The organism is Bacillus sp. BP-3 (genome assembly GCF_028401955.1).
Taxonomy (GTDB): Bacteria; Bacillota; Bacilli; order Bacillales; family Bacillaceae_G; genus Bacillus_A.
Window position 1 is genome coordinate 115,343 of the sequence record NZ_JAQOTJ010000006.1, and the last position, 57,671, is coordinate 173,013.

Annotated in this window: 57 protein-coding genes, 5 pseudogenes and 3 riboswitches (1 of these 65 cut by a window edge); of the genes and pseudogenes, 41 read left to right on the forward strand and 21 right to left on the reverse strand. The window is 34.0% G+C overall.

Going from position 1 to position 57,671, the window contains the following annotated elements; translation table 11 throughout:
• The 3 genes in view from PLX19_RS11950 to PLX19_RS11960 are tightly spaced (each overlapping or abutting the next) and all read left to right on the forward strand, a layout consistent with a single transcriptional unit that may run on beyond the window.
• On the forward strand, positions 1–96 hold the 3' end of the coding sequence (locus PLX19_RS11950; protein ID WP_272188831.1) for a class I SAM-dependent DNA methyltransferase. The gene continues 1,425 nt to the left of window position 1, outside the view; 96 of the gene's 1,521 nt are visible here — the last part of the coding sequence; its start codon lies off the left edge, out of view; it ends in the stop codon at positions 94–96.
• On the forward strand, positions 86–1,357 hold the full coding sequence (locus tag PLX19_RS11955) for a restriction endonuclease subunit S (protein WP_272188832.1): 1,272 nt from the start codon (positions 86–88) through the stop codon (positions 1,355–1,357). The genes PLX19_RS11950 and PLX19_RS11955 overlap by 11 nt, the downstream gene beginning before the upstream one ends.
• Positions 1,358–4,453, forward strand: a complete 3,096-nt coding sequence (locus tag PLX19_RS11960) for a type I restriction endonuclease subunit R (RefSeq protein WP_272188833.1) — start codon at positions 1,358–1,360, stop codon at positions 4,451–4,453.
• Between the two features lie 292 nt (positions 4,454–4,745).
• Here PLX19_RS11960 and PLX19_RS11965 read toward each other — a convergent pair whose 3' ends face one another.
• Entirely contained in the window at positions 4,746–4,976 is a 231-nt protein-coding gene (locus PLX19_RS11965; protein ID WP_074555634.1) for a helix-turn-helix domain-containing protein, read from the reverse strand.
• Positions 4,977–5,109: 133 nt separating this feature from the next.
• Here PLX19_RS11965 and PLX19_RS11970 point away from each other — a divergent pair, with 133 nt between their 5' ends.
• Together PLX19_RS11970 and topB are read left to right on the forward strand one after the other, a co-directional pair.
• On the forward strand, positions 5,110–5,364 hold the full coding sequence (locus tag PLX19_RS11970; RefSeq protein ID WP_272188835.1) for a transposase: 255 nt from the start codon (positions 5,110–5,112) through the stop codon (positions 5,362–5,364).
• Between the two features lie 75 nt (positions 5,365–5,439).
• Complete coding sequence (gene topB, locus PLX19_RS11975; RefSeq protein ID WP_272188836.1) at positions 5,440–7,629, forward strand: DNA topoisomerase III; 2,190 nt, start codon at positions 5,440–5,442, stop codon at positions 7,627–7,629.
• Between the two features lie 332 nt (positions 7,630–7,961).
• Here topB and PLX19_RS11980 read toward each other — a convergent pair whose 3' ends face one another.
• The 4 genes and pseudogenes from PLX19_RS11980 to PLX19_RS11995 all read right to left on the reverse strand — a co-directional run.
• Entirely contained in the window at positions 7,962–9,293 is a 1,332-nt protein-coding gene (locus tag PLX19_RS11980) for a hypothetical protein (protein ID WP_272188837.1), read from the reverse strand.
• Positions 9,294–9,390: 97 nt separating this feature from the next.
• A complete protein-coding gene (locus tag PLX19_RS11985) occupies positions 9,391–11,130 on the reverse strand; it encodes an ATP-dependent helicase (RefSeq protein WP_272188838.1) in 1,740 nt (579 codons plus the stop codon).
• Positions 11,115–13,175 (reverse strand): ATP-dependent nuclease, encoded by a 2,061-nt coding sequence (locus tag PLX19_RS11990; protein ID WP_272188839.1) that lies wholly within the window; start codon positions 13,173–13,175, stop codon positions 11,115–11,117. Before PLX19_RS11990 ends, PLX19_RS11985 begins: the two co-directional genes overlap by 16 nt.
• Positions 13,176–13,391: 216 nt before the next feature.
• Positions 13,392–13,706: pseudogene (locus tag PLX19_RS11995) on the reverse strand (toprim domain-containing protein); the annotation flags it as partial.
• 243 nt (positions 13,707–13,949) lie between these two features.
• Positions 13,950–14,059, forward strand: a riboswitch (TPP riboswitch).
• Positions 14,060–14,131: 72 nt separating this feature from the next.
• On the opposite strand from PLX19_RS11995, the gene thiM reads away from it, so the two are divergent.
• The 4 genes and pseudogenes from thiM to PLX19_RS12010 all read left to right on the forward strand — a co-directional run bounded on the left by thiM (position 14,132) and on the right by PLX19_RS12010 (position 16,075).
• Positions 14,132–14,941 carry a hydroxyethylthiazole kinase gene (gene thiM, locus PLX19_RS12000; RefSeq protein WP_272188840.1) on the forward strand — a complete coding sequence of 270 codons (810 nt, stop codon included), beginning with the start codon at positions 14,132–14,134 and terminating at the stop codon, positions 14,939–14,941.
• Positions 14,942–14,956: 15 nt separating this feature from the next.
• On the forward strand, positions 14,957–15,610 hold the full coding sequence (thiE, locus tag PLX19_RS12005; RefSeq protein WP_272188841.1) for a thiamine phosphate synthase: 654 nt from the start codon (positions 14,957–14,959) through the stop codon (positions 15,608–15,610).
• Positions 15,611–15,764: 154 nt separating this feature from the next.
• Positions 15,765–15,895, forward strand: a pseudogene (locus tag PLX19_RS26200) (threonine ammonia-lyase); the annotation flags it as partial.
• Positions 15,875–16,075: a hypothetical protein gene (locus PLX19_RS12010; RefSeq protein ID WP_442869045.1), complete on the forward strand. Its 201-nt coding sequence runs from the start codon at positions 15,875–15,877 to the stop codon at positions 16,073–16,075. The pseudogene PLX19_RS26200 and the gene PLX19_RS12010, both read left to right, overlap by 21 nt.
• Positions 16,076–16,143: 68 nt before the next feature.
• Here PLX19_RS12010 and PLX19_RS12015 read toward each other — a convergent pair whose 3' ends face one another.
• The gene (locus PLX19_RS12015) at positions 16,144–17,457 is read right to left on the reverse strand and encodes an anaerobic C4-dicarboxylate transporter family protein (protein ID WP_272188843.1); all 1,314 of its coding nucleotides are present in this window, start codon (positions 17,455–17,457) and stop codon (positions 16,144–16,146) included.
• A 471-nt stretch (positions 17,458–17,928) separates the two neighbouring features.
• A riboswitch (cyclic di-GMP riboswitch) is annotated at positions 17,929–18,015 on the forward strand.
• 278 nt (positions 18,016–18,293) lie between these two features.
• On the opposite strand from PLX19_RS12015, the gene PLX19_RS12020 reads away from it, so the two are divergent.
• From PLX19_RS12020 to PLX19_RS12060, 9 genes are all read left to right on the forward strand, one after another.
• The gene (locus tag PLX19_RS12020; protein WP_272188844.1) at positions 18,294–18,800 is read left to right on the forward strand and encodes a DNA topology modulation protein; all 507 of its coding nucleotides are present in this window, start codon (positions 18,294–18,296) and stop codon (positions 18,798–18,800) included.
• 276 nt (positions 18,801–19,076) lie between these two features.
• Positions 19,077–19,179: riboswitch (TPP riboswitch) on the forward strand.
• A gap of 106 nt (positions 19,180–19,285) precedes the next feature.
• The gene (locus tag PLX19_RS12025) at positions 19,286–19,606 is read left to right on the forward strand and encodes an MTH1187 family thiamine-binding protein (RefSeq protein WP_272188845.1); all 321 of its coding nucleotides are present in this window, start codon (positions 19,286–19,288) and stop codon (positions 19,604–19,606) included.
• On the forward strand, positions 19,554–20,354 hold the full coding sequence (locus PLX19_RS12030; protein ID WP_272188846.1) for an ABC transporter permease: 801 nt from the start codon (positions 19,554–19,556) through the stop codon (positions 20,352–20,354). The genes PLX19_RS12025 and PLX19_RS12030 overlap by 53 nt, the downstream gene beginning before the upstream one ends.
• The gene (locus PLX19_RS12035; RefSeq protein WP_272188847.1) at positions 20,351–21,343 is read left to right on the forward strand and encodes an ABC transporter substrate-binding protein; all 993 of its coding nucleotides are present in this window, start codon (positions 20,351–20,353) and stop codon (positions 21,341–21,343) included. The genes PLX19_RS12030 and PLX19_RS12035 overlap by 4 nt, the downstream gene beginning before the upstream one ends.
• A complete protein-coding gene (locus tag PLX19_RS12040; protein ID WP_272188848.1) occupies positions 21,340–22,089 on the forward strand; it encodes an ABC transporter ATP-binding protein in 750 nt (249 codons plus the stop codon). The genes PLX19_RS12035 and PLX19_RS12040 overlap by 4 nt, the downstream gene beginning before the upstream one ends.
• A 409-nt stretch (positions 22,090–22,498) precedes the next feature.
• Entirely contained in the window at positions 22,499–24,037 is a 1,539-nt protein-coding gene (locus tag PLX19_RS12045; RefSeq protein WP_272188850.1) for an ABC-F family ATP-binding cassette domain-containing protein, read from the forward strand.
• Between the two features lie 43 nt (positions 24,038–24,080).
• Positions 24,081–24,452 carry a J-domain-containing protein gene (locus PLX19_RS12050; protein ID WP_272188851.1) on the forward strand — a complete coding sequence of 124 codons (372 nt, stop codon included), beginning with the start codon at positions 24,081–24,083 and terminating at the stop codon, positions 24,450–24,452.
• A 200-nt stretch (positions 24,453–24,652) separates the two neighbouring features.
• Positions 24,653–24,901, forward strand: coding sequence for a hypothetical protein (locus tag PLX19_RS12055; RefSeq protein WP_272188852.1), 249 nt, complete (start codon positions 24,653–24,655; stop codon positions 24,899–24,901).
• A 135-nt stretch (positions 24,902–25,036) separates the two neighbouring features.
• Positions 25,037–25,180, forward strand: coding sequence for a histidine kinase (locus PLX19_RS12060; RefSeq protein WP_272188853.1), 144 nt, complete (start codon positions 25,037–25,039; stop codon positions 25,178–25,180).
• A gap of 214 nt (positions 25,181–25,394) precedes the next feature.
• Here PLX19_RS12060 and PLX19_RS12065 read toward each other — a convergent pair whose 3' ends face one another.
• Together PLX19_RS12065 and PLX19_RS12070 are read right to left on the reverse strand one after the other, a co-directional pair.
• Positions 25,395–25,604 (reverse strand): hypothetical protein, encoded by a 210-nt coding sequence (locus tag PLX19_RS12065; protein WP_272188854.1) that lies wholly within the window; start codon positions 25,602–25,604, stop codon positions 25,395–25,397.
• 13 nt (positions 25,605–25,617) lie between these two features.
• Entirely contained in the window at positions 25,618–26,202 is a 585-nt protein-coding gene (locus PLX19_RS12070) for a sigma-70 family RNA polymerase sigma factor (RefSeq protein ID WP_272188855.1), read from the reverse strand.
• 781 nt (positions 26,203–26,983) lie between these two features.
• Between PLX19_RS12070 and PLX19_RS12075 the strand changes: the two genes are divergently transcribed.
• On the forward strand, positions 26,984–27,172 hold the full coding sequence (locus PLX19_RS12075) for a hypothetical protein (protein WP_272188856.1): 189 nt from the start codon (positions 26,984–26,986) through the stop codon (positions 27,170–27,172).
• Positions 27,173–27,277: 105 nt separating this feature from the next.
• Here the strand turns inward: PLX19_RS12075 and PLX19_RS12080 are convergent, their stop codons facing one another.
• A complete protein-coding gene (locus PLX19_RS12080; protein WP_170857772.1) occupies positions 27,278–27,427 on the reverse strand; it encodes a hypothetical protein in 150 nt (49 codons plus the stop codon).
• 204 nt (positions 27,428–27,631) lie between these two features.
• On the opposite strand from PLX19_RS12080, the gene PLX19_RS12085 reads away from it, so the two are divergent.
• Both PLX19_RS12085 and PLX19_RS12090 read left to right on the forward strand, forming a co-directional pair.
• Positions 27,632–27,760 carry a hypothetical protein gene (locus PLX19_RS12085; RefSeq protein ID WP_272188857.1) on the forward strand — a complete coding sequence of 43 codons (129 nt, stop codon included), beginning with the start codon at positions 27,632–27,634 and terminating at the stop codon, positions 27,758–27,760.
• A gap of 425 nt (positions 27,761–28,185) precedes the next feature.
• Positions 28,186–28,311 carry a hypothetical protein gene (locus tag PLX19_RS12090; RefSeq protein ID WP_272188858.1) on the forward strand — a complete coding sequence of 42 codons (126 nt, stop codon included), beginning with the start codon at positions 28,186–28,188 and terminating at the stop codon, positions 28,309–28,311.
• A 33-nt stretch (positions 28,312–28,344) separates the two neighbouring features.
• Here PLX19_RS12090 and PLX19_RS12095 read toward each other — a convergent pair whose 3' ends face one another.
• Complete coding sequence (locus PLX19_RS12095; protein ID WP_272188860.1) at positions 28,345–28,698, reverse strand: helix-turn-helix domain-containing protein; 354 nt, start codon at positions 28,696–28,698, stop codon at positions 28,345–28,347.
• Between the two features lie 445 nt (positions 28,699–29,143).
• Here PLX19_RS12095 and PLX19_RS12100 point away from each other — a divergent pair, with 445 nt between their 5' ends.
• The 5 genes and pseudogenes from PLX19_RS12100 (at position 29,144) to PLX19_RS12120 (ending at position 32,062) form a co-directional block, all read left to right on the forward strand.
• A complete protein-coding gene (locus PLX19_RS12100) occupies positions 29,144–29,875 on the forward strand; it encodes an antA/AntB antirepressor family protein (RefSeq protein WP_272188861.1) in 732 nt (243 codons plus the stop codon).
• A 391-nt stretch (positions 29,876–30,266) separates the two neighbouring features.
• The gene (locus tag PLX19_RS12105; protein WP_272188862.1) at positions 30,267–30,479 is read left to right on the forward strand and encodes a YqaI family protein; all 213 of its coding nucleotides are present in this window, start codon (positions 30,267–30,269) and stop codon (positions 30,477–30,479) included.
• A gap of 1 nt (position 30,480) precedes the next feature.
• Positions 30,481–30,657 (forward strand): hypothetical protein, encoded by a 177-nt coding sequence (locus PLX19_RS12110; RefSeq protein ID WP_272188863.1) that lies wholly within the window; start codon positions 30,481–30,483, stop codon positions 30,655–30,657.
• A 171-nt stretch (positions 30,658–30,828) separates the two neighbouring features.
• A pseudogene (locus tag PLX19_RS12115) lies at positions 30,829–31,242 on the forward strand (replication protein); the annotation flags it as partial.
• Positions 31,243–31,354: 112 nt separating this feature from the next.
• Positions 31,355–32,062, forward strand: coding sequence for an IS6 family transposase (locus PLX19_RS12120; protein WP_272188864.1), 708 nt, complete (start codon positions 31,355–31,357; stop codon positions 32,060–32,062).
• Positions 32,063–32,265: 203 nt separating this feature from the next.
• Here the strand turns inward: PLX19_RS12120 and PLX19_RS12125 are convergent, their stop codons facing one another.
• Both PLX19_RS12125 and PLX19_RS12130 read right to left on the reverse strand, forming a co-directional pair.
• Positions 32,266–33,174 (reverse strand): VanZ family protein, encoded by a 909-nt coding sequence (locus PLX19_RS12125; RefSeq protein WP_272188866.1) that lies wholly within the window; start codon positions 33,172–33,174, stop codon positions 32,266–32,268.
• A gap of 400 nt (positions 33,175–33,574) precedes the next feature.
• Entirely contained in the window at positions 33,575–34,948 is a 1,374-nt protein-coding gene (locus PLX19_RS12130; protein ID WP_272188868.1) for an alpha/beta hydrolase family protein, read from the reverse strand.
• Positions 34,949–35,447: 499 nt separating this feature from the next.
• Here PLX19_RS12130 and PLX19_RS12135 point away from each other — a divergent pair, with 499 nt between their 5' ends.
• Together PLX19_RS12135 and PLX19_RS12140 are read left to right on the forward strand one after the other, a co-directional pair.
• Complete coding sequence (locus PLX19_RS12135) at positions 35,448–36,152, forward strand: Rpn family recombination-promoting nuclease/putative transposase (RefSeq protein WP_272189014.1); 705 nt, start codon at positions 35,448–35,450, stop codon at positions 36,150–36,152.
• Positions 36,153–36,347: a hypothetical protein gene (locus PLX19_RS12140; RefSeq protein WP_272188869.1), complete on the forward strand. Its 195-nt coding sequence runs from the start codon at positions 36,153–36,155 to the stop codon at positions 36,345–36,347. It begins immediately after the preceding gene.
• 156 nt (positions 36,348–36,503) lie between these two features.
• Here PLX19_RS12140 and PLX19_RS12145 read toward each other — a convergent pair whose 3' ends face one another.
• The 5 genes and pseudogenes from PLX19_RS12145 to PLX19_RS12160 all read right to left on the reverse strand — a co-directional run bounded on the left by PLX19_RS12145 (position 36,504) and on the right by PLX19_RS12160 (position 39,875).
• A complete protein-coding gene (locus PLX19_RS12145) occupies positions 36,504–36,716 on the reverse strand; it encodes a hypothetical protein (protein WP_272188871.1) in 213 nt (70 codons plus the stop codon).
• Between the two features lie 204 nt (positions 36,717–36,920).
• Positions 36,921–37,478, reverse strand: coding sequence for a hypothetical protein (locus PLX19_RS12150; protein WP_442869046.1), 558 nt, complete (start codon positions 37,476–37,478; stop codon positions 36,921–36,923).
• Between the two features lie 366 nt (positions 37,479–37,844).
• Positions 37,845–38,009 (reverse strand): annotated as a pseudogene (locus PLX19_RS26205) (DinB family protein); the annotation flags it as partial.
• Between the two features lie 193 nt (positions 38,010–38,202).
• Complete coding sequence (locus tag PLX19_RS12155) at positions 38,203–39,048, reverse strand: hypothetical protein (protein WP_272188873.1); 846 nt, start codon at positions 39,046–39,048, stop codon at positions 38,203–38,205.
• A gap of 65 nt (positions 39,049–39,113) precedes the next feature.
• Positions 39,114–39,875: an SDR family NAD(P)-dependent oxidoreductase gene (locus PLX19_RS12160; protein WP_272188874.1), complete on the reverse strand. Its 762-nt coding sequence runs from the start codon at positions 39,873–39,875 to the stop codon at positions 39,114–39,116.
• Positions 39,876–39,987: 112 nt separating this feature from the next.
• Between PLX19_RS12160 and PLX19_RS12165 the strand changes: the two genes are divergently transcribed.
• From PLX19_RS12165 to PLX19_RS12175, 3 genes are all read left to right on the forward strand, one after another.
• Complete coding sequence (locus tag PLX19_RS12165) at positions 39,988–40,350, forward strand: MerR family transcriptional regulator (protein WP_272188875.1); 363 nt, start codon at positions 39,988–39,990, stop codon at positions 40,348–40,350.
• A 572-nt stretch (positions 40,351–40,922) separates the two neighbouring features.
• Positions 40,923–42,065: an MFS transporter gene (locus tag PLX19_RS12170; RefSeq protein ID WP_272188876.1), complete on the forward strand. Its 1,143-nt coding sequence runs from the start codon at positions 40,923–40,925 to the stop codon at positions 42,063–42,065.
• Positions 42,066–42,077: 12 nt separating this feature from the next.
• Positions 42,078–43,049: an HD domain-containing protein gene (locus PLX19_RS12175; protein ID WP_272188877.1), complete on the forward strand. Its 972-nt coding sequence runs from the start codon at positions 42,078–42,080 to the stop codon at positions 43,047–43,049.
• 160 nt (positions 43,050–43,209) lie between these two features.
• On the opposite strand, the gene PLX19_RS12180 is transcribed toward PLX19_RS12175, so the two are convergent.
• Positions 43,210–45,135, reverse strand: coding sequence for a heavy metal translocating P-type ATPase (locus PLX19_RS12180; RefSeq protein ID WP_272188878.1), 1,926 nt, complete (start codon positions 45,133–45,135; stop codon positions 43,210–43,212).
• A gap of 422 nt (positions 45,136–45,557) precedes the next feature.
• Between PLX19_RS12180 and PLX19_RS12185 the strand changes: the two genes are divergently transcribed.
• The 5 genes from PLX19_RS12185 to PLX19_RS12205 all read left to right on the forward strand — a co-directional run bounded on the left by PLX19_RS12185 (position 45,558) and on the right by PLX19_RS12205 (position 49,603).
• Entirely contained in the window at positions 45,558–46,016 is a 459-nt protein-coding gene (locus PLX19_RS12185) for a DUF2231 domain-containing protein (RefSeq protein WP_272188879.1), read from the forward strand.
• A gap of 588 nt (positions 46,017–46,604) precedes the next feature.
• Entirely contained in the window at positions 46,605–47,033 is a 429-nt protein-coding gene (locus PLX19_RS12190; RefSeq protein ID WP_272188880.1) for a MarR family winged helix-turn-helix transcriptional regulator, read from the forward strand.
• A gap of 34 nt (positions 47,034–47,067) precedes the next feature.
• Positions 47,068–47,706, forward strand: a complete 639-nt coding sequence (locus tag PLX19_RS12195) for a nitroreductase family protein (protein ID WP_272188882.1) — start codon at positions 47,068–47,070, stop codon at positions 47,704–47,706.
• Between the two features lie 89 nt (positions 47,707–47,795).
• Positions 47,796–48,095 carry a putative quinol monooxygenase gene (locus PLX19_RS12200; protein WP_272188883.1) on the forward strand — a complete coding sequence of 100 codons (300 nt, stop codon included), beginning with the start codon at positions 47,796–47,798 and terminating at the stop codon, positions 48,093–48,095.
• 344 nt (positions 48,096–48,439) lie between these two features.
• Positions 48,440–49,603, forward strand: coding sequence for an iron-containing alcohol dehydrogenase (locus PLX19_RS12205; RefSeq protein WP_272188885.1), 1,164 nt, complete (start codon positions 48,440–48,442; stop codon positions 49,601–49,603).
• A 359-nt stretch (positions 49,604–49,962) separates the two neighbouring features.
• On the opposite strand, the gene PLX19_RS12210 is transcribed toward PLX19_RS12205, so the two are convergent.
• Complete coding sequence (locus PLX19_RS12210; protein ID WP_272188886.1) at positions 49,963–50,583, reverse strand: recombinase family protein; 621 nt, start codon at positions 50,581–50,583, stop codon at positions 49,963–49,965.
• A gap of 380 nt (positions 50,584–50,963) precedes the next feature.
• On the opposite strand from PLX19_RS12210, the gene PLX19_RS12215 reads away from it, so the two are divergent.
• Complete coding sequence (locus tag PLX19_RS12215; RefSeq protein WP_272188887.1) at positions 50,964–53,189, forward strand: glycoside hydrolase domain-containing protein; 2,226 nt, start codon at positions 50,964–50,966, stop codon at positions 53,187–53,189.
• A gap of 266 nt (positions 53,190–53,455) precedes the next feature.
• On the opposite strand, the gene PLX19_RS12220 is transcribed toward PLX19_RS12215, so the two are convergent.
• Complete coding sequence (locus tag PLX19_RS12220; RefSeq protein WP_272188890.1) at positions 53,456–54,343, reverse strand: hypothetical protein; 888 nt, start codon at positions 54,341–54,343, stop codon at positions 53,456–53,458.
• A gap of 552 nt (positions 54,344–54,895) precedes the next feature.
• Here PLX19_RS12220 and PLX19_RS12225 point away from each other — a divergent pair.
• The 4 genes and pseudogenes from PLX19_RS12225 to PLX19_RS12240 all read left to right on the forward strand — a co-directional run bounded on the left by PLX19_RS12225 (position 54,896) and on the right by PLX19_RS12240 (position 56,967).
• Positions 54,896–55,138, forward strand: coding sequence for a hemolysin XhlA family protein (locus PLX19_RS12225; RefSeq protein WP_272188892.1), 243 nt, complete (start codon positions 54,896–54,898; stop codon positions 55,136–55,138).
• Positions 55,139–55,146: 8 nt separating this feature from the next.
• Positions 55,147–55,347: a hypothetical protein gene (locus PLX19_RS12230; protein ID WP_272188894.1), complete on the forward strand. Its 201-nt coding sequence runs from the start codon at positions 55,147–55,149 to the stop codon at positions 55,345–55,347.
• Positions 55,347–56,168, forward strand: coding sequence for a GH25 family lysozyme (locus PLX19_RS12235; RefSeq protein WP_272188896.1), 822 nt, complete (start codon positions 55,347–55,349; stop codon positions 56,166–56,168). Before PLX19_RS12230 ends, PLX19_RS12235 begins: the two co-directional genes overlap by 1 nt.
• 91 nt (positions 56,169–56,259) lie before the next feature.
• Positions 56,260–56,967: pseudogene (locus PLX19_RS12240) on the forward strand (IS6 family transposase).
• 154 nt (positions 56,968–57,121) lie between these two features.
• Here PLX19_RS12240 and PLX19_RS12245 read toward each other — a convergent pair.
• Entirely contained in the window at positions 57,122–57,478 is a 357-nt protein-coding gene (locus PLX19_RS12245; RefSeq protein WP_272188898.1) for a hypothetical protein, read from the reverse strand.
• Positions 57,479–57,671 lie beyond the last annotated feature (193 nt).

Here is a 57,671-nt window from a genome sequence, read left to right on the forward strand (position 1 = left end):
CGTCTAACAGGGGAACTATCAGAGCAATTTGTGACATCAAAAGAGTTAGAAGAACAAATTCGCCGAGTATTAGGGGGAATTGGGTATGGGATTTAAATCGGTCAGCTTAGATGATTTAGTAGATTTTTGTGTGGATAACAGAGGTAAAACATGCCCAATAACTGATACAGAAAATGAATATTTACCTTTAATAGCTACCAATTGTATAACGGATAGATTATATCCTGTATTTTCTAAAATTCGTTCTGTGGATAAAGAAACATACTTAAATTGGTTTCGTTCGCACCCACAACCAGGAGATATTATTTTTGTAAATAAAGGTACACCAGGGAAAGTAGCAATGGTGCCTGATAAAGTGAATTTTTGTATTGCACAGGACATGGTAGCCCTAAGAATTAAGCCTAAATTTTATAATTATTATATTTATGCAGTATTGAATGATCCGAATGTGAAAATGCAAATTGATAACATGCAAGTAGGTACACTGATTCCGCATTTAAAAAAAACAGATTTTAAAAATCTGAAATTAAATATTTTTGAGGATTATGAAAATCAAAAAAAAATTGGTGATTTTTATATGAATCTCTGTAAAAAAATTGAAGTGAATTATTCGATTATCAATAAGCTAGAACAACTTTCTCAAACCCTTTTCAAACACTGGTTTATCAATTTTGAATTTCCAAATGAACAAGGACAACCGTATAAATCAAGTGGTGGCGAAATGGTGGAAAGTGAATTAGGAGAGATACCTAAAGGGTGGCCAGTTTATAAATTAGATGAATTTGTAGAAAGTATTTCTACTAGTATTAAGAAAAAAGAACAACCACTTGCTAGATTCTTAAATACTTCTGATATTTTAAACGGAGAAATAATGCATAAAGAATTAGATGAAGTTGCAAATATGCCTGGACAAGCGAAGAAATTAATTCAAAAAGGCGATATTTTATATAGCGAAATCCGCCCTAAAAATAAACGACATGCTTACATTAGTTTTGATTCAGATGAATATGTAGTTTCTACAAAATTGATGGTTTTACGCGTCAATGAAACTGTATACTCGGGTAAAGTTTTATATCAGTGGTTAGCTAGCGATACGGTAATCAATGAATTTCAACAATTAGCAGAAGATCGTTCTGGAACATTCCCACAAATTACTTTTTCTACAATTGGTCATTATAAGTTTGCAATTCCACCAATTGATATAAAAGATAAATTATTTAATCCTTTGGAATTAATGCTAGATAAAAGATTGAATTTGATAAATGAAAATAAAAAGCTCGTAGAACTCCGCGATACACTTCTGCCAAAACTATTGTCAGGAGAAATCGAAATACCCGATGAATTGGTGGTGGATTAGTTGTTTAAGTATAACGAATCAGAGTTAGAAATAGCAGCACTTGAATGGTTAGAAGAAATGGATTATGAAATTGTCGAAGGTCCAGATATTGCACCAGATGGTGATTACGCTGAGCGTGAAAGCTTCCATGATGTTGTGTTAGTTGACCGATTACGTGATTCGTTACAAAAGATTAATCCGACGTTAGAGCGAAAAGTCATTGAAGAAGCGATTCAAAAGATTATTGCAAATGCTTCTCCAAACATCGTTCTCAATAACAAGCAATTCCATAAATTTATAACAGACGGTATTGAAATACAAACACAAGGTAAAGATGGTTACAATCCAACTGTATCAGTGTATGTATTCGACTTTGAAGATCCTAAAAACAATGATTTTATGGCTGTGAACCAGTTTACAGTCATTGAAGGACAAGCCAATAAACGTCCTGACATTATCGTGTTCGTCAATGGGCTGCCACTCGTTGTCATTGAACTTAAAAATGCAACGAATGAAGATGTTGATATTACCGATGCTTACAATCAACTGCAAACGTATAAACAAGCTATTCCCACATTATTCCGTTACAATGCATTCTTAATTGCGAGTGATGGTATTAATGCGCGTGTTGGTTCATTAACCGCGAATGAAGAACGTTTTATGAAATGGCGTACGGTAGATGGTGAAACACTAGCTAGTCCTGCTGAGCCACAACTTGAAGTGATGATTAAAGGAGTGCTTGAGCCTAGTCGTTTGCTTGATGTTGTACAAAACTTTATTTTATTTCAAACTGATGGTGTCGATACATTCAAAATTTTAGCAGCGTATCACCAATATCATGCTGTAAATAAAGCCGTTGAAAAAGCAAAAATTGCAACAGCACAAGATGGTGACCATAAAATTGGTGTCGTGTGGCATACGCAAGGGTCAGGTAAAAGTTTATCGATGGTATTCTATGCTGGGAAGCTTATTAAAGTGATGAACAACCCAACACTTGTTGTATTAACTGATCGAAACGACTTAGATGATCAACTCTATAAAACATTCTCAATGTCCAAGGATATTTTACGTCAAACACCGAGCCAAGCTGAATCACGTGATAGTTTACGAGAGTTATTAGGTGTGGAATCGGGAGGAATTGTTTTTACCACACTTCAAAAATTTGTACCAGATGAAAAGACCGGAGAAATGCCATGCCTAACAGATCGTACAAACGTTATTGTAATGGCTGATGAAGCACACCGTTCACAATATGGTTTTAGTGCAACTGTTACAAAAGATAATACGAAGTATGGCTTTGCCAAGTATGTACGCGATGCTTTACCAAATGCCTCATTTATCGGGTTCACTGGTACACCTGTTGAAGCTAGTGATAAAAATACACCTGCCGTATTTGGTGATTATATTGACGTGTATGATATGTCACAAGCTGTCGAAGACGGCGCAACGGTAAAAATTTTCTATGAATCACGTGTTATACCACTGGAATTACCAGAAGGATTATCAATTGATGATGATTATGAAGATATTACCGAAGACCAAGAAACATCTGTTAAAGAAAAATTAAAGTCAAAGTGGTCACGTCTAGAAGCAATTGCAGGTGCAGGGTCACGTGTTGAAAAAATGGCACAAGATATCGTACATCATTATGAAGAGCGTCAACAAGCGATGTTTGGTAAATCGATGATTGTCGTGATGTCACGTAGAATTGCTATCGATTTATATAAAGAGATTGTGAAACTGCGTCCAGACTGGCATTCAGATGATGACGATAAAGGAGTTATTAAGATCGTGATGACTGGCTCATCAAGTGACCCAGCCGAATGGCAACCATTTATCGGCAATAAAAAACGTCGTGAATTTTTAGCACGTCGTATGAAAGACAATGATGATCCATTAAAAATTGTCATTGTCCGTGATATGTGGCTTACAGGCTTTGATGTACCAGCAATGAATACGATGTATATTGATAAGCCGATGAAAGGTCATAACTTGATGCAAGCCATTGCACGTGTTAACCGTGTATTTAAAGATAAGCCGGGTGGTCTTGTTGTTGATTATATTGGTATTGCAGATAATTTAAAAGAAGCCTTAAAACAATACACAGATAGCGATCGTAAAACAGCAGGGGTTGATACAGCTTTAGCGGTTGATGTGATGCTAGAGAAGCATCAACTTGTATTGGAAATGCTACACGGACACGACTATTCAGGTTATAAATCTGAAAAATCATCATTTCGCATTAAAGCGATTGTTAATACAATGGATTATGTTATTGGTTTAGGTGAAGATGAAAAGAAACGCTTTTTAAATACAGTGACAGAGCTTGCGAAGGCATATGCACTATGTGCGACAACGCCAGAAGCAGAAGAATTGAATGATGAGATTGGTTTCTTTAAAGCAGTTAAAGCGAGCATTGTGAAAACGATCGGTGATGGAAGTAAAAAGAAAACTGGATCACAGATGGATGCCCAAATCAACCAACTTATTTCGAAATCGGTCATTTCTGAAAATGTTGTCGATATTTATAAGGAACTCGGCTTAGAAAATCCTGATATTTCAATTTTGTCTGATCAATTTTTAGAAGATGTTAGAGCATTACCTCAAAAGAATTTAGCAGTAGAATTATTAAATCGTTTGTTAAATGGCAAAGTGAAAAATGTTCAACGTAGTAATCTTATCCAAGCGCGTAAATTTTCAGAGATGTTACAGAACTCACTAAATAAATATAATAAGCGTACTATTGAAACATCTAAAGTTATCGAAGAATTAATTGAGTTAGCAAAAGAAATGGATGCAGCATACAAGCGTGGCGAACAAACTGGTATGGTTAAGGAAGAAATCGCTTTCTATGATGCCCTTGCTTCACATAAAACTGCTGAACAAGTTTTAGGCGATGATACGTTAAAAATTATTGCGCATGAATTAACAAGGTCAATCAAAGAAAACATGAGTATTGACTGGAATTTACGTGAATCCGCTCGTGCGAAAATGCGTATAACTGTTAAACGACTGCTTAAAAAGTATGGTTATCCACCTGATCTTCAAGAGGATGCGATTGAAATTGTAATTGAACAGGCAGAGCGGATGTCAGAACAATTAGTATTAGAATTATAAGTTAGTAACTAGATACGAAATTGCCTTCGTATCTAGTTTTGAATAATTAGCAAATTAAAGTTTTATTGTATATGCTACATATAGTTATTCTGGTGTTTTATGTTATTTGTTTTTTTACATTAATATCCAACATTGTTCCTCCTAGTAAGTAGCAAGAATACCCCTTAACAATAATCCTGCTCGTTACTTTAAGTACAATTCTTCATAATCTCATCTTAACTTAAAATAGCTATGCTCTTTTCTACAGGAAGAACCGAAAACGACGTTTATGATAACGTCTTAGAGAATTTTATTACTGAGAATTTATCAGTTCTTCCATTTCTTTAATTAATTCATGTGGAGCAATATTTAATACCTTACATATAACAAATATGGTAGATATGCTTGGTTGTCTTTGAGCACGTTCAAGTAACCCAATATAAGTTCTATCTAGATTACATTGAAGAGCTAATTGTTCTTGCGAAAAATTAGCTTTTTTTCTATGTTTTCTTAACACTTCACCGAAAGCTTTTGGGATTTCCATGACATCACCTCTTAGTTAATTAACTAAGAAAAATGGCATTTCAATCGACCGACTATAGTCATCAAAAGAAGGTGGTGATACAATAATAAACTATCTAGGTAATAAAATTTTTACTAGAAAGGGTTTTTAAGTAATGACAAATAAAAAATATGAAGAACGCTTTAAAAAAGAAATTGCAAGGTTACACATTGAAGGAAAATCTGTTACGGATTTAAGCATTGAATATAATATATCTCCTACTTCTATTTATAAATGGATTAAGCTATATTCAAAACAGCAAGTGATAGTTACTCCAAAGCAGTTTAATGAGGTTTATAGAGAGAATAAGAAATTAAGACAGGAAGTAGAGATTCTTAAACAAGCTATGTCAATTATGACTGCCAAATAGAAGGGGTTCCTTACTGTTCTTCTTGAAAACTGTGGTATATTAAACGGTATATAGTTAGTAAAGGAGTTTGAATAAATGGCAAAGAGTGTAGTAATTGCTGAGAAACCATCAGTTGCACGTGATATCGCAAAAGTATTAAAGTGTACAAAAAAAGGTAATGGATTTTTAGAAGGTGACAAATACATCGTGACTTGGGCGCTCGGGCACTTAGTGACGCTTGCAGACCCAGAAGCTTACGATAATAAGTATAAAACATGGAATCTTGAAGATCTTCCGATGCTTCCAGAACGTATGAAATTAGTTGTTATAAAACAAACTGGAAAACAGTTTAATGTTGTAAAAAATCAACTTACTCGAAGTGATGTTAATGAGGCGATTGTGGCTACCGATGCCGGAAGAGAGGGCGAATTAGTCGCACGTTGGATAATTGAAAAAGCAAAAGTGAATAAACCAATTAAACGTTTATGGATCTCTTCTGTAACAGACAAAGCAATTAAAGATGGTTTTAACAATTTGAAACCAGGTAAAGCTTATGAAAATTTATATGCCTCGGCTGTTGCCCGTTCAGAAGCAGACTGGTATATCGGTTTAAATGCCACTCGTGCACTAACAACAAAGTTCAATGCTCAATTAAATTGTGGCCGTGTACAAACACCTACTGTCGCTATGATCGCTAGCCGTGAAGATGAAATAAAAAACTTCAAAGCTCAAACTTACTACGGTATCGAAGCTCAAACAACCGATAAATTAAAACTAACTTGGCAAGATGCAAACGGTAATAGCCGTAGTTTTAATAAAGAAAAAATTGATGGTATTGTAAAAAATCTAGATAAACAAAATGCCACTGTTGTGGAAATTGATAAAAAACAGAAGAAGTCATTCTCTCCTGGTCTTTACGATTTAACTGAATTACAACGTGATGCAAATAAAAAATTTGGTTACTCTGCTAAAGAAACATTAAACATTATGCAGAAGTTATATGAACAACATAAAGTGCTAACGTACCCTCGTACAGATTCGCGTTACATTTCATCAGATATAGTCGGAACACTTCCAGAACGTCTAAAAGCGTGTGGCGTCGGAGAATACCGTCCTTTAGCACATAAAGTATTACAAAAGCCTATCAAGCCAAATAAATCATTTGTTGACGATAGTAAAGTAAGCGATCATCACGCAATTATTCCAACAGAAGGATACGTTAACTTCTCAGCCTTCACAGATAAAGAGCGTAAAATTTATGATTTAGTTGTAAAACGTTTCTTAGCTGTTTTATTGCCAGCATTCGAATACGAGCAACTAACGTTACGAACAAAAGTTGGTAATGAAACGTTCATTGCACGCGGAAAAACGGTTTTACACGCTGGTTGGAAAGAAGTATACGAAAATCACTTTGAAGACGATGATGTAACTGATGACGTAAAAGAACAACTTCTACCTCACATTGAGAAAGGCGATACATTAACTGTAAAGTTAATTATGCAAACATCAGGTCAAACAAAGCCACCTGCACGTTTTAACGAAGCGACTTTACTTTCAGCGATGGAGAATCCTACAAAATATATGGATACGCAAAATAAACAACTTGCTGATACGTTAAAATCGACTGGTGGATTAGGCACTGTAGCGACACGCGCAGATATTATCGACAAGCTCTTCAATTCATTCTTAATTGAAAAACGTGGTAAAGATATTCATATTACTTCAAAAGGTCGTCAGTTACTTGATTTAGTACCAGAAGAACTAAAATCTCCTACACTAACTGGTGAATGGGAACAAAAACTTGAGGCGATTGCAAAAGGTAAACTGAAAAAAGAAGTATTCATTTCAGAAATGAAGAACTATACGAAAGAAATTGTTGCTGAAATTAAATCGAGCGATAAAAAATATAAACATGACAATATTTCAACGAAGTCTTGTCCGGACTGCGGTAAACCAATGCTAGAAGTAAACGGCAAAAAAGGAAAAATGCTCGTATGCCAAGACCGTGATTGTGGGCATCGTAAAAATGTATCTCGTACAACCAATGCTCGTTGCCCACAATGTAAGAAGAAACTTGAATTACGTGGTGAAGGCGCTGGCCAAATTTTTGCATGTAAATGTGGCTATCGCGAGAAACTTTCTACATTCCAAGAAAGACGCAAAAAAGAATCCGGTAACAAAGCCGATAAACGCGACGTTCAAAAATATATGAAGCAACAGAAAAAAGAGGAAGAGCCATTAAATAACCCGTTCGCAGAAGCATTAAAGAAATTAAAGTTTGATTAAATCCGTATTTAAGAGGCTATTCACAAAGATTAAATGCCTTTATGAATAGTTGCTTAATTAAACTTATGGTGGGGTAGCTTTGAATTAAAGTTTGATAAAAAGGTCCCACAAAACTACATTTTATAACAAGTAAAAAGAATCCATTTTGAAAAATGTTTGATCAAGATGGATTCTTTCTTTTTAATTTAGTATACAATTTTTATAAAAAGGTTTAATCATTTTGTGCGTACTTTAACAATCGCGCCCTTAAATGGAATACCTAAAATGGGACCTTATCCTAAAAAGCACTTATGCTTCTTAAATGCACCTGTTACTTTAAGTGTAATTATTCACTATTCATTCAAAAATCTTTTATCTCCAAGTTTAACGGTTAACTCAATGCTAATTTCATCATCTTCATCTGTGTGGGGATTTGGATGGTATGTATTACTATAAAATACGAATTCTTCTTCAATCACTTGTTCAAAAATTTCTAAATTTATTTTTAAAGCTCTGCAATTTTCTATTTTATTCTTAAGTTCTTCTAAATCATCTTCCTGCAATCTATCTACCGTATGGCTATCTTTCAGTTTACAATCAAATGCAGCTGCTTCATCTAATGCATAAGCATCAAAATTAAGTTCTCGGACATAATACTCCAAAATCTCACCGATAAAATCATACATAAAATCCTGAACATAATACTCTAATAAATAATTAGTCTTTTTGTGACTAGTAATTTCACGAATTACAGAAAGGTCTTCTTCATTCAAGCGTACAACAAGTCCTTCATCATATAAAAGATCTTGTATAATAGCTTTTTCTGCAAGAGTACTTTCTAAAAATGCATTATAACTACTGTATGTCATGTGAATGTATTGCGCATCTTCCTTATTTAAGGATAGTTCACACAATAAACAATGACCATAGTACCCAACTTCTTCTGCTGCTTCAAAAAATATATGCTCTTTTTGAAAATAAGGTTGTTTACAACTTGGACATTCATAATATTTAATATATTTTTCTTTCTTAATCTCTTTTAGTTTTTTAGCATAAGTCTCGTTCGAGGACTTTATAGAACTAATCAATTCCTCAGACTCAAAAAACTTTTTGCGCAATGAAAAATGTCTTAAAAATCTCCAAATGTGATAGTCATTTACCTGATTGGTACCATTTATATTAAGATTATGTTTACTTACGTATTCCTCAAAATTAGGTATCAGTTTTTTATAGATTGGAAAAATAATTGTTAGTACTTGAGTTATTAAAAAATTGACCTCTTTCTCAGTTAAATTACACTCGTGATGGGTAATTGAATTACGTAAAGAGTTTAACCTTTCAAAACAACCATAGTCCACTTTAGAGATTTCTATATCAGATTCATTCAAGACTACAGCTCGATCAATTGCTTCCATAAAAGTGATAGTTTTAACTTGAAATTTTGTTACACCATCACCCTTGATACGATTCATTTCTTTTGAAAAATAATCTTTCAAATCTTGATAAATAAGTAGGTCATGTTTATTCTTCACCAAATACTTAAAAAGAGTTTCAGTTGAATGATGTAGTCCTAATATCACCTCTTTTACAATAAACTCTCTTTCGTCTCCTGATGTTCCATCTATATCTTTCAAATTATTAATTGCCTTTTTTAAAGAATGTAACCCGTTCTGTAATAAGTCCATACAATCTCCTCCAATTATTCATAAAGAGTCACCTGTATGATAGTGAGGTTGGCTCTTTGTTTTTACTATATATTTAACAAGATTTTATACAATAATATTATAAAGATTGAACTAACTCTTTTGCAGGAATACTCACTTCAGCTAATTCATCTACATATATTATTTCAAAACCAATTTCTATGAGTGCTGCTTTTTCTTGTTCTTTTAAGTTCTCAACATTAATATAGAGTCCCGAGATTGCTCTACTTAATGCAACATAATAAACTCTATGTACTTCTATATCCATGTTAGGTGAAAGCAGAAAGTTTAGCTCTGCTCCTTGTTTTTGGGGAGGAACTATTACTAAAATATTTTCAAATTCATCTCCTTTAGATTGGTGAATTGTTTTAAAATCACTTAAGTCATCTAAAATCTTCATTTGAAGAGCAACTTTTCTATAAGTTAAACCATCATATAATGTTTTGGCTGATCCGCTCGAAATACGGCCCTTAACATTGTATTGCCCTACAATTAAATCGTTGTGGAAGTAAGTAATGCTTTTGTTTTTAAATTCATTGTACATATTTAAAAATCTTTTTAAGTTAACAAAAGCCTCTTTATCAGTAAAAGGCCCATCTTTTCGATAAGCAATTTTCATTAATCTTAAAGCCTCTTTTAATTGAAACTGCTTAGCTAATTCGATAGATTGGATTATATGGAAAATTCTCCAGCCTCTTTCGTTATTTGAATCTTGAAGAATTATATTGAAATCCATATCTTCAATTAAATCTGTTTCATATTCAACGGACTTTGAGTTTTCAATTTTATATGCTAGTACAACTGTTTTTTTTGATTTATCATTCAAGTAATGATAAGCACTTTTCTTTGCTCCTACCAGTATAGTAGGAAGATTACCAGATTTATGAGTGGGAGAGGATTGCTCAAAGTCTTTATTTTTACGCATATGATTAAGTACATTTATAATCTCGTTACTTGATCGATGATTATCCTTTAAAATATATAATTTCATATTTTCAATTGAAAACATCTCAAATGATTCTACGTTTGCCCCTTGAAAAGAATAAATTGATTGGCATAAGTCACCTATTACTCCTATATTAACTTCTTTTTGCCCAATTAATTCAATAATTGCTGTTTGTAATGGACTAGTGTCTTGAAATTCATCAATTAAAATATGGGGAAATTTAGCTCTGATAATATCTATTATGCGTGTGTTTTCTTTTAAAATTTTATACGCAAAATAAAGGACATCATCATGACTTAATTTTCCTTCAGGCCAATATAATTGTTTATATTTATAATAAGCACTTTTTTTTAGGAAATAATCTCCTATCTTACCATCATAAGCATTTAAAAATTTTAATGTTGGTATTTCATCGTCTAAAACCCATTGAAGTTTATTTAGCGCCTCACATAATTCCACATCATTTAAATAACTTTGTCCAATTTCAATTTTTAATTGATTGATTTGACTGTGCCGTAGCTTAATTTGTTCATGCCCATCTATTTTATCAATAGGTAAAGGTGAATCTTCTAAAATCCAAATGTATGGTTTGACAATGTGCTTATAGCAGAAGCTATGTATTGTGCATATTTCTAATGATTCAATAGAATCTTCAAGTTTATTGATAAGAGTATTAACGGCAGTATTTGTATAAGTAATACAAGCAATTTTTTTTGCTTTTCCAAGTTTAGTTGATTGATGTAGAATTCTTTTAATATGATTGGTTAAAAAAGTGGTTTTTCCTGCACCGGGTCCAGCATATAATTTAAAATGCTCATTAACGGGTATTATACTGTTACTATTTTCTAATTCCGTGGCTACTGACAAATCCATTTTATCGCCTCACTTATATAATCTGGTGGTTCAATTGTGCCCTGTTCAGCTGTACTTATGACATAAGCAATTTCTTGCGCCGCTTCTCCTTTAGAGATAGATAATAGATATCGACTAGCAATTATGCCTTGCTTTACGCTTAAATCATCTTTTAGCAATTCAAGAGCAAGTAAGTTTAAAAGCTCGTCTTTAAAGGCATTCTTTCGTATTTTTTCAACTATTTCTTTTATAGGTTTATCTTTTACAAGGTCCATTAAATCTTTAAGCTCTTGAGCATTAGAAACTGAAGAGGTTATTAATTTTGTACAAGTCGGATTTTTTAAAACCAAATCATATTCAAATGTAGAGCTTTGTCCATAGGTCTGGGTAAAAACTTTAATTTTTGAATCATATTGGTTATATGTTCCCACGAGTGAATTAGAAGTTTGTTTATATTCATATTCCTCCGGCTGTAAGTCTAAAAAAATGGGAAGACACTTTTTCCAATTGTTATCGTCATCGTCGTCATTTTTCGATTTTCTAAGGGGATCTAAATCAGTTATACACGCTACTTTTTTTGTTAAAGCAAACTCACAGCGATTAGTATCAAATAATTTTAAGAAATGATTAAAATATCTTCCGCCAATATTCAATACAGTAGTATGGCTGTCTGCTAGATTTAAATTCATTGAATTTGCAAATTCAGGAATAACGAGCTGTTCAGCAATACCTTCCACTAGAATTACATTTTGTGCAAAAAACAAATCTGCTTTTGTTACATCTAAAAATCTCTTAACATAATTTCTGGATATGACATCTTCTTCATTTGAATCATTGAATACTTTACTTGGATATGCTATTTTAATTTCTTCATTAATTTTTTGAATAACTAAAATATCTTCTAAATCAACTGCAGCAGTTATATTTGGAGAATGTGAAGTAATAAATATTTGGTTAACATCTGAATCTTTATTTTCTTTCAGAAATTGTAAAAACTTATATTGCATACTTGGATGTAAATGTGCTTCCGGTTCCTCAATAGCTAATATGGAGAACACTTTAGAATTTGACCCTAAATATTCTCCAGATGCATCTTTTTGCATTTTTGATAGTAAAAGGGAGATATAAATTAAATTATTATAGCCTAGACCATTGCTAATTGCAGGTAGCTTAATTCCAGATTCTTTTTCGACAATGAGTCTCAATGCTGAATATAATTCGGTGTCCAAAATTTCTCCATCAAATGAAGGTTTAGATTTATCAATTCCAGCCCCAGTATTATGTACGTATTTTAAAATTTGTTCTTCACCGTTTTTCATTCGTTGCTGAAGTGACTCAATTATTTTCTTTGATTCAACTGAAAAATCTCTTTTTTTCTTTTGAATTTTTTCTATTTTTTCCTTTTTTTCTAAATCGCTGTCACTTTTAATATCGTAGTCCATAAAAAAATCTATTACTTCTCTTAAAAGACTATTATTTCCTTTAAATAGATCTCTTTCGACATCACGAATTGCAGTTAAAAATTGAAAATCAAAACGATTTATTTCATCATTCTGCACAGAATTTTTGAATTCAGGATTTCCAACATAAATCCTATGAACATACTTTTTTAAGAAACTATGCTCAATAGCTTTCCAGTATTTATTAATATCTTTAGTCGATATGTTGGCCATTAAATTCTTATATTCATCTACTTCTTTTTCTGGTAAGAAATATTCATAAGTAATTGTAGCTTCATATGGTGTATTGAGGGTTGTTAGCCAGGTAGCCACCGTGACTAATTCATCTGAATACTCATCTTCATTTTCAGATTCTTTTAGCTTGGCAGATATGTATATTTTAGGTGGGCACAATTTTAGTTCTGAAATTGAAGCACTACGATTAAAATCGTTAATGTTTAACCTATTACTAGAAGAATTGTTGAAGAGTATATCTAATGCCTTTATTACAGTTGTTTTACCAGCATTATTTTGTCCAATAATTACATTAATCCCATCATTAAAATTTAACGTTGTTTTTTTATTAAACGATCTAAAATTGTTTATTGTTAACTCTGAAATGTACATAAAATCCTCCTCGTATTTCCTATTATATCCAGTTAAATTTTATAATATTTAAAGATAAAAAGCTTCATTAAATAAATAAAAAGCACATAATTTAAAGAAAAATTATGTGCTTCTTTTTATGTGCAATTGTAAAAAATATTAGATATCATTGTTAAATTAAGGATGAAAGGTGTTTTAGGATTTATGTGCAGTTATATTTTATAGAGATAACGCAGGGTCTGTAGCTACGATAATTTCATTTACATCATTTCTAGTCAATTGACTTTTCACAGCATTAAATTGCTTGCCAGTTTGTTTAATCACCGTTAATTTTAAGCGTTCCGGCAGCATCGGAAGATCTTCTAGATTCCACTTTTTATACTTCACATCATAACTTTCTGGGTCTGCTAATGTAACGAGGTGCCCTAAAGCCCACGTAACAATATATTTACTGCCCTCAATGTAACCATTTCCTTTTTTATCGCACTTCAATACACGCGCAATATCACGTGCAACAGAAGGTTTCTCAGCAATTATTACACTTTTTTCCATATTTCAAACATCCTTTCAATTTCCGTAAGTTAACTATAGCATACATCCCCTTCGGATTCAGTTATTCCGAAGATTTGAACCACATTGTAGTTTTCATGTTTCTAAGTCGCTGCTATGCAAAATACAACATGACCGCTCCTATGCATGGCCAGGTGCTCTCACCTATCGAAAAAAGAGGTTTTTATATCTTTTTTTCAACTTGTTATTTCAATAGAAACGGAGTAGACTCTGAAGTAGATGAATAAGAAAACACATGGGAGTTTGTGGATGCAAACTGAGAGTACGGCTAATCCGTCGTTGACCATTTGAACCTGTTGGGTAATGCCAGCGTAGGGAGAGTGTAAAAAGCACATTATGAAGACACTTTGCATGCGCAAAAGTGTCTTTTTTGCTATATCTCCCGTTATAAAAAAGGAGAGATACATATGAAAATGAAAAAAATTGCACAAGTAGTTGAGACAGTACGAGAAAGAAATCCGCTTGTTCATAATATTACAAATGTCGTTGTGACAAATTTTACTGCCAATGGATTGCTGGCATTAGGTGCATCGCCTGTGATGGCATATGCGAAAGAAGAAGTAGCTGAAATGGCAAGTATCGCGGGAGCGCTCGTTTTAAATATGGGAACACTTCACCAAGAAGAAGTAGAGGCGATGCTTATTGCTGGAAAGTCAGCAAATACGCACAATGTACCAGTTGTATTTGATCCGGTCGGTGCTGGGGCAACTTCGTATCGAACAGAAGTGGCAAGGTATATTCCAAGTGAAGTAAAGCTAGCAATCATCCGTGGCAATGCAGCAGAAATAGCAAATGTGATTGATGAGAAATGGGAGATTAAAGGTGTTGATGCAGGGGGAGGAAATGGTGATGTTGCCTCAGTTGCAAAATATGCAGCTCATCAGCTCAATACTGTTATTGTTATTACAGGAAAAGAAGACGTGGTAACAGACGGAGAAAGAACGTTCATTCTTCGTAACGGTCATCCCATTTTAACGAAAGTAACAGGAACGGGTTGTTTATTAACATCCGTTATCGGAGCGTTTGCAGCAATCGAAAACGATTATGTAAAAGCGGCTGTTGCGGCGGTAACATTTTACGGTGTAGCAGCAGAAATTGCTGCAAGTAAAACAGCTGAACAAGGGCCGGGAAGTTTCCAAATTGAATTTTTAAATCAGTTAGCAAGCGTTACGGCAGAAGACGTTGAACAATATGGAAATGTTGAAGAAGTTCGTTAAGAAGGGGTGAGAGAAATGGCACGTATCGATACACAACACATGTCTGAATTACTAAAAGTGTATTTTATTATGGGCAGCAACAATTGCCGTAAAGATCCATTACAAGTTATGAAAGAAGCGCTTGATGGCGGAGTTACACTTTTTCAGTATCGTGAAAAAGGTGACGGAGCGTTAACAGGTGAAAACCGATATGCATTTGCAAGACAGTTGCAATCTTTATGCAAAGAATATAATGTTCCGTTTATCGTAAATGATGATGTGGAATTCGCACTAGTGTTAGATGCCGATGGTGTTCATGTTGGGCAAGATGATGAAAACATTCAGATTGTACGTGAAAAAATGGGGGATAAAATCATTGGTGTGTCCGCTCATACAATAGAAGAAGCTCGTTTTGCGATTGAAAATGGTGCAGATTATTTAGGAGTAGGACCGATTTTTCAAACAAACACGAAAAAAGATGCAAAAGCGGTACAAGGAACGGCAGGATTACGTTTTTTCCGTGAAAGTGGTATTGAAATTCCGATTGTCGGTATTGGTGGGATTACCGCCTACAATGCTGCTTCTGTCGTGGAAGCGGGGGCGGATGGAGTTTCTGTGATTTCAGCAATTAGTTTAGCAGATTCCCCTTTTGATAGTACGAAAAAATTAGCGGAGTTAGTAAAAAAATAACGGGTTCATACATGAAAAGAACGATTTCTCATGTGCAGAAATGGTTCTTTTTTGTATAAAACAAATTGTGCTGTTGAAACTAAAGTGTATGAATATACTGTTTCAGAGGCGACAACATGATTACGTTACAAAATATTATAGCAGCTCATGAAAAAATGAAGCATTAGCTTATGCACTTGATTTAAAAGAGCGAAATGGAGCGATATTTGTTCATCCATTTGATGACGTATGATCGCTGAACAAGGAACAATTGGGCTAGAAATATTGCAGCAAGTATTACAAATTATCATCGATTTAGAAGCAAATGTTCCTCACATTCATTTAGAGAAAATTGGATCAGGTTATGCACAGTTTCACCTTTCTCTTGAGACGAAAGAGAAAGAGCATGTTGAGCAGGTGCTAATTGGGATTATAGTATCGAAGTCATTGATTGATCTTCTCCCACCTATGAGGGTCCATGAATAGTGGGATAAATATTTAAACAAACGTTTGATTAAAAGAGCTAGTCCTTGTAAAGACTAGCTCTTTCTGAATTAAAACATCAGTGAAACGAGAAGCATTCCAATTCCAATTGATGTAATTGTTGCGACAAGACCCGGGATCATAAAGCTATGATTTAACACATATTTACCGATACGCGTTGTACCTGTACGGTCAAAGTTAATTGCCGCAACGATTGTTCCGTAGTTTGGAATAAAGAAATACCCGTTTACAGCTGGGAACATTGCAATCAATAGTGCTGGTGAAATGCCAAGTGTTAATCCAAGTGGTATTAACGCACGTACTGTTGCAGCTTGGCTATATAACAAGATTGATAGTACGAATAGTGCAATTGCAAATAACCACGGTGCACTCGTTACAATCCCCTGAATAGAACCTTGAATCATTTGTAAGTTACCGTTAAAAAACGTATCCCCCATCCATGCGATACCGAAAATCGCAACAACTGCTGTTGCTCCTGCTTGAAAGACGTTACCAGACACGATGCTTTCTACATTTGGTTTGCAAAAAATAATAATCAGTGCAGCGATTGTTAACATCACCATTTCAATGGTGTTCGGCATAGAAAGACGTACAAGTTTTCCGTCTATCATCCAGCTAGGACGTAACGCTTCAAAAGATCCAAGAAGAACAACTAGAACTGTTGCAAGTAAAAAGAGGATAACAGACAATTTTGCACCTTTTGGGATAAGAAATTCTTTCTTTTCTTCTAGTTTTGGAATCACACCCTCTTGTAAGCGCTTTAAATATTCTTCATCTTCGTTTAACTCTTTTCCCATTTTGCTTGCCACGAGAGCAGCTAACATACAAGCGATAAGGGTAGATGGAATACTAATCTTTAAAATATCTAGTAGTGTAATCTTATAGTCAGTAAGCATAGCGAGAAGTGCAACGGTTGCTGCTGAAATTGGACTCGCCGTAATTGCCTGCTGCGATGCAATAACAGCAATTGACAGTGGACGCTCTGGTCGAATTCCAGATTCACGTGATACTTCAGCAATGACAGGAAGAACTGAATAAGCAACGTGTCCTGTTCCTGCGCAAAACGTAAATGAATACGTGACGATTGGGGCGAAGAACGTAATCCACTTCGGGTTTTTACGGAGCGCTTTTTCTGCAATATGAACAAGATAGTCCATTCCCCCAGCAGCCTGTAAGGCTCCAGCGGCTGTAATAACTGCTAAAATCATAAGCATAACATCGATTGGAGGAGAGGTTGGTTGTAAGTGAAAGAAGAAGACAAAGATTGCCATCCCAACACCTCCCATTACACCAAGGCCGACGCCTCCAAGGCGCGCACCGATAAAAATGCAGAGTAATAAGATGATAAACTGTAGCCAGAACATAGTATAGCACCTCCGAGATAATGATCAATCGTTATTATCAAATAACTTTATTTGTTGCATGGTTCGAAAGTTGAATAATATATATACAAGTTAAGAACTCGACATAAAAAGACCTATCTTTTTTGGTGGAGACCAGAGTATTTGGTCGCGCATAGAAACGGTCTAGCGCATGCAATGCTGAAAATAAAAGGAGAAAGCAAGTAGCGATCATGTTGTACTTTGCATAGCAGCGACTTCTATGTCTAAAAATTAATATATATATGGAATAAATATGTAAAAATAGCTTTGTTTTCATTATATAGCACATTAAAAACGTGATTTGCCCTGTTTGTTAACATTATGTTACAAGAGGATTGTTTTAAAATTTTATAATTTATATGTGTAAATAAGTAGACAAATTGATTTAAATGTTGTAATCTGTGGACAGAGAATTGTTTAATTCTCGTAAAACTCCCATATCGTTCAACTCGTTCTCGAGAAAGGCAAACTTGTGGAAACGCAAGGTCGCAAAGCTATAGGAGCTAAGGTCAAATGAGACTATGCTAGCCAGTTACCGGACTGATAGGGTTGGTTTAGGCCAATGTTTTTATAACATTGGTCCTTTTTTGTGTAAAGATTTGAATCGAAAAGATAAGCTACTATCAGTAACAAATGGGATAGCAGCGTGATTCTGATAAATTGCAAGTGGTGATTAAAAATAAAAACCTGTCGTTTTGACAGGTTTTTATTTTTAGGAGGAAATTTGTATTCTGTGTTGTATATGAAAAAGTCTGTGCTATGAAACGTAATGCACGATTGTTTAAAAAAGATTATTACCTTTTGGGGAGGAGGATTTTATGAAAAAAATTGTAATTATTGGTTCGGGTGGCTCAGGGAAATCTACATTAGCAAGGCATTTAGGAGAAAAGCTAAAAATAAACATTTATCACCTTGATGCATTATTTTGGAAACCGAATTGGGTAGGTATTCCAAAGGATGAACAAAGAAAAGTACAAAATAATTTAATTAAAGAAGATGAATGGATTATAGATGGAAATTATGGCGGGACAATGGAAATCAGACTTAATGCGGCTGATACAATCATCTTTCTCAATATTAATAGAACAATATGCATCTATCGTGCGTTCAAAAGAATAGTACAATATCGAAATAGAACAAGACCAGATATGGGCGAAGGATGCGAAGAAAGATTTGAACTTGAATTTTTTAAATGGATATGGGAATATCCAACGACCAAAAGACCTGCAATTTTAAAAAGACTGGATCAATTATCTAGTGATAAAAAAGTTATTATCTTAAAATCACCAAAAGAAGTTCAACGGTTTTTAGAACAAGTGCAATAATTTTAAACTATGCGGTGTACCCCATACCCATCAACCTTTATCATAGCAAGACCCGATACAATTACCATGACTAGAAGTTCAGCCGAGACGTAATAATTGAATAGGTCTATCATGCAAAATTAAGAGATATTAACACATCCATTTTTCACACAAATTGCATTTCCCTACATCAATTGTTGGGTATGATTTCCTGTATGAAGAGCACCTAAAAATAGTATTTACAGGAAAAAAATAAATTTGTTTGTTCATAAAAATAATCCGTGCTACAATGAAAACGAATTGAAACAGGGGAGCCTATGTGGCTGAGAGGATGTAACAATACATCGACCCTTAACCTGATCTGGATAATGCCAGCGTAGGGAGTTGTATCAAGAATCGTAGCGACTGTTATTCTATGATAACTTGTATATAAGGCTTTCCTGCTTCGCTGCAGGAAAGCCTTTTCTTTTTGCATGAAATTTATTTAATATGGGGAGGAATTTAGTATGTCACAGCAAGTTACAGTTTCATTTTCAGTTGTACCACAAGCAAAGCATAAAGATGTATATACGGTTGTAGATAAAGCAATTGAGGTTGTTCAGCAATCAGGTGTGCGCTTTGAAGTTGGCGCGATGGAAACGACGATGGAAGGGGATTTAAACGAGCTTCTTGATATTATTAAACGTGCGCAGCAAGCTTGCATAGATGATGGGGCAGAAGAAGTCATTACTTCTATAAAAATTCACTATCGTCCAAGCACAGGCGTAACGATTGATGAAAAAGTGTGGAAGTATCGTGAAGAACATGAAAAAACAGAAACGATCTAACATAGCAATTACGACAATTTGGCTTTTCCTTCTCATCGCCATATGGGAAGGAGCTGTTTCGATATTCCATATTGAACCGTGGATTTTGCCGAAGCCTTCTGCAATTGTACATGAACTGATAGAAATGAAAGATTTACTGCTTCCCAATACGGTACAGACTTTGCAAGAAGTGTTCATAGGATTATTTTTTGCAATTATACTTGGAACGATCATTGCAATTACTATGGATGTGATTCCGTTATGCCGTGTGTTAATCAATCCATTATTAGTAATTTCACAAACGGTTCCAATCGTTGTACTCGCACCTTTATTTATTATTTGGTTTGGCTACGGAATGCTGCCAAAAGTAATGGTTGTTATTCTTGTATGCTTCTTTCCCGTTACACTTAGTATTTTAGAAGGTTTTCAAACGGTAGATCAATCGATGCTAAAGTTACTTCAAACAATGCGGGCAAGCAAGTGGCAAGTCTATCAAAAAGTGAAATTTCCAGCAGTATTGCCATACTTTTTTTCAGGGTTAAAAATTGCCGTTACATATAGCGTAATGGGGGCCATTATTGGGGAATGGCTTGGGGCAAGTGAAGGTTTAGGGGTTATGCTGACAAGGGCAACGAAATCTTTTTTAACGGCTCGTGTGTTTGGAATCGCTGCTGTGATTGCCTTTGTAACGCTATTCTTGTATTTTATTGTTGAATTTATGGCAAGACTAACAGCACCATGGGTTTACAGAAAGGATGGAGAGAAATGAAAAAAGGGTTAAAAGCGCTATTAGCAGCTTCTTTATTATTTACATTTGCAGGCTGCTCAGTAGGGAAGAAAGAAGAAAGTAAAGAGCAGAAAGTAAAAGTAGTATTAGATTGGTTTCCAAATACAAACCATACTGGTTTATATGTAGCAAAGACGAAAGACTATTATAAAAAACAAGGATTAGATGTAGAAATTATTCAGCCAGGTGAAAATACGTCTGCTGAACAAATGGTTGCATCAGGAAAAGCTGATTTTGGTGTAAGTTATCAAGAGAACGTAACAACAGCTCGTGTTGAAGATATTCCAGTTGTATCAATTGGTGCGGTTATTCAACATAATACATCTGCATTCGCATCTCTAAAAAAGGATAACATCACATCTCCAAAAGCATTTGAAGGAAAACGATATGGTGGCTGGGGAGCACCAGCTGAAGAAGCGACATTAAAAACAATTATGGATAAGCAGCAAGCAGATTATAATAAAGTACAAAAAGTTGTACTTGGACAAACAGATTTCTTTAAATCTATTGGACGTGATGCTGATTTTGAGTGGATCTATTATGGCTGGGATGGTATTGAAGCAAAGAGAAAAGGCATTGAGTTAAACACGATTATGCTAAAAGATTTAAATCCAGCGTTAGATTATTATAGCCCTGTTATTATTACAAGTGAAAAACACGCAAAACAAGATAAAGACTTTGTGAAGAAGTTTATGAAAGCAACAACAGATGGCTATAACTTTGCAATTAAGGAACCAAAAGAAGCAGCGGATATTTTAATTAAAAATGTACCAGACATTAATAAAGAGCTCGTACAAGAAAGCCAAAAATGGTTAAGTACGAAATACCAAGATGATGTGAAAGCGTGGGGAGTACAGAAGGAAGAAGTATGGACCAATTATATGAATTTCTTATATGACAATAAAGTTATTAAAAAGAAAATTGATGTGAAAGCGGCCTTTACGAACGAATTCCTTCCGAGTGAGAAATGAGCGGATTACAAGTAAAAGACGTTACGAAAACATTTGATGGGAAAACAGTGCTAGAGCATATGAGCGTCTCGGTTCAAGAGGGGGAATTTGTCTCTTTCGTTGGACCAAGTGGTTGCGGAAAAAGTACGTTATTAAACATTATTGCGGGGATTGAACAAGCAAATGATGGAGATGTATGTTACGAAGATCAATCCGTTATGAATCGTAACGTTGTTAGCTATATGCCGCAGCAAGATCTTCTGCTTCCATGGCGTTCTGCTCTTCATAATATTGTATTACCTTTAGAAATTGAAGGGAAATCCAAAAGAAAACGATTAGAAGTTGGTATGGAAGCGCTAAGGCAATTTGGACTTGATGAATACGCAGATCATTACCCAGATGCTTTATCAGGTGGAATGCGGCAGCGTGTTAGCTTTTTACGAACGTATTTATGTGATAAACCGATTATGTTGCTTGATGAACCCTTTGGAAAACTAGATGCATTTACAAAAATGGAAGTGCATAGCTGGTTATTAGAATCATGGCAAAAAGGGAAACAAACAATCATTATGGTTACGCATGATTTAGATGAAGCGATATTGTTATCAGATCGTGTCTTCATTATGTCACAGCAACCATCAACAATTGTTGGCGAAGTGAAAGTAAATTTGCCGCGTCCTAGAACGATGGACATGTTAACGTCAGAAGAGTTAAAAGAAGATAAAACAGAGATATTGAAAATATTGGCTCCTTATATGAGGAAATAAGATGTTGCCCCTTAACGGTTTTTGGTCCAATTACTGTTTAGGGGTTTTTGTTAGATTTTAAGCAGGAATCTTAACAAATTTGCAGAATATAGCATATGATAGAATAAATGTATGATTTTTGTTTATTCTATATACAAATAATAATTTATAAAGAGGTGAAAGGATAAGATGACTTTATCGACTGTTCTTCAAATGGTTTTGGCTTGATAAGGGAGTAGTCTGCCCAATTTTTGAGTAAAAGCCAACCGAAAGACAGTAGATAAAGAACCTTATTCCTTTTTTGCGATAATAATTTGTAATGGATAAGGTGTGTTTGCCTTATCCATTTTTACGTTTAGTGAATTGAATATTGTTTTTTGTACTGTTCTCTCGTTTGGCTTTCAATATGAAGCGAAAAGGAGAGAGTAACATGAGTATGTTATCAGTTGAAAATCTTACCCATATGTATGGGGATAAAATAATCTTTCAAAATATTGGTTTTCGATTACTTCGAGGTGAGCATGTTGGTCTTGTAGGGAGCAATGGAGCGGGAAAATCGACATTGCTACGAATATTATCAGGAGAGTTACTTCCTGATAAGGGAACAATTGAATGGTTTCCTCAGATGAAAATCGGTTTTTTACAGCAACATATCGATTTACAGGTTGGCACAACAATTATGAAGTATTTACAAAGTGCCTTTGCCCACTTGTATGATATCGAGAGCAGGATGCTGCAAATCGCAGAGAAAATGGCAACAGGTGATAATCTGGAACAATTGTTAGTACAATACGGAGAATTACAAAGTGTATTAGAGCATTCTGATTTTTATCATATTGAGGAAAAAATCGAAATGATTGCTGCGGGATTAGGAATTTCAGAACTTGGTATGGATCGTGCTGTGGAACAACTAAGTGGTGGCCAACGAACAAAACTGTTATTAGGAAAATTATTATTAGAAGAGCCGCATATTTTATTACTAGATGAACCAACAAACTATCTCGATAACGTGCATATTGAATGGCTTATGGGGTACTTGAAAAATTACGAACATGCTTATATCGTCGTTTCGCATGATGAAAGGTTTTTAAATGAAATTACGAATGTCATTTATCATTTAGAACATAAAGGGTTGAAACGCTATATAGGTAATTATCAAACATTCATAACAAACTATGGGCAACATAAACAGCAATTACAAGTAGCTTATGATAGGCAGCAAAAGGAAATGAAAAGATTAAAGAATTTTATTCAGAAGAATAAAATTCGTAAAGCAAAACAAGCAAAGAGTCGTGAAAAAGTATTAGCGAAAATAAATGAAATCGGAAAGCCAACTTCTGCACTGCAACCGCGCTTTATGTTTCATGTGCATTTAGATCCTGTTAGTCGAATTTTAGAGACGAAAGATATGCAGATTGGCTATAAAGAGCCTTTATTTAGTCCTATTGATTTACAAATAAAACGCGGTGAAAAAATTGCTATCGTCGGCTATAACGGGATTGGGAAAACAACAATGTTAAAAACATTGCTCGGGTATTTGCTGCCGTTAAGTGGTACGGTGCAAATAGGAGAGCGAGTAAACCCAACTTATTTTGCACAAGAAGAATTTGCCACGGAGCAAACACCGCTTGAGGAAGTATGGTCACTGCGGCCAGATATGACGCAAAAACAAATTCGGCAATCATTAGCAAGATGCGGTTTAACAGAAGAGCACATTTTACAGCCGCTTTGCTCATTAAGCGGCGGGGAACAAACGAAAGTACGCTTATGTGAATTAATGTTAACAGAAAGTAATGTACTTGTTTTAGATGAACCGACGAATCATTTAGATGTTCAGGCAAAGGAAGCACTGAAGCAAGCTCTTATGCAATATGAAGGCACGATTCTGCTCGTTTCCCATGAACCAGATTTTTATGAAGAATGGGTGACGCAAGTTTGGACAGTGCAGGACTGGTGTAAACGCGTTTAATGGTGAGGGAAGTGTTTCATAGAAGAGAGAAGGAGGTGGTGTTATGGATATCTTTTCGATTCTTGCGGAGGAACGTATTCGTCAGGCAATGAAAGATGGTGAATTTGAAGACCTGCCAGGGAAAGGGAAATCTCTTGCATTAGAAGATTTATCAACGATACCGGAAGAACTTCGCATGAGTTACAAAATTTTGAAACATGCTGGTATGATCCCTGAAGAAATGCATCTGCAAAAAGAGGTGTTAAAAATTGAAGATCTACTGGCGTGTTGCCATGATGAGGCACAGAGAAAACAATTACAAGAAGAATTAACGGTGAAATCACTTCGTTTTCAACAACTGATTCAAAAACGAAAAATAAAAGGAACAGCTTCATTTGGTATATACCGCAATAAGATATTTCGAAATTTTCTATAAGGAGATTCGTAAGATTTCGAAGTAAATAAGAGTTAACAATTGTTATCTGTACTATTAGTTCGAAATTTATCCTAATTTAGGTAAAAATGTAATTTTATTAGAGGATATGGAGAGAGTTTTGGCGAAATATTTAGTTGTGATTATTTTCCCTAAAAAATATAAACTGCACTCTAGTTGAAGAGTGAAAGGGGGATTTTAGAATGGAAATGGAAATGGTAGTAGGCGTTATATTTTTTATTTTACTGTTTGCAATTATTGTAAAAGCAAATGTATCGAGTGAAAGAAAAAGGAGACGAAACCGATATCATTCCGATTCAACGGATAGTACAGGATATAGTGCACCAATATTTTTTGCAGAATCTAGTGACAGCTCGGGAGATTGCGGAAGTTCTTTTGGCGGAGATGGCGGCAGCTGTGGTGGTGGAGATGGCGGCGGCGGTGGAGATTAACATAGAAATGCGCCTGAAAAGGCGCATTTCTTATTGCTTTGAAATGTAAACAAACGTTTGATTAGTTGGGGGAAAGGCTTGTGAAATCTATTAAACAAACGTTTGATTAATAAAGAGATAAAGAGGGAATATAGAATGGAAAAAAAGCCGAAAGTAAAAAAAAATTGGAAAATGATCGCATTTGCTGTAGTAGGGGGAGGCGCTATTTTATTTAAGATTGCGTTAAAAATAGGGAAACTGTATGCGATTCATAATTGGATTGATAAGATGTTTTCTTAAATAGAGGTCACCTTCATACCCATCAACTTAAGAAAACAGGTTCTGGTGCAAATACTTCCAGATATTTTGAAGTATTTGCACCAGGACACTAAAAAAGATGGCTCCAGTAGAATACCGAAACCATCTCTTAAGTGCTTGATTTTTTATGGTCTTTTTATTAAACTGTCCATTTTATAGGCTACAGTTCATTATCAAGGAGTGTTTTTTAGGAAGTTCAGGTTATTAAAAAATCAAAAAAACCAGGAACTTCTAGATTATTAATAACATTAATTTTTTCAAATATTTTCATGTGAATCTCTTGTTCTAAATCTTCTCTTTCTTGATATGGGGTATTTTGTAAACATTTCCGGATTTTAAGATTGAAGGATTGTAAAATGTCTTCATAATTATAGTTAGTTACATTTGAGTCTTTTAGTTCTAACATTTATTTTTTCACCTCATATTAATTGTGATTTAAGTTTTTCTAAGGCTTTTTTATGATTATAAGAAATTGTTTGTTCCGATTCTGATAAAATTCTCGAGATTTGTTTATTATTATATTCGTGAACATAATATAAATTTAGTATATGTAACTGCTTTTCTGTTAATAAATCTAAAGCTTTGTATAGCAATTCATCTGTAATATGCTCTTTTAAATGAATTTGATTTTCTTCAAATTGTTTACAAGTTCTATCTGTTAAATCACTGTTCATTACTTCCAACATGGTTGTATTATTATTTTCATCGCTAGTAATTGTCTTATCTAAAGTTAACAAATTCCTATTCATATTAAGGGTAACTTTTTTATCAAAATCTATTGAATAAAAATAAATTAATTTACTAATATAGCTTAGCATTTTAACTTGTTTAAAATGGAGTTTAAACGCTTCATCTAGTAATTGTTTGTTTTTACTTGTTGGCTCTTCTATTGCTTTTATAAATAATGAGTGATTCTTAGGATCTTTGAGAAACTGTTGTACAATAGGTTCTTCTAATTTTTTTTGGTATTTATTGTAGAACAATGCTAATTCCTTACTATTCAAAAAAACAACCTCCCAATCTTTAAAAATATAAATGAAGGTATAAAAAATATCTAATTATAAATAATGATATAAATTTAGCTGTATTTTAAAATTTATATCTTATTAATAAAAGAAGTAAAAAGGGATGGAAAATAAAAAAACAGTCTATTTATTTTAATTTGCTAAGGAATTTTATAAATATAAAAGTAGCTTTAGATAAAAAAATAATTTTTATATAAGGATATATAAAAGTGAAAAAGAGAGTGATTTTTTATATGATAGCTATCCATGTATATAGCTATTCATTACAAAGACTCTCTTCTAAATTATTATTTTGGGTTTCTTATGATTAAGAAACAATAAGTTTGTCTATTTTTCTTATCAGACTTTTAATTAAAATAAATTATTCATGAAACTTTTATGTAGCAGAGCATTTTGATAATTAATAGATAGAAATTTTCTAAAAACGAACATTTGTTCTATTTCTATTTTACCACTTTTTTCTTTAAAATGAAAGAGATTTTAGAGTGAACTAGGGGATTTGGAATAAATTTATTTCAAGAAAAAGCTAAGAAACTTAGGTGTATGAAGGAATACTTTTTAGAGAAGCATGAGATGAAGTATTCTAATAATTCCCCAAGTAAATAGTTGTTATTTTATAGACTGATGTAAAGATATACGCTTCCTTTGGTTGCAGAACTAAGAGAATATATAGAAAAAGCAATTATTTCATATAATAATGATGGATGTAAGTTTTGTATGGAGATAAAAGCAGGGGCAGAAAAAATGTATCCCATTTACTATGAAAGATACAATGATACGAAATTTAAGATTGGGTGTAATAGGTGGGATAGGATATTGGAGCTTGATTTGCTATGACCAAATGAAGTTTCTAAATAAAAAAAGACCACAAAGCTTTTTTGAAAAAGATGCCTTGCAGCCTGATGATTTCGTATCTTTCCTAAATGAAATCAATCGTATTTCTTTTTGAATCGACAGCGCGATATAAATACGTCTATTAACCTTATTATTTAATAATAGGAGCAGAAGCTAGTATGTTTGAATTTTGATTAAATGAATAGAAAAAGAGAATTCTCTATTTTTTTTCTTCTATTTTCACTTCTATGTATTCAAAGAAACTTGGTGGTTCATTTAAGGCTTCTTGTTTCAATTTTTCAAGCTCTTTTCGTTGGTTTGGATTTAATTTATCTAGTAGGTTCTTATCATTAGATATTTTTTGGGACAACACACTTCCCTCCTCAGATATTGAAGTTAAATTCATTATACTATATTAAAGTTTTTTTTCTATTTTTTTTAGTTATTCTACTTTCTTTTCACTTAATAGAGTAAGAGCATAATTTATTTAATGATTTGATTGAATATGCGTAGCTATTTTCAATCAAATTATTAAATTAAGCTCAATTAGTGAGGAAAAAGGAGAGAATTTCTAATGGCGGAACCAAAGATGGATCCAGCAGTATTTGCTGTACAAACATGGGTAAATGACAAGTGTCATAAGGTGAAGGGACTTCTTAATTTCACGACAAAAGCAATCTTTCATCTTTCATTTTCCATCTAGCATTGGGCTATCGTTCTGCACGCGTTTGAGGAAAAAATTCGTTCAGATAGAGTGTTAAATTTAATTTTTATATAGAACAATTGTTCTGTTTATGGTAAAATATACATATGGGAGATAGTTGAATATTCGAAGTCAGGCATTGTTAAAAGTTACTTTAACAGTAGTTGCAGAAAGGATTTTCGCTTTTGTTCCAATTACAAAATAAAAACAATCTCAGAAGGTATCAGCACCGATGCAACACATACAAGTCGATTTTGGTTAGATCGAGGGCTGATTTTTTATAAATATATAAAATGAGACTATTTTAATTGATAGTCTCATTCTTACTTTCTATGGAGTGGAAAGAAACCAACCAACCATCTAATTAAGTACTTTTTACCTAGAAAATGAAAAGTTTTATTATTGGCTTGAGGGGGCATATGTTGATGACAAAGGAACAGTTAGCAAAAGCAGCAGTTAAGTTAGGCTTGCAAGTGAATAGAATTACAAAAGCAACTGATATTTTAAAAATATGCCTAGATGAATCCTATAAAGATAAACAAAATACGTAAAAAAGAAGACTTCTTCTATAATAGTCTTCTTTTTTAATTATTCTTTTTCATTTGCATATAATTCACGTACATTTCTAATTGTTCCCAAGCTTTTTTCCGTTCTTCTTCTGGAAGACTCTCGATTATTGCCATTATATTTTTTCCTTCTTCACTTACTATTTTATCTTCTTCTGTAGTAAGTTCTGGGTCTTCTGATCTGCCTAATAAATAGTCTGTAGTTACATTAAAATAATCAGCTATTTTTTCTAAAGTTTCACGACCGGGTGCTTTCATTCCTTTTTCAAATTTAGAAACACTAGCCTTAGTTATTCCTATAGCTGTAGCAAATTGTTCTTGAGTAAGTTTATGTTCAGTTCTTAATAATTTCACACGCTCATTTAATTCCATTTTTTAACCCTCCTCTTTTTACGTATTTACGTAAGTTACTTTTATTATATTGTTTCCTATTAGGAAACGCAAATCCCTGAAAAGTTAACCTCTAGGAAATTTTTTATAAAAAACACTTGAAGTTTCCTACTGGGAAACTTATAATAAGTATATAGACATTAGAAGGGAGTGATTAAGTGCTAAATAACAATAAAAAAACAAAGTTAAAAATAGCTTTTGATAACTCTGATTTCACATACGGAAAATTAGCGGAGATTGTTGGTATATCAAAGAGTTATTGCTATAAAATCATAAATGTTCATAAATATAAAAAAATATTTATTATGGAACGGCAGCTAAAATTGCAAAAGCTTTGAATGAAGATATGTCAGAACTGTTTAATGAACACCAAATTTTTTTTAATCATATAGTTTCCCTTAGGGATACAATGTAAGGAGAGAAGAACATGAATCAATTAAAAGTCGTTGCTAATGAAATGCTTCCAATTTATCAAAATGAGGTAGGAGAAAAGTTCGTAAATGCTAGAGAATTGTATGAGCAACTTTTAGTATCAACTCCATTTCCTAAATGGATTGAAGGAAGAATTGAAGGCTATAGTTTCACTGACAATGAAGACTTTTGGACATATTTTTCCGTAAGCACTGGTGGTAGACCTTTAAAGGAATACATATTCACTTTAGATGCTGGTAAAGAGCTTGCGGTGATTGAGAATAACGAAATAGGAAAAGCAATTCGCAAATATTTCATCGAAATAGAAAAACGTTCTTATCAGCAACAATCCAATTCACCATTACAAGCTTTACAAATCGCTATTAATCAAATGGTGTTACAAGAACAAAAAATAATTCAACTTGAACAACAAGTAACAATTGTGCAGCACCGTATTAATAGCTTAGACACACTCGATACAGATGGTGATTTGCAGCAACGATTAAACAAAATGATTCAGCGTTTTGCTTGGAGCCAAGGCATTAACTTCAATAAAGCTTGGAAAATGTTCAGAAGTGCATTTAACAAAGCATACAGAACGAATTTGAAAACAAAAGTAAATAACTACAAAGAAAAGCATGGTTTAAAACAGCTGACAGTTCCACGGTACTTAGCGCTTACAAACCAATTAGAAGATGCAGTTAGAGTAGCAGATAAGCTTCTGAATAAAGAGAATGAGATAGCATAAGAAAACTACAAAACGTGACTATATAGAAGAACAAATCACTTCATTCCCCATTTTTGGTGAGTGAAGATCTAGAACCTATAAATATCAGTATAAATTGATGTTTATAAGAACACCTTCTTCCGTCGAACGTATTTGCCAAAAAGGCGGGAAATCCTACAAAAATAGACGGGCTCTGTACCTGTCGAAATGATCTAGAACGACATATTGACGCTCTGATGTATGTTGTATTCCCATGCTGTAACACAAAGTTTTCGATCATTACGATGCGTACAGCATCAATAAAACGAGAAAAGCGCCCCGATGCCGCGGGACGCTTTGGAGAATAAAACTCATTTTTTTGATACATCTATTGTATCATGCTTGTTCTCCCAATAAAAGGAGGAAAAGAAGGATGTTAGAAAATGCCATGATTATGCACAACGGTTACGGAATTAAAGACCCGCAAGAGTATGAGCCAGTACCAGTTGAAGATGAATGTGGGATTGAAGTTTTTTGTGGTGATGAAATTCTTGTAGCTCCAAATGGAAGTGTCGTCTTAAAAGAAAATGCAGTTGAGTATTTAACAAATGTTCTTGGCTACACGATTAGAAAGGCGGGAGAATGAGATGTCATTACAAAACAAAATCCAAGCTGAAATTCAAATTTTGATAAACATCATCGAACGTGAGAAGAAAAATCCAGATAAATATACAGCAGCATCATTAGTCGCTTATGAATACGGTTTACAAGCACTCATGGAAGTTTATGAAGCAAGTAAGCAATTAGAAGTAGCACCATTTTAAGGAGGATGCTGGGTACGAATGTGTTACATCAATCCAAAAGATATATAAACATGGTAAACCGTATAAAAATGTGAACCAAAAAATTAGCGGATTGAGTAAGAAGAGAACTTCGGTGTATGCAGGTCAATGTGATGAATTTAGTTACATGTGCGTTAAGAGGAAGGTGGATTAATGGTAGCTTTCAGAGTTAGTAAAAATAAAAACTACACAACAATTAATAATACAGGTCTTCGGGATGAACGCTTAACTTGGAAAGCTAAAGGGATTTTGGTATATATCCTTTCTCTTCCGGATGATTGGGTTTTCTATATGGAAGAAATTTCAAAACATTCTAAAGATGGAATTGCAAGTTTGAAGGCGGGCATGAAGGAACTAAAAGAATGTGGTTATGTTAAACGGTTCCCAATAAAAGGAGAAGACGGAAAAATTCATAAATGGGAAACGATTATTTATGAAGTACCACAAGTCGAAAAACCACAAGTAGAAATTCCACCCATGGAAAACCTACCAGTAGAAAATGAACTGCTACTAAGTACTAATATACCAAGTACTAATAATACTAATTCTGCACAAAAGAAAAGTCTACGTAAAAACGTGAGCGAAAGGGTTCTGGTGCAAAAACTTCAGGACAATTGCAATAAATCTACAAATCTTGGACATATTGATACTACTAATTTAAAGAAGGTGCGTGATTGGTATGGAAAAGGAAAATGTATTCAAATGGAAGCATTATCAACCTGATATTATTTTGTTAACGGTAAGATGGTACCTACGGTACAACCTCAGTTTTCGTGATTTAGTGGAAATGATGGAGGAACGGGGCTTATCCATTTCTCATACAACGATTATGCGTTGGGTTCATCAGTACGGTCCTGAATTGGACAAACGAATCCGACGTCACCTTAAACAAACAAGTGACTCCTGGAGGGTCGATGAAACATATATCAAAGTAAAAGGTCAATGGATGTACCTGTATCGTGCTGTTGATTCGAAAGGAAATACAATCGATTTTTACCTGAGCAAAACAAGGGACCAGAAGGCTGCAAAGCGCTTTTTCAAGAAGGCATTGCAGTCTTTTCATGTTTCAAAACCTCGTGTTATAACAGTCGATAAAAATCCAGCTTATCCTATAGCAATTGAACAGTTGAAAAAAGAAAAAAGTATACCTGGTGGTATGCGACTTAGACAACAAAAGTACTTGAATAACATAGTAGAACAAGATCATCGCTTTATAAAGAAGCGAATTCGTTCTATGCTAGGGTTCAAATGTTTTGACACAGCTACATCCATTCTTTCTGGAGTAGAAACCATGCATATGATTAAAAAAGGACAGGTTGCTTTACGAGATCAGTCTGTCCAAAATCAGAAAGAATTCATCCATCAATTGTTTGGACTTACAGCATAAGATACGATTCCGTTAGGAATCTATGCGCTTTATTATCTTTTATTCTATTTTTGCACCAGAACGAGACGTTATGTTAACCGAATATGAATCTTTATTCATCGCCATTTTCATAGTTTAAAAGGACAACTCGTACCCATTTTTTAAGGATAGAGGGAACAATCATGACGTAAAGTGCAAAACAAGCCCCTTAGAATATTGATTCTTTACTCCCACCAATGTTTCATCTCACTAATTCCAACATCCCACAGCTTAGCGTTTCCGGAAACGCTAATGGTCAGCTTGTTTACCTTGTTAAAAGGCAACTCCCGTAAAGCCACTGCTCCTTGAGAAGCTTGTTCGTTTAATCGATATACTTCTTGTCCATCTACAATTATTTTGGCTTCACCCTTAAAGTCTACATTGTCCGGAATGCCGAAATAAAAATAAAACCAGACATTTTCTTTGTTCCCAAGAATATAGTTGTATGTTTTGGTTGATTTACCTTCACTGCTATACACGTTCATTTTCGGCTCTATTCGCTCACCTGCTACAGTGAAACCTGGGAGGTTCTCAGTCATAGGTGTAGTTCCTGTCATTTCTTTCATAACAGTTAATGTTTGAATAGGGCCTTCTCTTTTTTTGTTGATTTCAGAGACCACCATGACTCCAATTATAAGGACAACAATAGATAGAGCCGAAGCCATGAGCTTTTTATAAGAAATTTTTGAAGAAAATCTAACTCTATAGGCAACATAGCCAATCATTGCACCTAATGTATTGGAAATAACATCATTTACATCAAAGCTACCAAGATATGTTAAAGCCTGAATAGTTTCTAAAACGAGAATCGCTAAAACAAACAAGGATATGAACTTCCCAAATCTGACACGATACAATAAGGGAAATAGTATTCCAAAAGGGATAAAAGCAGCAATGTTTCCAAAATCAACAATCCATGAATAATTTAGTTCTGGAAATTTAAGTGGTACTCCTTCTGGAACAAGGATAAAGGTGTACCGTTCTACACTGGTTACACTATCGAGCCTGTTAAACGCAAAGAACATAAAAAATAAAACTAAAATCGTATAGCATATGGTACCAGCTAAAATGATTTTCCGTGATTTCGTTTCCATAATATCTCCTTAATTTCAACATATTATTTACCACAAATATTATAATACTAAAATATCAGTTTTTTTAAAAAAACCGGGAATATGATAATTCTAGCCAAAATCTAGTTTTATTTATACTAGGAATATATTAATATCATGTATAACTCATACTTTGTTTGATTTATTTGTGTTTACATTGTTTTTTATACACAAATGAAAGCAAATAATTTGAATCGAACGATAAGTTTGCGGCCAAGCTTATCGTTCGATTTTTTTATGGAAAAAATATCGTTCTAGGGTTTCAAAGAGAAAAAATAGAGTACAAATCAGGGAAACTATTTTGTAAAATGATAATAAAATTGTTGGATTTTCAAAAAAGCCTTCACGCAATGATAATTGCATGAAGGCTTTTGATGTTTTCTTATTTTTTTGTCTCGTTGACCCATGTAATAATGTCCTGGATGACGTACTCGGGAACATTTGCAGGGATTTCGTATTCACTAGGGAGACTTAATTCCCCATCACCCTCCGTGAAGAAATGATTCAATTTCGGGTATTCTTTGAACTGAACATTCCTGCGGTTTGAAAGTCTTTCCTTCCATTTTGTATATTCATTTTTTACTGTTACTTGATAATCGCGTGCCCCTTGCAGAATCAGTAAAGGCTCTTTTCGTGATTTTGCCTCCTCAACTGGATGCCACCTAGAAACATCATACATAAAATGAGGCGACCCAAAATTGTAGCCAGCTGGCGGATAGTCAGGATTGAAAGTAGGATCCTGGATAAAAGCGAACTGTCTTTTTAGTTCATCGATTCCTTCCTTTGGCGCCCCAAGGTATTGATTCACATCAATGGCAATGTCAGTCAAAGGGCGTGCAGGTGGTGCGAGTAAGATACTTCCTCGGATAAGTGAGGAAGGTGCTTTGCTCAGTATACGCGGCATTGTGCCAGCTCCTAGGCTATGTCCGAGAATGAAAATATTATTTGGATCAATGCCTTCCTGCTGCGCTGCTGATTTTGCTGCATATATGGCATCATCTGTAGTATCACGGTCTAACGTAACAGGTTCTGCACTCATCTTTAATGCATGTTCTAAGGTACGTTTTTCATAGCGCAACACTGCAATTCCGTTGGATGAAAGGCCCACCGCAAGGTCTCGTAAGATTTTTGTTCCCAAATAGGTAGCATCACGATCATGGATGCCGGCACCATGAACAAGAACAACAACGGGTACCTTTTCACCAGGCTTATGTTTCGGAACCGTTAATGTGGCTGGTAACGGATAAGTAGAATTTCCAATGACGATTTCACGTTCTTGATAGGAAGCAGGTTGATCATAGCTAGGATGCGGGATGGTATAAGATTCCTGGGGCGGTCTTTCCCCAACTTCATCTACTTTCCCGCCAGGTGTGAATTTAATGAGTAGCGGTATGGTAGTTCCTTTAATAGCTCCTGGAATTTCCACCGTCTGATGGACCAAGTTTCGTTCTTTTATTACAGGTGTTCCCATGATTTCTATCCCACTTTGTGTCCACCAGTTTTGTAATGTGTTCGCTGTAAACTTGGATTGGAAAGCAGCAGACGTCAACTGGAGTGCCTCTGCATACTTACCTTGCTGGAGATATTCAAAAAATAATGATGCACGCTCCGTTAAAGAGACTAGTTTCTTTTCTGCAGATTGTTCCTCACGTGTATCTGCGTGAATAGCTGTTGTAAGTGGGAAAGATGAAACGCCTAAAGAAAAGAGTAGGGTAAAGGAAAGTGCTAATTTTTGTATTTTCTTTTTTTTATTCATGTTTTAACCTCCAATATGTGATGGTAAAAAACAGGTATGGTAATTAAGGTTCTGGTGCAAAAACTTCAAAATATCTGCAAATAATCTCCAAAACCTTTTTTCACATGCATATTAACCCCAGAAATAACCTCTCTTCCTTCAAACGATTTTGTAAGTTAATTTGTTTTTAATATAAATGACATATCGTTCTCCCCTTCACTTTATATTTTGATTTTACGAAACAAAACTCTCGTTTTTCTTACTTAATCCTTACAAATCCCTTAAATGTATAAAATTTGTAAAAGAGGTACCGCCAGCGAAACGGAAATAAACCATGCTAAAGATTTTTGAGTCGTTTTAAAACTAATTTAATTTGTGTTGCATCGAAATACTCTTAACGGGACAAAATTCACATCATTTTATGCTGAATTTTGCTTAACATGTTTTTTTTCCAAAATGCTGACGGTACCCCATTTAGTGGTTTTGTTATTATTGGCATTCTATCTAAGAAGGACAAGAGATAAATTTATTAACTTCCGAGAACGGAACAAAAGTAAATGTTGAGATTCAGGCACGGAATACGCAAGATATGATAAAAAGGTCGTTGTATTATTGGTCAAAACTATATACATCTCAAATTGAAAAAGGCATGCCATATCGTGCTCTTCGTAAAACCATTGCCATTAACATATTAGATTTTTGTTTATTCCCTCATTTTGAGGATATTCAAACAACAGGTCAATTATGGAGCCGACAGCAACGGCGAGTGTTACTGGATGATTTAGAGATTCATTTTATCGAAATTCCTAAGTTGCTCCAGCAATGGAGAGAAGAAAAAATCAATCCGTGGGATAATAAATTTGCTCGTTGGTTATTACTTTTACCAGCACATGAGGATGAACATTTAACCCACACACTGGAGGAGATCGCTATGAATCAAGATCCAATATTACAGAAAGCGCTCAATAAATGGGAAGATATGAGTCAAAATAGTTCTTTCAGATTACAGTATGAGGCTAGGGAAAAGGTTTTATTTGATGAACAGGCAAAATTAGCTCACGCTCGAGAAGAAGGCTTAGAGGAAGGCTTCAAAAAAGGAAAAATGCAGATGATTCAAGGGATGCATGAATTAGGTGTTCCAATTGAAACAATTGCAAAAGCAAGTAAATTAGGCGTTAAAGAAGTAGAAATTATTTTAGAACAACTTACAAAAGAGAATGAATAAATGAAAAGATATGACGCAAGGGAAAAGACATTAATGGATGAGGCTGCTGGAATTGCTCATGCACTAAATAAAGGGCGTGAACAAGGTAAAATGCAACTCATTCAGGGGATATATAAGAATGGTGTATCTGTACAGGATATTGCAAAGATGACTGGATTATCAGAGGCAGAAATACAACGATTCTTACAGAGTTAATTTTTAGAGATGCTGTCTCATTTATGAAACAACATATAGTTCCTATTTGGAAGTATGGTAAAATACAAATTAGGCAATAGGCTGAGAAATCAAGTGGTAATAAGTTAGGTAAAAGGACTCATGAATTGAGTCCTTTTATTTTTAAGATTTAACTTTTCATTCCTCAAAATTCTCTTTATCTGATTCATTCGTGAAGCCTTCAGGCCAAATTCTCTCTTTGATCTCTAAGAACTCTTTATCTTTTTTAAGAATTTCTTTGAATTCCATAAATAATGAATCTAAATCTAATTGAGGTACAGCCGAGATACGTGTATATCTCGGTTGTACCTCTATATGATGATGGTGTGCTACCCCAAGAAATGAAATCATTAGCAACTCTTCCAATAAGGGGTACCACTACATGTCCATCAAGCTAATATTTTAGAGTATCCCCAAAACGAAAATTGTATCTCTTCATAGTTGTTCATGAAAATCCAGTTCATTTTTTCATTTTGGGGAACAATTAGTCTCTTAAGTTGATTGGCATGTATGGTGATCCCATTTACTAAATATATAATTGTGCTCTTTTTATTTCTAATTTGATTTTACGGTAGCCGATGAGGCTTCGTCATTCCATATTCTTTCCCCATCACCCATAGAGCTACTTAAATTATAAAGAGCTCCTGTATTTGCTAGTCCAATCGCTCGACCTTTCCCATCAAAATCTTCATATATAATTGTATAATCTCCATGGGCATGTGTACGAACAGAAGAAATAGAATCATTAGAATCCCCAGTGAAATTAAAAATCTTCACAGGATTTTTACTTGCAGGTATATTAATAGTAGCCCCGTTACCATCAGCATCTTTATAAAAAGTCGAATGTATGGACGCTCTATTTACCACTAAGCTACTATTATTCGGGTTTTTTCGATTAACAGGATGTTCTTTTAAGTAGTCTTCAAAATCAGCTTTGTTTTTAAAATCAATTGACATTTGTGGTCCAATTATTCCTTTAATCATTACTTGATAAGGTGCAACAGATTTTGGTAGAGAAGCTGCGGAGGCCTCTGAATTAGATACACCTAGCACTAGAGTTCCAGCTAATAATGCTGTAGAAAGTACGCCAACTATACGTTTCAATATTAACACTCCTTTAAGGTTTATAATACATATTCTATATGTAACATCATAATCTTTAGAAGTAGTGATATTAAATTCACCTAGTTACATTTTAGAAAGTTTCTTTGTCTACAAGGGGTCACCATATCAAAAAAAGAAAATTGTACGTTTAGACACATTTGTCCAGAAAACTTTATGTTTATGAACAGAGGATAAAATTCAATAATATCAACGTTTTCTAGCTATAATCGTGTTCATAAAGTGTGTAAACAAATCAATGTTCAATTAAACTTAGATTTTTATCTTTCTGAACATGTATTAAACATTAAAGAACGCTGTAATGATAAAGGTTTGTAGTCCTTAGCGTACAATTTTCCCATAATGATATAGTGACCCCCAATAGGTCATGTGTTTCACTAATTGATAAATAGAATAAGGCAGTTCCTCTCTGTGTTTTCCCGCAAGAGTCACGTCTATATCCGACAAAGCATTTTTGGTGGGAAGATGTCCTCGTTCTCCCCTTAACGATTTTACTCATGCCTCGCTAAACGCTTTATTTGATTACTCCATAATAATCGACTCACATCCTGTTTTATTTTCTAATTTGTTCATTTTATTGTTCCGTTTCTTTTATGAACATTACGAGAAAAAATATCAAGAATCATCGGCTTCTTAACTTACAGTTTTTTTGTTCGTATCAAGCCTATAGCCTTTTTCTTTTATCTATCACATAAGAAAAAGGCTATTTTTTAAATTATTCTACTATTTGAAATGGATTTGTTTGAGTTACTTTCATCATTTTCATACGAGCAAATCGCTCATCTAAATTATTTTCAAGTACCCATTCATGATGTGTTTCTGCAATCATTGGTTTATTCTCAGCAGAAATACCTTCCCATTCAAAATCTACAGAAACATGTATTGTGTTATCCGTATTTTCTGTAATTGAAAGATTTTTCGGATAATGTCCGCTTTGTTTCACCTGACTCGAAGCAGTTGCTAACCATTCATTAAATCCTTTTAGTGTATCGATTTTAGAACCTGTACTTAAATTCAATTCAAATTGTTCTGCTAGTAGTTCTTTGAATTTGTCACCGTTCACAGATGCTGTTTCCATTAAATATAACCAATAATGCATAAATGATTTTGCTCTATTTTCTGCATAGGCAGATGTAAATTGTGGATTTTCTACAGTACCGATTGGCTCTAAATGAACCTTTGTAAAAAGAGGTAAGTCGTTTTCTCTAAGTTTCAGGCTTGTTGAATAATGAATTTTGTAGCTGTATCTACTATCATCTGGGCGTATATTTTGATAAAGAATATCCGCTTCTAATGAAAGTTCTTCATCGTTCAACTGTTTGATTGATGTGTTTTCAACATGATGCGCATTTTGCCATCCTTCAAACATTCTTAATCTATCTTCTATACCCATTTTACCTTTCGACGTTCCAGCTTGTGATGAAATTTCGATTTCTTCCGCTAAAATATCTAACTGATTGTTAATACGTGCTTTGTTAAGTGGGACTTCATATACTTGATACCAACGATAGTATTGTGTTAATGCTAAATGATTATTTTGAATGTCTTCAAATTTTTTCATGTTTTTTACGCTCCTTTAGGATCGAAATTGATTATGATCTAAAACTTCAATTTGGGTACATAAAATTATTTTCTTGTTCTCGTCACATACGGAAAAATCGGATCTCTTAATTGGAACTCATACGTTTCTCCATTCACAATGCCAACAACTTTTTCGCTATCATAAAGTTCTAACATAAATCCAGCCATTTCTTTTGCAGTATGAAATTTAGGAATTACACCCTCATATTGGAATTCATCTGTATCCAAAGAACGTTTAGCAAATTCCGTTTCAGTTGCAGCAGGAGCTAAAACTTTCACTTGCATGGCCGCTCCTTTTTCTTTCAATTCTTGTGCTAGACCTTCTGTAAAGGCACTTACATAGAACTTTGACGCGCAGTAGGTCACAGAATCGGCAATGATCAAGTATCCGCCTCCTGATGAAATATTGATGAGTTTCGTTCCTTCAACCTCTGCATAATCTCGTACATAAAGAGTGGACAGAATCGTTAAAGCTTCAATATTTAAGTGAATCATCGTCTCGATTTTATTTAAATTTTGTTCCCCCACAGAAGCAAAGTTTCCAAACCCGGCATTGTTAATCCAAGTCTCAATCTGATAATTCCGCAGACTTTCGTAAAATTCATAAGCATTCGCTTTAACAGATAAATCAACAGTTCGAATGACAACATCTAGGTCTGGGTTCATTTCTGCCATTTTTGATTTTAACTTTTCCAATTCTTCCGTTCTGCGGGCTGCTAAGATTAAGTTTTTTCCGCGAGCCGCAAAGGCAAGGGCTGTTTCATACCCAATTCCTGAACTGGCCCCCGTAATAACTGTATATTTCATATAAATTCCTCCTGAATTTTATTCAATTAATTTTATTGTGAAAGAACAATGAGTTGATTATACTGATTAGAGTAAACTCTAAGTCAAGAGAAAATTAATGTGGAGGTTTCTTATGCACACGATTGGTGAAGTGGCTAAAATGTTAGGAATAAGCACACACACATTGCGGTATTACGAAAAAGAAAAAATTATAATTCCCGTTCGTGATACTAGAGGAGACAGACAATATAATGATTTACATATTAAATGGCTGCAATTTGTTATCAAGTTAAAAGAAACACAAATGCCTATTGCGAAAATAAAGGAGTATGCTTCATTAGTTTTAGAAGGAGACCATACCACAACAGAGCGATTAAGGCTTTTAGAAGAACATAAACACTCTATTAAGGAACAAATCAGAACGTTAAAAGCTGCGGACGAGATGCTTGAACATAAAATTGCCGCTTACAAAGATTTCATAAGTAAACGAGATTAGATACGGGTTCTATAAAAGGAATCATCACGTGGCAATAGAGAAAAAGGGGATACCATCACTTAGGGAATCAATTCATTTTTTATAACTATTTCGAACTTCATTTATCTCTACTTGGTTGGGAGCATATTACTTTGACAGGTGATTATGTTTGGAACTTAAATCAAAAAACAAATTTCGATAATTTAAGACCATTACGAGACAAAAACTCCATCAAAAAGCAGTAAACTAATTAACTGGTTCCTTAATGTACAGGGAATTGGTTGATTTTTTTCTAAATTGTGTCTAAACGTACAATTTTCTTTTTTTAATATGGTGCCCCCTACAATGCTATTGAATTAAAGAGGAAGCTTAGTTTAAGTACAAAAGTGCTCTGCATTTGAGAAAGCAAACAGAAAAATAACTTGATTGACGATATTAAAGTTAAGTGTTAAATTTATTGATGTAATTTTAAATTGAATAAGGGCAACATGGCTATGGACGTCATGTTGGCGAATTAACATAAAATATGTTTTAATGCAGAGCCTCCTAATTCTTAGGAGCTCTGCATTTTTTTTACTTTTGGAGGGGATTAGATGGATAATAGAATTTACCTACTTACGATTATTACCTTTGTTGTAGGTCTAGCTGAATTAATTATTGGGGGGATACTTCCTCTTATTGCCGAAGATTTAGATGTTTCGTATGGTCAAGTTGGAATGTTAATCTCAATGTTTTCTTTAAGTTTTGCGATATCAGGTCCCATTTTATTATCTTTGACATCTAAGATAGAAAGAAAAAGGTTATTTCTAATTGTTTTACTCATCTTCTTTTTGTCTAATTTAATAATAGTTTTGAGTGATGGATATATTTTTCTTATGGTAGCAAGAATATTATCAGCCATGTGTGCAGCGCTACTTATTTCATTGTGTGTCACAATAGCTTCCCAAATAAGTGATGAGGCGTATAGAGCTAGAGCGATTGGATTTATATTAATGGGAGTTAGTGCTTCCCTAGTTTTGGGTGTTCCATTTAGTTTATGGTTAGGGAACGAATTAGGCTGGAGGGCCCCATTTTTGTTTATTGCAATTTTGACATTAATACTTATTTTAGTAGTATTTATCGCCTTGGGGAGAATTGAGCCCAAAAAGAGAATACCCTTGAAAGAACAGGTAAAGGCTTTGAAGAATAGAAGAATTATCCTTATTCAGTTGACCTCTATTATTTTTTTTGCAGGTCACATGACTCTATATGCTTATTTAACACCATTTCTTCAATCAATTTTGAATTTGACAGAGAATTCACTTAGTCTTATGTATTTTATTATTGGATTAGTCGCCATGTTCGGAAGTTTGTTGGGTGGGTTTCTTACTGATCGTGTTGGTGCAAACCGAACTATTATTTTGGTACTGTCTCTTTTTACGATAACTATTATTACACTTCCGTTTTTAAGATTTTCTATCGTGTTGTTAATTGGGGCAATGTTGTTATGGAGCTTATTAAGCTGGTCGCTTCAACCTGCAATTCAAAGCTATTTAGTTTCTTCTGCACCGACTACATCTGATATACAACAAAGTTTAAATAATTCTGGTGTTCATATTGGAATGGCTATAGGCTCTACAATTGGTGGAACTATAATTGATTTATATTATGTTGAATTAAACGCAATAATTGGTGGTGCAATTACTTGTCTCGCACTGTTAATTACATTTATGGCTTTTAAATTTCAAAGAAATTAAGGAGATGTATAGATGCTTATTAAAGATAATATTTATGGTCAATTTATTATTAACGATAAAGTCTTAGAAAAATTGATTATGAGTGAGCCGATTCAGCGATTAAAAGGGATTCATCAAGGGGGAGCAAATTATTTAGTTAACGAAAAATGGAATATTACACGCTTTGAACACTCAATTGGTGTAATGCTATTAATTCGTAAACTTGGAGGTTCTTTAGAAGAACAGATCGCAGGGTTGCTACATGATGTTTCTCATACTACATTTTCTCATGTAGTGGACTATGTCTTTGAGAACGGATTTGAAGATTATCACGAAAATATATATAAGGATGTAGTGGATAATTCCGAAATACCCAATATTCTTTCTGACTTTAATTATAATTACAGTGAAATTACTGACGATTCTAACTGGCCAATATTAGAACAGCCTGCCCCAGCTTTATGCGCTGATCGCATTGACTACACACTTCGTGATATGTATGAGTATGGTTATATATCTTTAAACGACATTCGAAATTTTCTGGACAATCTGATAGTATTTAAAGGTGAAATTCACCTTAGAGATATAGAGATAGCAGAGTGGTTTGTTGAAACTTACTATAAAGAGGTCATTGACTTCTTTATGAATCCATTGTGTATTTATGCTAATTATATGCTGGCTGAATGTTTAAAAAAAGCTTTCGACAAAGGCGAAATCACAAAAACAGATTTTCTTAGAACAGATAATGAATTATTAAATAAAATATACAGAACAAAAGATGCTGAGCTCATAAATATCTTAGAAAAAATTCATCCAAAGGTACAATTACGTATTGATCAAAAAGACTATGATATCTTTCAAAAAAATAAAGTACGTATAATAAATCCATTAATTCTGAAAGATGGGATATCTAGTTTCTCTTCAGATTTGTCTGTAAATGTGAGAGGAATGACTAATCAAGCTCATCGCATTGCTACAAAAGGAATATATCTTAAAATTTATTAATCTATAATTGATAATGCTGCATAAGTACGGTACTCATTTTATTATTGCTATTCAACTAAAGGTACGTTTGTTAAATAAAGGGGTCACCATACATGACCATCAACTTAAGAAGTTTTGTTACTCCAAAGTACAAAATAACGGGTTCCCAATGGGAACCCGTCTAATTATTTTCTTTTAATAATCGCAATCCATTTAAAATAACAAGAATTGTGCTTCCCTCATGACCGATAACGCCAAATGGGAGAGCTAAAAATTGTAAGAAATTCGAACAAATTAACATTGCAATTACTGTTAGTGAAAAGATAACGTTTTGTTTTACAATACGATTCATTCGTTTTGATAAACGAATTGCTTGAGAAAGGCGAGAGAGTTCGTTTTTCATAAGAACAATGTCAGCTGTTTCTAAGGCAACATCTGTTCCTTCCCCCATAGCAACACCGATACTTGCTGTAGCAAGTGCTGGAGCATCGTTAATTCCGTCACCAACCATAGCAACTACACCATATTTTTCTTTTAGTTGTTTTACTGTTTCTACCTTTGTTTCCGGTAAACATGATGCATAGAATTCTTTTATATTACTTTCAGAGGCAATTGCTTTTGCTGTTTGTTCATTATCACCAGTAATCATAATCGCTTCTACACCAAGGTTTTGTAAGTCACGAATTGCGGCAATTGTTTCTTGACGTAATGTATCTTTCAATGCGATTAGACCAAGAACTCCCTCTTCGTCACTAATATACACGACTGTTTTTCCTTCTTGTTCAAGTGTAGTAGCAATGCCATTATGGAACAAATTCGCTTCTTCACCAATAAAATCAGCTTTTCCAATTTTATAAGCTTTATTTTCAAGTGTCCCTTTTAAGCCGAATCCAGTTACATCTTCAACATTTTCTGGTTTTGTTAATTCAATATCGTATGCGTGTTTGGCATGTTTAACAATTGCTTCTGCTAACGGGTGTGTTGAATGGCTTTCGATGGAGGCTATAATAGATAATACTTCTTTTTTTGCCATACCATTTCTCACATATACATCTGTTACAGATGGCTTTCCTTGTGTTAATGTACCTGTTTTATCAAAAGCAATTGCTTTTACGGAAGCAAGTCGCTCTAAATGAATGCCCCCTTTAAATAAAATACCATGTCGTGCCCCGTTAGAAATAGCAGCTAGCGTAGCTGGTGTAATCGATGCTACAAGTGCACAAGGAGATGCAACAACGAGTAAAATCATAGCTCTATAAAATGTTTCATTCCAACTCCAATGTAATAAAAAGTGTGGAACAAACATCATAAGAGCAACAACCATAAGCACGCCTTTTACATATGTTCCTTCGAACTTTTCAATAAAGAGCTGTGATGGTGATTTTTCGCTTTGAGCACTTTGTACAAGACGAATAATTTTTTGGAACAACGTTTGATCACTGCGCTTCGTAATTTTCACTTCAATTGCACCGCGTAAATTCACAGTTCCAGCAAATACTTCATCACCTATTGTTTTGCTATTTGGGATAGGTTCTCCTGTAATCGCAGCCTCATCAATATTTGTTTCACCAACATGGATAATACCATCAGCAGGTAAACGTTCACCTGGTTTAATTAAAATAATGTCATCAATTTGTAATTGATCTACTGGAATTCGTTCTTCCATTCCATTCGAAATACGTAAAGCTTCTTCAGGTTGTAAATCTAACAATGCTGAAATTTCTTTTTGGCTTTTACTTAGTGTATAAGTCTCCATCGCACCACTTAATGCAAAAATAAATATTAAAATTGCACCTTCTGCCCAGTAACCAATAATAGCAGCACCAATAGCAGCAAAAATCATGAGCATCTCAACGTTTAAATCTTTTTCCTCAATCGTATCTGTAATACCTTCTTTAGCTTTTACGTAACCTCCAGTGAGATATGCGAGAATATAAAAGATAATCCCAGCTGTTGTTACTTCGTTTTTTGTTAAGATCCAACCAGCTAAAATGAAAATACCAGATAGAATAGCAAGGATCAGTTCATGGTGCTTTTCCCACATTTGCCCCCAAGTTGAATGAGAAATATTGTTATCTGTCGATAATGTTTTCCCTTCTGTATTCATCTTTATTCGCTCCTTTGTCATTTTTGTTGAGAAGAAGAATCAAAATCGAAATCCTTATAAAACGACGAAAGCTGCCATCCATATGGATAGCAGCTTTTTAAATAATCACACTATGTGTGGTTATTTGTTTTATAGTTATTCTTTATTACTATAGCATAGATTACTCTCGTTTGTAGTATTTTTCACACAGAAATCAAATGTTAAATATAAGAAACTTATTGGTTATTCATTTTGAGATAAGAACAACACACCACCGTACGATAACAGAAATAAATAGCTTCAAATCAATAAAAATACACTATTTTATCACAAAAACATCCTAAATCTTGTTACAAAACTTTATCTTGATGACAAAGTTAATGTATTTTTAAAGAAGTTTTAAAAATGGAGTAGTAAAATTACCAATATATATCTTGTTTAGAATGTTTGAAGAGCTGATTTCTCATATTCATCCTATTATGTTGCATTTCCCTATTGTATTAATTATTATGGCTACATGTTATGACTTATTTTGGATTATAACAAAACGGGAGCTTTCGCCGAAACAAGGTTTTTGGCTGTGGACCCTAGCTTTTATTTTTGCTTGGATTGCGGTTGGTACTGGTCCAGAAGACGATGTCGGAGGAAATACAAATATATTCGAGTATCATGAAAGTTTGGCGGACCTTACTACGGTACTAACCTTTCTTGTAGTTGCTTTCCGTACTCTTTTTCTTTTTAAAAAGAAGATATTTCAAAAATCTACACTGATTGTGTATTGTTTATTTTCATTAATATGTTCTGGCGCCATCCTTTCTGTGGGATATTTCGGCGGAAAAATGGTTTATGACCAGGGCGTAGGCGTAAAAGTAAATAATAAATATGTAAATCCCCCAAAATAAAAAATGCACTTTTTTATTTTATAAAAGATCCTAAAAGAAAAAAATAAAGTAGGGATCTTTTATAAATATTTGTTTAGCATGACTTTTTCAAAAATGTCATTTTGATAAGTTGAAAATACAATTTTCTCACTTTGTACAGCTGATGGATTAGTAATAAGATGTACTCGACTACTTCTCATCTTTTCTTTTCCTTGCAGCTCCGTTTTGTACGGGGCTGATTTTTTTATAAAGAAACAGCACTCATTGGAGTGCTAAAAATTAGTTATTTATCGAATTATTTTTTAAAACTTATTTTACCTTAAAAACTTTGATTTTAATTTCATTAGAGTAGTAACTTATTAGCAGTTTGGTTAAATGTTATCAAGCTTCATTATTGTTACGGTGCAAATAGCCACTAACGTAGGCTTAGTAAAATCGACTTTTATAAGCGGCTTCAAAAAGAAGGAATCGTTGCTGTACCCCAATTGGGGATAAAAACAAAATTATTGCTTTTCAAGTACATCTCTCGTAATATAATTGATATATCAACAATTGACGGATCAATAATTGATATATCAATTATATTAACAACCTAAAAGGAGGGGTAATTTGACCTATTCATGTTCAAAGGGAGCGGTTATTTTATATAAACTACATTTTCTCAATAAAGACATCAGTTCGAAATTTGAAGGTTGTACAGGGATTAGTCAGTCTAGACTTGAACTTTTACATCAACTTTATCAAGTAGATGAAATAAGTCAAAAAGAACTTCAAAAAGAAGTCAACATTGACAATGCAGCAATTACCCGGCATTTAAAGCAACTTGAAGCTAGCGAAATGATTACAAGGCGTAAAAGTCCGAATGATAATCGGGTAACTCTTGTTAGTTTAACAAATACTGGTCGGAATAAAATTCATTCCTTTCAAGAGGAAAAAGAGCGATTTGCCGCTTCTGTGTTAAAGGATTTTAACGAAGAAGAACGAGATGAACTTCTAAATATGTTAAATCGCATTCAAAAAAATATAACGGAATTCTAATGTAACCATTAGACAGAAAAAGGAGAAACTCTCTATGATTAACACACAAAAAACAAATAATTTTACAGAAATTATGACAGGCCGTCGTTCTATTCGAAAGTATGATCCTACTGTGAAAATTAGTAAAGAAGAAATGACAGAGATCCTTACAGAAGCAACACTTGCACCATCTTCTGTAAATATGCAACCATGGCGCTTCTTAGTAATTGATAGTGCTGAAGGAAAAGCAAGGCTTGCGCCACTTGCTAAATTTAATCAACTTCAAGTAGAAACATCAGCAGCAATGATTGCTGTTTTTGGTGATTTGAATAATTTCGAAAATGCTGAAGAAATTTACGGAAAAGCAGTTGAACTTGGATATATGCCTTCAGAAGTAAAAGAAAGTCAAATGGAGAAGCTTACAGCTTATTTTTCAACTGTTTCTTCAGAAGTAATGAAAGACACAGTTTTAATTGATGGTGGTCTTGCAGCGATGCAACTTATGCTTACAGCTCGTGCTCACGGATACGATACATGCCCAATTGGTGGATATGAAAAAGATAAAATTGCAGAAGCGTTTGGTTTAGATAAAAATCGTTATGTACCAGTTATGTTAATTTCAATTGGGAAAGCAGCTGACAGTGGCTACAAATCAGTTCGCCTTCCAATTGATAAAATTGCTCAGTGGAAGTAATTGTAGAAGATCACAAGGATTCATCATTTGCGTGATTGATTTTTTTCATAGATACAAATACAAGTAGAAAAGTGGGAGGAAACCGTACCATGATTATTATCCATGCTAGATTTCATGTAGATTCAGCAAAACAACAAGCGTTTTTAAATGAGATTCACTCGCTAATTAGTGATTCAAGAAAAGAAAATGGAAATGTATCTTATGATTTGTACAAGGATACCGAAAAAGAGGATGTCTATACAATGGTAGAGTTGTGGAAAAATACAGAAGCAGTTGCTAACCACAATAAGAGTAAGCATTTCACTTCTTTCGTTGACAAAGCAAATCAATTTTTAACTGCACCATTAGATATAACAGCTTTTGATGGTCAACCACTACAAGGGAAATAAAAATTAGAGAATCGAATTTATAATACCCCTATAACACTACTATATAAATGTAAGCTGAAAAGACGATATAAAATCTCTTTTTTTAGGAGAGAAAGAGAGCATTAGGCCGTGCATAGAAGCGGTCAGAACCTTTTCCTGTCACATGTGAGGTTCAAAAAGAAAATTCGCAATGTTACATCTATTTAGGGGATGTACAGTTTAATATCATAATTAGGGGCATGGGAACCAAAAGTAAAATACGGGACAATATGCAAGTAAACTCCAATTAGAAACAGAATGAGAAGAATAGAAAATTACAGTTAGCGTACTTAAATTCAAAATTTTAACAGGGAAGGAAGAGGAGAATGCAGAATTTTATGTTTTACAATCCAACAAAGCTAATTTTCGGAAAAGGTCAATTAGAACAATTGAAAACAGAGGTACCTCAATATGGGAAAAAGGTTTTACTCGTATATGGTGGTGGGAGTATTAAAAGAAATGGAATTTACGATAACGTAATATCGATGTTACAAGAGATAGACTCAGAAATTTTCGAATTAGGTGGTGTGGAATCTAACCCGCGTTTATCAAGGGTAAATAAAGGAATTCAAATCTGTAAAGAAAATAATATTGAGTTTATATTAGCTGTTGGAGGCGGAAGTACAATAGATTGTACAAAAGCAATTGCAGCTGGTAGTAGATATGATGGCGATGCATGGGATCTTGTTACAAAAAAAGTTATTGCAAAAGAAGCATTGCCTTTTGGAACCGTGTTAACTCTTGCAGCAACCGGTTCTGAAATGAATGCAGGCTCTGTTATTACAAATTGGGAAACAAATGAGAAGTATGGATGGGGGAGTTCAGTAACATTCCCGCAATTTTCTATTTTAGATCCAAACCATACAATATCTGTGCCGCGAGATCAAACAATTTATGGTATTGTTGACATTATGTCGCATGTACTAGAACAATATTTTCATCAAGGTACAAATACAGTACTGCAAGATCGATACTGTGAGTCTATTTTACAAACTGTTATTGAAACAGCTCCAAAGTTGCTACGTGATTTAGAAAGTTATGAGCATCGTGAAACAATTTTATATTGCGGTACAATGGCGTTAAATGGTATTTTGGCGATGGGCGTACGTGGAGACTGGGCAACGCATAATATTGAGCATGCAGTTTCGGCAGTGTATGATATTCCACATGGTGGTGGTTTAGCAATTTTATTCCCAAATTGGATGAAACATGTTTTGCATGAAAATGTAGATCGGTTTAAACAATTTGCGGTTCGAGTATTTCATGTTCAAACAGAAGATAAAACTGATGTTGATATAGCATTAGAAGGAATTGAAGCATTACGCCAATTTTGGATATCTCTCGGAGCACCAGCTTGCCTAGCAGATTATAGAATTGGTGAAGAACAAATTGATGTTATGGCAGAAAAGGCAATGGCATATGGTGAGTTTGGACAGTTTAAAAAATTAAATAAACAAGATGTTGTAGAAATTTATCAAGCATCATTATAAACAAAAACATTTCTTTTTAGGATGATGCTGACAAAGTAGAGAGCGATAACATATTTTGTGTTATCGCTCTCTTTCCTTGTTTAAGTTGAAATTTTTAAGGGGGTGACATTAGTAAAGGGGCATGGTAACATCACAATCAAGTTAAGAAAGTTTTTGTTCTCCAAAACGAAAAAACGAACTAAATCATCATAGACAATTGTAGTGAGATAAAATTTTTGTTTTAGGGATAATTTAAAAATTTAAGTTGATGGGTATGTAAGGTAATCCCATATAGTCAATAACAAACAAAATGAAGTTTAATAAAAAGAACTTGTAGGAATCACTACAAGTTCTTTTTAAGAAAACGTTAATAAGACAAACTATTCTTTTATTTTTTCTTCATATTGTTTAGCAAGCTTATAAAAAGAAGAACGTTTGATGCCATACTTTTTCATGGCTCCTACTGCTGTAATCGAACCGGATTTCCATTCCTTATAAGCTTCAATAAATGCTTCTGTTATTTCGACAGGAGGGCGTCCCAAGTGTTTTCCTTGTTTTCTGGCAAGAGCAATTCCTTCAGCTTGACGTTGTTTAATATCAATGCGCTCTTTTTCTGCAAAGGCAGATAATATTGTCAGTGTTGCTTTTTGAATTGCGCTCTGAATAACATCATTTGTACTTTCTCCAGTGTAATTGACGTTAATGTATGGTTCTTTTATAAATTGTAAATTTACTTTATGTTTTTCATAGTACCTAAATTCTTCTAATGTATCATTCATATTTCTTCCAAGTCTTGTTAAGGAATCAAATACGATGGTATCCCCCGTACGAACAAGACGTTTTAGCATTTGATAGTTCTCTCGCTCCATATTTTTTCCAGATTCTTTATCGATGAAAATATCTCGATCTTCTATACCTAAATCTTTCATATTCTGAATTTGTCGTTCTTCGTTTTGATCTTTACTCGAAACTCGGACATATCCAAATTTTTTATGCTTCATATGCTACACCTCATTAATAATTATACCAATTATGTCTGTAAAGGTATAGTTTTACAGATTATTCAAAGGGGAAACGTAACACTAAATACATGAAAGTTAAAAACGTATCTAAAGGTGTACCTTTGTAAACACATTATAGACATCTCACAAATGCATTGATCATAACAATTCAAATAATTTAATTTTTACCAAAAATTAGAATTTAATATTGTCGAAGTAGTTACAAAGTTTTTTTTCTATTTTTTTTATTTATTCTACTTTCCTTTCACTTAATAGGGTAAGAGCTTAATTTAATTAAATTTTTATTGAAATATGTATATTTATTTTTAACTACATTATTAAATTAAGCTTCACTAATAAGAAAAGGGAGAGAATTTATAATGGCAGAGCCAGTCGGAGATCCAGCAGTATTTGAAGTACAAAAATGGGTAAATGAAAAATATGGAAAAGTATCAGGTTTTCAGCCAGCGCCTTTCAATGGTAAAACAGGTTGGTCAACTGTTTATGCTTTAACAAGAGCCCTTCAAGTTGAATTGGGTATTACTTCGCTTGCAGATGCATTTGGACCAACTACAGCTTCTAAATATAAGCAGTGGGGTGAAATGTCTTTAGGAAATGTTCCTACTGATGAAAAAGGAAAAGCGATTGTTAAAATTTTAAAAGGTGCTATGTATTGTAAAGGATATAATCCGGGGAAATTTGATGATGTTTTTGATGAGAAAACGAAAAATGCAGTTGTAAGTTTACAAAAAGATGCTGGTCTTCCAGTAGCTGATGGTAAGGTGTATGACTATATTTTTAAGGCTTTCTTAACAATGGATGCTTATAGTCTTACTCCAGGTGGAGATGAATACGTACGACAAATTCAACAAGATTTAAATAATAAATATTACAAAACTTCTGGTGTTCAACCAACAGATGGTCATTACCAACGAGGTACAAATAAAGCCTTAGTTTACGGTTTACAAACAGAAATGGGAATTGCTGCAGATTCTCAAACTGGCTCGATTGGTCCTGCGACAAAGAATGGATTACCAATTCTAAAAGTAGGTAGTTCGGGTAGATTTGTTACATTATTTCAATATGCTTTATATTTTAATGGTTATGATTCTGGTTCGTTTTCAACAACATATAATGCGAGCATAGAAAGTGCAGTTAAGAAATTCCAAGAGTTCACACTACTTCCTCAAGATGGTGTTGCGAATAAGTCAACTTGGTTATCAGCACTAGTTAGTACGGGGGATCCAGATCGAAAAGGAAAAGCATGTGATTGTATAACGGAAGTCACTTTAGAGAGAGGTAAAGCTTTAAAGGCTGCTGGTTATGAAACTGTAGGACGTTATCTTGTTAATGTTGCAGGTGGTATCAATAAAAAAATACAACCAGGTGAATTAAAAAACATTTTTGATGCTGGATTATCTGTATTTCCCATTTACCAAGCTAATGGTAGACAGGCTTCAAGTTTTAGTGCAGAACAAGGTCGATTAGATGCAAAAGCAGCATATGATGCAGCGAAAGAATATGGATTCCAAGATGGTACTACTATTTATTTTGCAGTTGATTTCGATGCATATGGGACAGATATTACGGATAATATTCTTCCCCATTTCAAAGCCTTAAATGAGAAAATGGTTCAACTTGGTGGATCTTATAAAGTAGGTGTTTATGGAGCTCGAAACGTATGTATTCAAGTTTCAGAGAAAGGTTATGCGAAGACAAGTTTTGTTAGTGGAATGTCCACAGGATTTAGTGGGAATTTAGGATATCCACTACCAAAAAACTGGGCTTTTGATCAAATTTCAACAATTAAAGTTGGATCAGGTAGTGGTCTTATTGAAATAGATAATAATATGAAATCAAATCGAGATAACGGTGTTTCTAAAATAGAAAAGGAACAGTTATCCCTTACACTTCAACTTCTTGAAATGGCAAACAGTACGTATAATGATAAACTAATAGAGAAACAATATAAGAGTCCGGGAAATTGGTTATTATGGCAAAAATATACAGATAAATCAATGCATTCTTTTGATGTATATGTGTATAGAAAAGAAATTTCCAAAGACGAATATGCTTGTACAGTTGCATTTAGAGGTACACAGCAGTGGCAGGACTGGGTAGTAGATATCTTACAAGTAGGGTTAAACGCTGGAAGTTACCAAGTTGATGAAGCTATTAAGTTTGTTGAAAAATTAATAGAGACTGAGAATAAATGGATGAGTCACTTGTATATTACAGGTCATTCACTTGGGGGGTACTTAGCACAATTTGTACAAAGTGAAATAATTGATGAAAATTTACCTTGGGTTGAATCAAACGCAGTGACATTTAATGCGCCTGGTCTTAGTTCTAGCATCAATTTTCTTGATATTGTATATCAAGCAAAAGTAAGCAGAAAACTTGCTAATAATAAACTAAAAAAATATGATGATCTTATAATTAATCATCGTATTGACCAAGATATTATAAGTAGGTTTGGAGATGACTTAGGAACAGTCTATGTTTATGACAAATATAACAAAACGATTGAAGACACTAAGGGTCAAAAAGATATTATTGAATATTATCATCATTGCTCTCGCTTTAAAGAAGTAAATTTAAAATAGAAGTATTTCTAATAAGGTCACTATACTCTTATAGAAAAATAGTAAAAACCAGCTATATTGTGCGTATTTTGCATAATATAGCTGGTTTTTTGTGAATATTTAACAGTAAAGTGTACAGATTGCAAAAAAATTATAAACTGAACTTTATTTTTTGTCCCTGGTTGGGGTACAGCCGAGATATACGCGATATCTCGGCTGTACCCCTAATAGGGATAGAACCACGTGTATTTTTAGTCAATTCCAATTAAGTAATTGAAACTAAATTTCTATTTTATATTTTTTTCAGCTGCGTAATCACCATAAAAGTAAGTGTCCCAAAAATCACCATATTTAGGAGTGGCAATTATGGTATATTCACCATTTTCATCGACTTCAAACAAAACTACACTATTATTTTCCGATCCCACATAGTGATTTGAATTATCTATTCTCATATAGATACTGTATATTCCTTTTGTTAATACTCCACTTTTTTGAAAGTCCTCAATTAGATCTTTGGCCTTTGGAATAGGATGTTTATTTTTATTCATGTCAAATTCAAATAGAAAATTCACCACACCTATTTTCGATGCATACATGCCATGCTCGCCATCATCTTTTTTACTTCGGGGGTCACTTGGTATTAATGTAGGTAAAAGTTTAGTAGTATCTATCTTTTGGGTCTTTTTAAAATCATCAAGTAGCTCTTGAGAATTATTTATATCTATCTCAATGTTCTCGTAAGGAAAGATATAAATAGGGTTATGTCCTTCTAGGACAACTTTATTTGGATATTTCACTAATCCATATTTTTTTATGATCTGTTCAATTACTTGAACTACTTCTGGGTGTTGCTCAATATATGCACCCTTGAATTGTTCGAGATAGATATCGTCACTATCATCTTTTATAATTTTCAAAGTATCTTTTTCAATCATTAGGAACGGATAAGCACGATATGGCTTTTTCATTTCTACATAAGTTTGATGGCCAATCCCATTAGGCCAATTATTATCTGTCTGAATAACGGAAAACTCACCTTGTATTCCATAGTTTGTTTTTAAATACTCTTGTATTGGTTGATTCAGTTTATCTTTAGGAAAATAACATCCACTAAGAATTAGGATTGATGTACTTACTAAGATGACTTGAATCAATCTTTTCATACTCTTCATTTTTCACCCTACATTTCTCGAATTTTAATAATATTATAACATTTTTTATTCAACTAAACTGTCACGTTGGCTTAAGTGCACTTATTCACAATCTTAACGAAACAATTAATAAAGTTACTCCATAATCTGGACCAATTGCTGAATAACATGATCGGCGTTTTTAAAACAACTTTATTATCTCTGTACAAATGGTTATAAAAAAGGCGGTAACTGTGTATATGACAGTTACCTTTGGTGCGATATTGATATTGAAGTTGGTTATTCAAGTAATCCAAATGTTTATGGAAACTTTTAATCAACAAGCGTCTTCCTTTTGGAAGACGCTCTTTTTGTACGCCCAGCATATGCATATTCTCTAAGGTTCAAGTCTCGAATCGTGAAGTCAGTAGTAGCGATTAGCTTAAGGAAAGGGTGTCCGTGGTGACCTGAAATCTGAAGGAGGTCGGCAGTAAATCCCAGGTCTGAGGAACACGAATTTTATATAAAAATGCATCAGTTGTAAGAAAATAAGTTGTATTGTTTCTCTTTTTATTGTAAGGGAGGGATGAATCAATGAATGAACAAATTAAGCAAGATGATTTTAAAGAGCTATTAGTTGGATTAACGAGGGTAGAAACAAAACTTGATACATTAGGAAACGTAAAAGAAGTTGCAATTGAAGCCCAACAATTTGCTAAAAATGCGCATTTACGTATAGATAGGTTAGATAAATTAGTTTTTTGGATTGGAACAACTGTAGTGGGTGCAATCATTACAGGCGCTATTATGACTCTATTTAAAGTTGCAGGAAAGTAGGTGAAAATATGAATAAAGAAAATATCCAAAAACGTCTTCGTAACTGGCAAATGTGGGTTGCAACTTTTTCATTAATTGGGTTTCTATTTACTAAATTAGGAGTTCCGGAGGCAAAAAGTTTCTTAGACGAATTGGCGCCTTATTTATTGTCGGTCGGTATCGCACTTGGTATTTGGACAGATCATGAAGAGAAAGGAAATACTGAATGATGACTAAACATATCGTAGACTTATCAAAATACAATAATAATATCGATTGGGATATAGCTGCACCGCAATTGGGTTTAGCAATCTGTCGTGTACAATATGGATCAAAAAAAATAGATACACTGTATAATGAACATGTCCAAAATTTAGAAAAACATAGAATCCCCCATGCTGCTTATGCCTACGGGTGCTATGTAAGCATTGCAGATGCTCTTGTGGAAGCGAAAGACTTCTTAGCGCGTGTAAATCCAAATGCACAATTTCTTGTACTAGATGTTGAAGATGACACTCTAGCAAGTTGTGGAAGTACTTACCTAGCAGAAGCAACACAGGCATTTATCAATACTTGTCGGGATGCTGGTTGGAAAGTTGGCTTATATGTATCGCACCATATGTATGGATCTTATGGGTTACAAAATGTAAAAGCTGATTTCTTATGGATTCCAAGATATGGGGGAAATAAGCCTGAATATGAGTGTGATTTATGGCAATATGCAGATGGTGAAACAGGAGGATGGCTTGATGGAATGGGAAAAGTAGATCTAAATGTTTTAAATGGGGATAAAACAATCGAATGGTTTACGAATGATCAGGAACTTTATCGGATCTTTATAGGAGACTTCAATTCAGTTGAATGGATAGAAGCAGTATATCAAACAACCAAAGATACTTTCCCAGACTACGGGATATGGACACAATCGCTTGATGATGGTAATCAGCGTATCATCATTGGTGATTTCAACTCCAAATCGTGGTGTGATGAAACATTTGCAAAGTTGAAAGAGATTTTTCCGTCATATGGTATGTGGGTTGAGAGAATTTAGGGTTCTGGTGCAAAATTTTAATTTGAAAAGAATTCATCTGTAAAACTTGGACATACTGATACTATTAATCTAAAAAAGGGACGTGATCGGTATGGAAAAGCAAAATTTCTTTAAGTGGAAACATTATCAACCTGATATTACTTTATTAACCGTGAGATTGTACCTATGGTACAATCTCAGTTTTAGTGATTTGGTTGAAATGATGGAAGAACGAGGAATTTCCATTGCTCATACAACAATCATGCGCTGGGTTCATTAATATGGACCTGAATTAGATAAGCGAGTTCGGCGTCATCTTAAGCCAATTAATGATTCTTGGAGAGTGGATGAGACATATGTAAAAGTAAAAGGTCAATGGATGTATCTGTATCGTGCCGTTGATTCAGAAGGAAATACCATTGATTTTTATCTAAGTAAAACAAGAGATCATAGGGCTGCAAAGCAATTTCTTAAGAAAGCTTTGCGGTCTTTTCATGTTTCCAAGCCCCGTGTTATCACAGTAGACAAAAACTCATCCTATCCTATGGCGATTGAAGAGTTAAAGAACGAAAAAAAGATCCCTGTAGGCAGCCAAATAAGGCAAGTCAAATATCTCAATAACATAGTGGAACAAGATCATCGTTTTATTAAAAAGCGAGTTCGTTCAATGTTAGGATTGAAATCCTTTCACACAGCCTCTTGGATGATAAGTGGTATCGAAGCTATGCATATGATGAAAAAGGGACAAGTTCACCAAGGGGTAAAGTCTGCCCAAAATGAAGTTGAGTTCATCCATAAATTGTTTGGATTAGCATCATAATTCATGGATGAAGAGGATATTGAGGTTCTATGTTTCTAATAAATCATATTTGCACCAGAACCAAATATACAGAAATAAAATAAACCAGGCTGTGGAGAATACTTTCTCCACAGCCTGGTAAAAGGAAACCCTGAAAAGTTCCCTTTTTAGTTAATTAACGAATCCAAATATCGCCAATATCTGATAACATACGGTCAGTTTGGTTACTATCGTAAATGTCGTAAAGATCCACCTTAACACGCATACCTTGACCTGTACGAGGAACGTTAGTAAATCTAGCGTTAAAGTTTTCCTTACTAGTATAATCATTCCAAGATTCACCAGATTTTGAAGCAACGTCTTGCCAAGTTTCACGAACCGCACGTTGTAGCGTTAATTTTACAATTGTAGCAGCTTGCTTAGCAGGCTCGAATGTTGCATAAACATTGTTAGAATCCTCACTTGTTATAAGATAAGATTTCCCCCCCCATGGAAAGCCTTCCATTTCAATTTCTGTTCTTGTGTTTGCCATAATAAGATTCCTCCAATTTTTTATTTTTTGTTAATGGAGCTTAATTTATTGGTATAACTTAGAGAAGTATTTATTTAATCAGCTTTTCCAGTAAACTTGCCCCTTACTTTATTAAGTGAAACGAAAGTAGAATAACTAAAACATATAAGGAAAAAAATTTAAAAAAAGAATAGTTTAAGATAAAATATGAACT

Bases quoted from the DNA above. Each gene is read 5' to 3' on its own strand.
- PLX19_RS12105 (WP_272188862.1), top strand. From the start codon at position 30,267: ATGTTAGAAAATGCCATGATTATGCACAACGGTTACGGAATTAAAGAC.
- PLX19_RS12120 (WP_272188864.1), top strand. From the start codon at position 31,355: ATGGAAAAGGAAAATGTATTCAAATGGAAGCATTATCAACCTGATATT.
- PLX19_RS12245 (WP_272188898.1), bottom strand. From the start codon at position 57,478: ATGGCAAACACAAGAACAGAAATTGAAATGGAAGGCTTTCCATGGGGG.
- PLX19_RS12085 (WP_272188857.1), top strand. From the start codon at position 27,632: ATGGCGGAACCAAAGATGGATCCAGCAGTATTTGCTGTACAAACATGG.
- PLX19_RS11990 (WP_272188839.1), bottom strand. From the start codon at position 13,175: ATGTACATTTCAGAGTTAACAATAAACAATTTTAGATCGTTTAATAAA.
- PLX19_RS12015 (WP_272188843.1), bottom strand. From the start codon at position 17,457: ATGTTCTGGCTACAGTTTATCATCTTATTACTCTGCATTTTTATCGGT.
- PLX19_RS12235 (WP_272188896.1), top strand. From the start codon at position 55,347: ATGACTAAACATATCGTAGACTTATCAAAATACAATAATAATATCGAT.
- topB (WP_272188836.1), top strand. From the start codon at position 5,440: ATGGCAAAGAGTGTAGTAATTGCTGAGAAACCATCAGTTGCACGTGAT.
- PLX19_RS12030 (WP_272188846.1), top strand. From the start codon at position 19,554: ATGAAAAAGTGTGGAAGTATCGTGAAGAACATGAAAAAACAGAAACGA.
- PLX19_RS12140 (WP_272188869.1), top strand. From the start codon at position 36,153: ATGAAAAGATATGACGCAAGGGAAAAGACATTAATGGATGAGGCTGCT.
- PLX19_RS12125 (WP_272188866.1), bottom strand. From the start codon at position 33,174: ATGGAAACGAAATCACGGAAAATCATTTTAGCTGGTACCATATGCTAT.
- PLX19_RS11980 (WP_272188837.1), bottom strand. From the start codon at position 9,293: ATGGACTTATTACAGAACGGGTTACATTCTTTAAAAAAGGCAATTAAT.
- PLX19_RS12185 (WP_272188879.1), top strand. From the start codon at position 45,558: ATGTTTGAAGAGCTGATTTCTCATATTCATCCTATTATGTTGCATTTC.
- PLX19_RS12155 (WP_272188873.1), bottom strand. From the start codon at position 39,048: ATGAAAAAATTTGAAGACATTCAAAATAATCATTTAGCATTAACACAA.
- PLX19_RS12095 (WP_272188860.1), bottom strand. From the start codon at position 28,698: ATGGAATTAAATGAGCGTGTGAAATTATTAAGAACTGAACATAAACTT.
- PLX19_RS12230 (WP_272188894.1), top strand. From the start codon at position 55,147: ATGAATAAAGAAAATATCCAAAAACGTCTTCGTAACTGGCAAATGTGG.
- PLX19_RS11955 (WP_272188832.1), top strand. From the start codon at position 86: ATGGGATTTAAATCGGTCAGCTTAGATGATTTAGTAGATTTTTGTGTG.
- PLX19_RS12175 (WP_272188877.1), top strand. From the start codon at position 42,078: ATGCTTATTAAAGATAATATTTATGGTCAATTTATTATTAACGATAAA.
- PLX19_RS11965 (WP_074555634.1), bottom strand. From the start codon at position 4,976: ATGGAAATCCCAAAAGCTTTCGGTGAAGTGTTAAGAAAACATAGAAAA.
- PLX19_RS12205 (WP_272188885.1), top strand. From the start codon at position 48,440: ATGCAGAATTTTATGTTTTACAATCCAACAAAGCTAATTTTCGGAAAA.
- PLX19_RS12170 (WP_272188876.1), top strand. From the start codon at position 40,923: ATGGATAATAGAATTTACCTACTTACGATTATTACCTTTGTTGTAGGT.
- PLX19_RS11970 (WP_272188835.1), top strand. From the start codon at position 5,110: ATGACAAATAAAAAATATGAAGAACGCTTTAAAAAAGAAATTGCAAGG.
- PLX19_RS12130 (WP_272188868.1), bottom strand. From the start codon at position 34,948: ATGAATAAAAAAAAGAAAATACAAAAATTAGCACTTTCCTTTACCCTA.
- PLX19_RS11985 (WP_272188838.1), bottom strand. From the start codon at position 11,130: ATGGATTTGTCAGTAGCCACGGAATTAGAAAATAGTAACAGTATAATA.
- PLX19_RS12020 (WP_272188844.1), top strand. From the start codon at position 18,294: ATGAAAAAAATTGTAATTATTGGTTCGGGTGGCTCAGGGAAATCTACA.
- PLX19_RS12210 (WP_272188886.1), bottom strand. From the start codon at position 50,583: ATGAAGCATAAAAAATTTGGATATGTCCGAGTTTCGAGTAAAGATCAA.
- PLX19_RS12050 (WP_272188851.1), top strand. From the start codon at position 24,081: ATGGATATCTTTTCGATTCTTGCGGAGGAACGTATTCGTCAGGCAATG.
- PLX19_RS12065 (WP_272188854.1), bottom strand. From the start codon at position 25,604: ATGTTAGAACTAAAAGACTCAAATGTAACTAACTATAATTATGAAGAC.
- PLX19_RS12075 (WP_272188856.1), top strand. From the start codon at position 26,984: ATGAAAGATACAATGATACGAAATTTAAGATTGGGTGTAATAGGTGGG.
- PLX19_RS12060 (WP_272188853.1), top strand. From the start codon at position 25,037: ATGGAAAAAAAGCCGAAAGTAAAAAAAAATTGGAAAATGATCGCATTT.
- PLX19_RS12110 (WP_272188863.1), top strand. From the start codon at position 30,481: ATGTCATTACAAAACAAAATCCAAGCTGAAATTCAAATTTTGATAAAC.
- PLX19_RS12200 (WP_272188883.1), top strand. From the start codon at position 47,796: ATGATTATTATCCATGCTAGATTTCATGTAGATTCAGCAAAACAACAA.
- PLX19_RS12180 (WP_272188878.1), bottom strand. From the start codon at position 45,135: ATGAATACAGAAGGGAAAACATTATCGACAGATAACAATATTTCTCAT.
- PLX19_RS12225 (WP_272188892.1), top strand. From the start codon at position 54,896: ATGAATGAACAAATTAAGCAAGATGATTTTAAAGAGCTATTAGTTGGA.
- PLX19_RS12165 (WP_272188875.1), top strand. From the start codon at position 39,988: ATGCACACGATTGGTGAAGTGGCTAAAATGTTAGGAATAAGCACACAC.
- PLX19_RS12090 (WP_272188858.1), top strand. From the start codon at position 28,186: ATGACAAAGGAACAGTTAGCAAAAGCAGCAGTTAAGTTAGGCTTGCAA.
- PLX19_RS12160 (WP_272188874.1), bottom strand. From the start codon at position 39,875: ATGAAATATACAGTTATTACGGGGGCCAGTTCAGGAATTGGGTATGAA.
- PLX19_RS12145 (WP_272188871.1), bottom strand. From the start codon at position 36,716: ATGATTTCATTTCTTGGGGTAGCACACCATCATCATATAGAGGTACAA.
- PLX19_RS12100 (WP_272188861.1), top strand. From the start codon at position 29,144: ATGAATCAATTAAAAGTCGTTGCTAATGAAATGCTTCCAATTTATCAA.
- PLX19_RS12035 (WP_272188847.1), top strand. From the start codon at position 20,351: ATGAAAAAAGGGTTAAAAGCGCTATTAGCAGCTTCTTTATTATTTACA.
- thiM (WP_272188840.1), top strand. From the start codon at position 14,132: ATGAAAATGAAAAAAATTGCACAAGTAGTTGAGACAGTACGAGAAAGA.
- thiE (WP_272188841.1), top strand. From the start codon at position 14,957: ATGGCACGTATCGATACACAACACATGTCTGAATTACTAAAAGTGTAT.
- PLX19_RS12195 (WP_272188882.1), top strand. From the start codon at position 47,068: ATGATTAACACACAAAAAACAAATAATTTTACAGAAATTATGACAGGC.
- PLX19_RS12040 (WP_272188848.1), top strand. From the start codon at position 21,340: ATGAGCGGATTACAAGTAAAAGACGTTACGAAAACATTTGATGGGAAA.
- PLX19_RS12045 (WP_272188850.1), top strand. From the start codon at position 22,499: ATGAGTATGTTATCAGTTGAAAATCTTACCCATATGTATGGGGATAAA.
- PLX19_RS12055 (WP_272188852.1), top strand. From the start codon at position 24,653: ATGGAAATGGAAATGGTAGTAGGCGTTATATTTTTTATTTTACTGTTT.
- PLX19_RS12215 (WP_272188887.1), top strand. From the start codon at position 50,964: ATGGCAGAGCCAGTCGGAGATCCAGCAGTATTTGAAGTACAAAAATGG.
- PLX19_RS12220 (WP_272188890.1), bottom strand. From the start codon at position 54,343: ATGAAGAGTATGAAAAGATTGATTCAAGTCATCTTAGTAAGTACATCA.
- PLX19_RS12025 (WP_272188845.1), top strand. From the start codon at position 19,286: ATGTCACAGCAAGTTACAGTTTCATTTTCAGTTGTACCACAAGCAAAG.